A 42,317-nucleotide genomic window follows, 5' to 3' on the forward strand; every position below is an offset into this window, starting at 1 on the left:
CGCCTGGCGCAAGCAAGGGGGCCTTCATGTACCGCCTGAAGCCCTTGGCGACACGGCGATTTGTCGACCTTTCACCGCGTCTTTCGTGGTCTTTCCCGGGCCCGGCACCGAAAGGGGTGCGCGACACGGCGCCCGGCGATCACATCCGGTGAGGGCAGGGGGATACCCTGACCGTCGTGGGTATTCCGGCGTGGATCTGGTTCGTCATCGCCGCCGTCGCCTTGGTGGCGGGGCTGGCGCTGCTCGCGGCCGACCGGGCGAAGGAGGGCTCGCGCAATCGCGAGCGCATGCGCTGGGCCGAGCTGCGCGGATGGCAGTTCGTCGAAGAGGACGAACGGCTGCCGAAGCAGTGGTCCAAGGGCGCGATCGGGTACTTCGGCGCCCAGATGGCGGTCAACGTCGTGGCCGGGTCCACCTTCACTTCCGACGGGCGGCGTCCCGTCTTCATCTTCGACATCGAGTCCGAGGGGCAGATCCCGGCGGTCGTCGTCGCCGTGCGCTGCAACCGCGTGCACGAGACGCCGCTGGAGATGTGGCTGTCCAGCGTGCCGTTCCAGCGCCAGGACATGCCCGAGATGCTCGGCCCGATCGGTCAGCGCTACGCCTTCGCGGACGATTCCGAGGGCGCCCGCAAGGTGATCACGCAGGAACTCGTCGACGCGGCCGACTCACTCGGCGGCGACGTCGGCGTGGCGTGGTTGGAGAACGAGTGGGTGCTCGCGAGCGTCGCCCCGAACGCCGGGCCGTCGCGGCTGGAGCGGCTGCTGCGCGACCTCGGCGAGATCGCCGACATCGTGGACCCGTTCGACGAGGAGTACGACAACGCCTCGGCCCCGGGCCGTCACTGGCAGGCCGATGCTCCTGAGGACGTCGAGCCCCAGAGCTAGGACCGCTTGATCTCCAGCGGGAGCGCGCCGGCGGTGAAGCCGGTGTGCGACGGCTGACCGAGCAGCGTCAGGTCGAGCGTCCCGGACTGCGTCACCCGTCCCGCCTGCGCGGGATCTGCGGTGGGCAGGACCCCGCGAAGTGACGTCGTCGTGCTGCCGCGAGCGGACGCGACTTCACCGACGCCTAGGTCGCCGCTGATCCTGTTCGAACCGGACCCGGTGAGTCCGGCGCCGTTCTGCGCCAGGTCCGCGTCCTGCCCGGTGGTCACCAGCCCGGTTCCCGGACCGATCGTGCCGCCGAAGGCGTGCTCTTGGCCGTAGCCGAGGCCCGAGCCGGCGTCCACCGGCAGGACACCCTTGAACCGGCCGACCCCGTGCTGCGCCGACGTCGCCCCGATGGCGGCGAAGTCGCCGACGTCGACCCCGTGCCCGGAAGACCGGCCCGCCTCCAGCGCGCCGCCGAGAACACCGGAGAACCCGCCGTCGAGCCGCAGGGCCCGGCCGAGTTCCCCGCCGGTGTGCTGCTGGGTCTCGTTGATCACGCCGACCCCGGGCAGCGGGCGGACGGCGTGATAGGTCCCCTCGGCCGCGCGAAGCCCGCGGCTGTCCTCGGAGACGAGAGTGGGGGCGCCGGTGCGCGGGTCGAGCGCCGCCTCGGTCAGCCGTGCGCCGGTCCTCTCGAGCTGGGTCTCGTTCCCGGACACGACACTGCCGTAGCGGTCGAGCTTCACCGTCTCCCGCTGGCCCTGCACGGCGGCTTCGGAGGTCTTCGCCGCGGCGAGCGCGCCGACCTTGTCCGGGCGGGCCGTGACGCCGTCGCGGGTTTCGACGGTCTCGCTCACCGAGCGACGGACGTCCGCGACGACCTTCGCGTCGCCGAGGTCCTTGCTGTAGACGTTCCGTTCAGTGCTGGTCAGGAAGCCGCGAAGGACGGATGTGTCCCCTTCGCTGCTGAAGCCGACACCGCGTTCGAGGGTGCCTTCGCGCTGGTGGTCGAGAGGGAGCGGGATCGCCGGGTCCGTCTGGGTGGCGAGCGCGGTTCCCGGACCGGCGAGCAACAACGCCAGCGGCGCCGCGCCGGCCGCGACTTTGGGCAGGTAGCTCGGCTTGCGCCTGCTGTGCTTCCCCATGGGGCGGGACGATACTTCCCGACTTTCGCCATTGCACGTCAAATCCCCACGGTGGGTGACCCTCACACCGGCGCGTCCGGGCCCTTTCCGGAACCCGACCGAGGAGTAGGTTCCCGATATGACTCAAACCGCCCTGATCACCGGCGCCACCGCCGGCATCGGCGCGCAGTTCGCGCGCAGGCTGGCCGGCGAGGCGTACGACCTCGTGCTCGTCGCCCGCGACGTCGACAGGCTGGAGGGCTTCGCCGCGGAACTGGTCGAGACGCACGGCGTCGACGTCGTCGTCCTGCCCGCCGACCTGTCCGAAGTGGACGGACGTGAGCTGGTCGAGAACCGCCTGGCCGAAGCGCCGGTGGACCTCCTGGTGAACAACGCGGGCTTCGGCCTCAACGGCGATTTCTGGACCATCCCGCCGGACGCGCTCCAGCGCCAGCTCGACGTCAACGTCACCGCGGTCCTGCGGCTGACCCGCGCCGCGCTGCCGGGGATGATCGAACGCGGCCATGGCGCGATCATCAACGTCAGTTCGGTCGCCGGTTTCTTCAGCGGCCGCGGCTCGACGTACACGGCCAGCAAGAACTGGGTCACCTCGTTCACCGAGGGCATCGCCGCCTCGCTGCCGAAGAACATCCGCATGATGGCGCTCTGCCCCGGGTTCACCACCACGGAGTTCCACGAGCGGGCGGGGCTGGACAGGCCCGGCCCGAAGGCGTTCTGGCTCGGCGTGGACCAGGTCGTCGACGAGGCGCTCGCGGATCTGCGGCGCGGCAAGGTGATCTCGGTGCCGAGCCTGCAGTACAAGGCGATCGTCGCGGTCGGTGGCCTGCTGCCGCGCGCGGTGCTGCGCAAACTCGGTGGCGGGTTCGGCGGCAAGGGCCGCACCTGATCGACGTCGCGCTCGCGTGTTCCGTCTCCAAACACGCGAGATCCGCCCTCGAACACGCGAGATCCGTCTCCAAGCACGCGTGTTCCGTCTCCGATCACGCCCGCCGGCACCGAGCTAATCGTCGTCCGTGGTTTCGATCGACCGCACCCCGTCGGCCGCGGCCAGCACGGTGACGGCGTTGGCGTGATCGGGCCCGGTGAGGTCGAGCGTCACCGTCACCTCGCCGTCCCGGTCGTCGGCGATCCGCAGGGACGTGACCGACCACCGGCGCTTCGTGCACAGCTCCAGCAGGTCGCGCAGCACTCCCTTCCCGTCCGCGTAACTCACGCGAAGCCTGGTCGTGCCCGTGCCACCCGGCAGGTGCTTGGTCAGCCAGGTGAAGCCGAGCACCACCACGAAGTGCATGGCTGTCACCACCATCGCCAGCAAGAACAGTCCGGCGCCCGCAGCCATGCCGATGGCCGCGGTCTCCCAGACGGCGGCGGCCGTGGTGAGTCCCCGGATCGCGCCCTGCCTGGTGATGATCAGTCCCGCGCCGAGGAAGCCGACACCGGAGACGATCTGCGCGGCGATCCGGGACGGGTCGAGGACCACCTGCCCGGTCGCGAGGATGTCGCCGAAACCGTATTTACTGACCAAAAGGATCAGCGCGGACGCCGTACCCACGATGGTCTGGGTTCGCAATCCGGCGCTTTTGCCCCTTATCTGCCGTTCCAGCCCGATCGCCGCCGACAGCGCGAACGCCATCGTCAGTTCACCGACCTGGAGCCAGCCCTGTCCGTCGGAAACCATCACCCCACAGTGCCATCCCGCCGGCGACGATTCGGGGCCGCACCGGGCGGGTACCCGCGGATCATGAGGTCACCACGTCTTGTCGCGGCCGGGGTGCTGACGCTGGTCTTGGCCGGTTGTTCCACCGAGCCCGGACCGGCGGCACCAGGGCAAAGCACGGGCCGCGCCCAGCCGGTCAAGGCGATCCAAGCGGCGGCCGGTGCCGTGCCCGGCGGGCGGGTTTTCGATGTGGAGCCTGGGCCCGACGGGTGGGAGATCAAGGTCGCGTCGCACGGGCAGGAACACAAGGTCCGGGTGAGCCGGGACGGTGGTCAGGTCCTCGGCGATCAGCAGACCGCCAAGCCGAGCGACGACATGGCGAAGGTCGAGCAAGCGAGTGTCGACGCCGTCAAGGCGCTTCAGGCCGCGCAGCAGAGTCAGCCCGGTGAGCTCGACGAGATGGAGATCGACCGCGCGACCGACGGCGCCCTCGTCTGGGAGGTCGGGCTCCGCGACGGCAAGGGGATCGAGCACGACGTCGACGTGGACGCCAAGACCGGCACGGTGCGGTAGGGCCCGCCCTACCCAGGAGACGCACGCTCGCCCCAGGGTGCTTTCGACCTGGGATTCCTAGGGTTTTCCCCATGAACAGTGGGTGGAACGGCGACGCGGTCCGGCTCGACGGCGTCCGCAAGGAATACGGCAAGGGCGTCGTCGCCCTGGACGGGGTGTCGCTGGCGTTCCCGCGTGGCGGCTTCACCGCGGTGATGGGCCCTTCGGGCTCGGGCAAGAGCACCTTCCTGCACTGCGCGGCCGGGCTGGACCGGCCGACATCGGGGTCCGTCATGCTGGACGGGCAGGAGCTGGCCGGGATGAGCGAGACGAAGCTGACGAAGCTGCGCCGCGACCGGGTCGGCTTCATCTTCCAGGCCTTCAACCTGCTCCCGGCGCTGACCGTCGAGCAGAACGTCACGCTCCCGCAGCAGCTCGCCGGCGCCAAGCCGGATCGCCGCGTCGTCGAGGAGATGCTGAACCGCGTCGGGCTTTCCGGCCGCCGCAAGCACCTCCCCGGCGAGCTTTCCGGCGGGCAGGCGCAGCGCGTCGCGATCGCCCGGGCGCTCGTCACCCGGCCCGCCGTGGTCTTCGCCGACGAGCCGACCGGAGCGCTCGACACCCGCACCGCCGCCGAGGTCCTCGGGCTGCTGCGCGATTCCGTCCGCAGCACCGGCCAGACGGTGATCATGGTGACCCACGACCCGATGGCCGCCTCCTACGCCGACCGCGTCATCTTCCTCGCCGACGGCCGGATCGCGGACGAACTGCACGCGCCGACGGCGGACGTCGTCGCCGAGCGCATGACCCACCTGGGTGCCTGGGGCAGCCCTTCGCGGGTGGGTGCGTGATGCTGCGACTCGCCTTCCGGACCCTGCGCCTGCGCAAGGGCGGGTTCATCGGAACCTTCATCGCCGTCTTCTTCGGCGCGCTGATCGTCGCCTCCTGCGGTGGCCTGATGGAGACCGGGATCCGCGGCAACGCGGAACCGCAGCGCCTCGCCGCCCCGATCGTCGTCACCGGCGGTCAGACCTTCGAAATGCCCAAGGAAGACCCGGCCTCCCTCGACGCCGACGACAAACGCAAGTTCGAGGACGCGCGGCTTCCCGAGCGCGTCCGGCTCGACGACGGGCTCGTCTCCCGTCTTCGCACCGTCCCCGGCGTTTCGGACGTCGTCGGCGAAGTGAGCTTTCCGCTCACGACAGGCGATCAGCCCGCCTTGGGGCACGCCTGGGATTCCGCCGCGCTGACCCCGTACGCACTGGTCACGGGCACCGCCCCCGCCGCGGGCGAGGTCGTCGTCGAGTCCGAGTCGGGCCTGAAGCCCGGTGACCGGGTCGACGTCGCCGCGCGCGGCAAGGTCGAATCGTTCCGGGTCGCCGGCGTGGCCGGTTCGCCGCGTTCGATCACGCGGGCCGCCGTGTTCTTCTCCGCCACCGACGCCGCCCGGCTCTCCGGGTACCCCGGCAAGGCCGACGCCATCGGTGTCTTCACCGAGCCGGGCGCCGACGCCGAAGCGGTGCAGGCGAAGGTCGCCGAGGTCGCGACAGGCGCGAACGTCCTGACCGGGATCGACCGCGGTGTCGCGGAGTTCCCCGAGGCCGATACGAGCGGGACCAACCTGATCGTCATCGCCGGAGTGGCGGGCGGGCTTTCGGTGATGGTCGCGATGTTCGTCGTCGCTAGCACGCTGAGCCTGTCCACCCAGCAGCGTTCCCGTGAACTCGCCCTGATGCGGGCGATCGGCACGACCCCGCGTCAGCTCCGGCGCATGGTGCTCGGCGAGGCGCTGGTCGTCGGCCTGCTCGCGACCGCGCTCGCCGCCGTACTGGGCCCGTTCCTCGGCGAATGGCTCTTCGGACAGCTCGTCGAAAACGGCGTCGCCCCCGCGGTTCTGCGGTTCTACCAGGGCTGGCTGCCCGCCGTCGTCGGCGCGGGCGCCGCGATGCTCGCGGTGTTCATCGCCGCCTTCGTGGCCGGCCGCCGCGCCGGGAAGATCCGGCCGACCGAGGCGCTCGCCGAGGCCGCGGTCACCCGCCGCTGGCTGACCCCGACGCGGTTCGTGGTCGCGGCCCTCTGCTTCGGCGGTGGCACCGCGCTGGCCATCGTGACCGTCGCGGTGATGACCGGTCCGATCGCGGCCAGCACCGCCGGACCCGCGGTGATCCTCTGGGCGATCGGCGTCGCGATGATCACCCCCGGCGTCGCCAAGGTGACGACCGCGATCCTCCAGTGGCCGATGCGCCTGCTCGGCGGCATCGACGCCCGGCTCGCCGTGCTCAACACCCGGGCCGGGATCGTCCGCGCGGCGGGCGCCGTCACCCCGATCATGCTCGCCGTCGGGATCGCGACCGCCAACATCTACCTCCAGACCACCCAGCAGGAGCTGGCCAACCAGGCCTTCACCGAGGACGTCCGCGCCGACGCGGTGATCGGATCCGCGGCGGGCGGGCTGTCCCCGGACCTCGTCCAGCGGATCCAGGCCGTCCCCGGTGTCGCCGGAGCGTCCGAATACGTCACCAGCAGCGTGTTCCTCGAAGTGCCGTACGACTCCTCCGACGACGGACGCCCGGCGATCGGCCTCACCGCGTCCGGCGCGAACGCGACGATCGACACCAAGGTGACCCAGGGCGACCTGAAGGCGCTGACCGGCAGGACAGTCGCGCTCCCCGACGTCTACGCGAAGGACTTCGACCGCGGCGTCGGCGACACGGTGAGCCTGAGGCTCGGTGACGGCACTCCGGTCGACGTCGAGGTCGTCGCGGTGACCAGCCAGCGCCGCGGCTTCGAGAGCCTGCTGTTCCCGGCCGATCTGCTCGCCCCGCACACCACCGCCGGACTCGCCCCGCAGCTGCTGGTCCGGGCCGCCCCGGACGTCGATCCGGCGGCGCTCACCGAACGGCTTCGCGAGGCGACGGCCGGGTTGCCGGTGTTCGTCGGCGACCGGAGCGCGCTCATCGCGGCGCACGACAAGGACCAGGCCGTCGGCGCGTGGGTCAACTACCTGCTGGTCGGGATGATCATCGCCTACACGGTGATCTCGGTCGCCAACACGCTGGTGATGGCGACCGTGCGACGGCGCCGCGAGTTCGGCCTCCAGCGGCTCACGGGTTCGACCAGGGCGCAGGTGCTGCGGATGGCCGGCTTCGAAGGCGGACTCGTCGCGCTGACCGGGATCGTGCTCGGCACCGTCGTCGCGGCGGGCTCCATCGTCCCGTTCTGCCTGGTGGCGGCCGATTCTCTGCTGCCGATGGGCTCCCCGCTGATCTACCTGTCCATCATCGGGCTCGCCGCGGCGCTCGCGCTGGTGGCGACCCTGGTCCCGGCCTGGTTGGCGACCCGGGGCCCGGCCGTGGACTCGGCGACGTCCGGCAGTGACTGAGTGAGTGGCAAATCGCTTGGAACGTCACTTGCCGCTCACGACTCACCGGACCGAGCCGGCGGTTTCGCTTGGCCGGCCGTGGGTCGCCGGCGAAGGGAGAGCAGCCGCCCCCAATGTGGCATTGGGGACGTTGAGTGTCCCCAATGCCACATCGGGGGTGCGTTCACGACTCACCGGACCGGCTCCGTGGGAAACACCCCGGCGGTGCGCCACAGGCCGTGTGTAAGACTCTCGGCCGTGGCGTACCCCGGGTTGGATCAAGCGGCGAAACTCGAACTGGCGAGACTGGTCGGCGAACTCGCCGTCGTGCACGGCAAGGTGACCTTGTCTTCCGGCAAGGAAGCCGACTACTACATCGATCTCCGGCGGGCGACGCTGCATCACGCGGCCGCCCCGCTGATCGGGAAGCTGCTCCGCCAGCTCACCCACGACTGGGACTACGTCGCCGCCGGCGGCCTGACCCTCGGCGCGGACCCGGTGGCGCTGGCCATGCTGCACTCCGCGGCGACCGACGGTGTCGTGCTCGACGCGTTCGTGGTCCGCAAGGGCGCCAAGGCGCACGGCATGCAGCGCCGGATCGAAGGCGTCGAGGTGCTAGGGCAGCGCGTGCTGGCCGTCGAGGACACCTCGACCACCGGCGGCAGCGTGCTCACCGCCGTCGAGGCGCTGCGCGAGGCGGGCGCGAACGTGGTCGGCGTCGCGACCGTCGTCGACAGGGACACCGGAGCGCGCGAGGCCATCGAGAAGGAAGGCCTCGAATACCGTTACATCCTGAACAAGGACGACCTCGGTCTGTCCTGATTACCTCAGCCCTAAGGGGGCATCCTCCGTGTGCGAACGGAGGATGCCCCTTTTTTTCGTGAGCGTTTCTCAAGGTGAGAGGGGTAACGTCGCTGGTAGGGGTGTGAAAGGGGGCTTGAGGTGGCGGGTTTCCTGGCGAACGTGACAGTCGCGGTGCACATTTTCGCGCTGATGTTCATCGGATTCGGTGGTTTTCTCGCGTGGCGGTGGCCGAAGGTGATCTTCGTGCATGTGTTCTTCGCCGCATGGGGTGTTCTCGTCAACGTCTTCCCGTGGCCGTGCCCGCTGACGGCCGCCGAGAACTTCTTCCGGCACCAGCAGGGCCTCGGCGATCTGCCCGGCGGCTTCAACGCCTACTACCTCTACGACACCGTGTTCCCGCGCTCGTCGCTGCCGCTCGTCGCCGTGATCGCGATGGCGACGGTGATCATCTCCTACGTCGGCACGTACCAGCGCTGGCGTCACCGCCACCACGACGGGGACGCACCGGCGCACCGCGTCAGCATGGGCTGAGTGACAATCACCCGGTGACTCAGTCGGAAGAGGCCGGCCCCACCGAATGGGTGGCGCGGGAAGAGGTCGGCGTCGGCCCGTGGGAAGGCGAGTGGCCCGCGGACGAGCGCTACGACCCGGAACTCCTGGCCAATGGCGACCGCCGCAACGTCGTCGACCCGTATCGCTACTGGCGGCGCGAGGCCATCGTGTCCGATGTGGACTCGCGGCGGCATCCGTTCCACGTGGCGATCGAGAACTTCCAGCACGATCACAACATCGGCACCGTGGTCCGGACGGCGAACGCGTTCGCCGCGGCCGCCGTGCACATCGTCGGGCGGCGGCGCTGGAACCGGCGCGGCGCCATGGTGACCGACCGCTACCAGCACCTTCTCCACCACGAGGACGTCAACGGGCTGCTGACCTTCGCCGCCGCGGAAGGCCTCGCCGTCGTCGCCGTCGACAACACCCCCGGCTCGCAGCCCGTCGAGACAGCGGAGCTGCCGCGCGAGTGTGTCCTGCTGTTCGGTCAGGAGGGGCCCGGGTTGTCGGCCGAGGCGCAGAAGACCGCGTCGCTGGTCGTTTCGATCGCGCAGTTCGGCACGACCCGTTCGATCAACGCCGGTGTCGCCGCCGGGATCGTCATGCACGCCTGGGTCCGGCAGCACGCCGACCTCGCCAAGGCCTGGTAGCCCCCTCGCGTTTCGTCCTCTGAATGCGGTAGTTGCACACGCAAGTACCGCATTCAGAGGACGAAACGCGGCCTACGCCGGCACGACCTCCACCGGGATCCCGTTCAGGACGGCGTTCCCCGACGGGACGTCGAGCAGGGTCTCGTCGGCGACCAGGTTCGAGTTGACCCCGGCGTGCGCCGTGGCGACCTTCGTGCGCGTGCCGTCGAGGTCGTGCCCCCAGCCGTGCGGCATGCTCACCACGCCGGGCCGGACGTCGGCCGTGACCTCCACCGGAGCCTCCAGCTTCCCGGCCCGCGACGTCACCGCCGCGAGCCCGCCGTCGGTCAGCCCGAGGCGGGAGGCGTCGTCCGGATGCACCTGGACGGTGCACCGGTTCCCGCCGCGCACCAGCGGCGTCAGGTTGTGCATCCACGAGTTGTTCGAGCTCAGGTGCCGCCGTCCGATCAGCAGCAGGCGGGCGTCGGGCGCCTTGTCCAGCTCCGCGCGCAGCCGGGGGACGTCCTTCGTGATCGCGTCCGGCGCCAGCTCGACCTTCCCGCTCGCGGTGGTGAGCACCTCCGGCAGCCGCGGCTTCAGCGCGCCGAGGTCGATACCGTGCGGGGCGGCTTCGAGGTCGGCCAGTTTCAGGCCGTACGGTCCGCCGCGCAGCATCAGGTCGATCATCCGCGCCGGCCCCGTGCGTCCTTCGGTGAGCGACAGGTCGACGCCGGTGCGCCGCGCCGTCTCGCCCGCGACCATCGTGTCGAAGGCGGCGACGTCGACGTCCGGACCCTGGCCCGCCGCGATCCCGGCCATCCGCAGCAGGGTGACCCACTCCTGAGGCAGGTCCGTTTCGAGCGGCTGCGGCGTCCAGTTCGCGACGTTCCGTACGGCGAGCGCGTACAACGCGACGTCGTAGTGCGGCCGTTCCAGCGGTGACGGTCCGGGCAGGATGACGTCGGCGTGCCGGGTGGTCTCGTTGAGGTACACGTCGAGCGAGACCATGAAGTCCAGCTGCCGCAACGCTTCCGTGAGCCGAGCGGAGTTGGGCGTGCTCAGCGCCGGATTGCCGCTGATGGTCACCAGCGCCCGGACCTGACCCTCGCCGGGCGTCTCGATCTCGTCCGCGAGCGTGGCCACCGGCAGCTCGCCGAGCACCTCGGGATACCCGCGCACCCGGCTCGTCCAGCGGCCGCTGGTGAACGGCGAAGACCGCCGCGGCCGCCAGAGGGCGGGCAGCGGGAACATCACGCCGCCTTCGCGGTCGAGGTTGCCGGTGAGCGCGTTGACGACGTCGACCAGCCAGCTCGCGATGGTCCCGTAGGACTGGGTCGTCGTCCCCATCCGGCCGTAGACCGCCGCGCGCTCGGCGTCCGCGAGGTCGAGGGCGATGCGGCGGATCTCGGCGGCTTCGATCCCGGTCGCGGGCGCGACAGCCTCGGGCGTGAACGGGTCCGCGAGCGCGCGAACCTCGTCGACGCCGTCGACATGCTCACCGGGCGTGACCCGATTCTCCGCGAACAGCACGTTGACCAGCGCGAACAGGAACAGAGCGTCGGTGCCGGGCCGGATCGCGTGGTGTTCGTCGGCGAGCTGCGCGGTGCGGGTGCGGCGCGGATCGAGGACGACGATCTTGCCGCCGCGCTTCTGGATCCCGCGCAGCCTGCCGCGGGTGTCGGCGGCGGTCATCAGGCTTCCGTTGGACACCAGCGGGTTCGCGCCCAGGATGAGCAGGTGCTCAGTGCGGTCGAGGTCGGCGACGGGGATGGTCTGCGGGTCGCCGAAGAGATAGCCGGAGGAGAAGTGCTTCGGCATCTGGTCGACCGTGGTCGCGGTGTAGAAGTTCTTGGTGCCCAAGGCTTTGAAGAACACACGGCCGTAGAGCACGAGCGCCGCGTTGTGCACCGTCGGATTGCCGGAGTAGACGGCGACGGAGTTCTTGCCGTGCTCGTCGATGATCGGCCGGAGGCGCCGGTCGATCTCGGCGAAGGCCTCGTCCCAGGTGACCTCGACGAACTCGCCGTCCCGTTTGACCAGCGGCGCGGTGAGCCTGTCCGGATCGTGGTGCAGCGCGCCGAGCGACGCGCCCTTCGGGCAGATGTACCCCTGCGAGAAGACGTCCTCGCGGTCGCCGTGGATCCGGGTGATCAGGCTCTTCTCGTCGATCGTCACCTCCAGGCCGCAGGTGGCTTCGCAGAGCGGGCAGGTCACGTGCGCCGTGGTCATGAAGCACCTCGCGAGGTCGGGGACCGTCTCAACATACTGAGCGGTATGTCAGCGGGCAAGGGATGATGACGCGATGACCGCACTCGCCGACCGGGCCGGGGCCGCCGAACGCGCGGTCCGGGACAGGCATCTGCGCCGGGTGTGGGGGCTGCCCGGGACCGCGCTTGGCCGCAGCGGCTGGCCGCCTTCGGTGAGTCAGCGCGTCCACTGGCACTGGAACTACTGGTGGCAGGCGCACCTGCTGGACACCCTCGTCGACGCGCAGTTGCGGGATCCTTCGCCGGAGCGGCTGAAGCTGATCGACCGGTTCGTGGCATCACTGCGGCTGCGCAACTTCGGCAAGTGGATCAACGACTACTACGACGACATCGCCTGGCTCGGCCTCGCGCTGCAACGCGTGGGGCACCTCGGGCTGGACGTCCGCGGCGGGCTGGAGGCGATCAGCTCACGGCTGCGCGAAGGCTGGACCGACGACACGGGCGGCGGGATCTGGTGGCGCGTCGGCGACGACTTCAAGAACGCGCCCGCGAACGGCCCGGCGGCGATCTTCCACGCTCGCGAAGGCGCCGAGGAGCACGCTGCGGGCTTGACCGGCTGGATGACCGAGCGGCTCGTCGACCCGGAGAGCGGACTCGTCTGGGACGGCCTGCGCGTCGGATCCGGTGAGCTGGTCAAGCACATCTTCACGTACTGCCAAGGGGTTTACCTCGGCGCCTGCCTCGAATTGTCCGAAATGGACAGAGTGGAGCACACGATCCACGCGGTCGCGGAGCATGTCGCGCCGAACGGCGTGATCCGGGGACAGGGCGACGGCGACGGCGGCCTGTTCGCCGGGATCCTGGCGCGCTACCTGGCGCTCGCGGCGCCCGCGCTGCCCAGCGGGGTGGCGCGCGACCTGGTCCTGCATTCGGCCGAAGCGTGCTGGAGCGGTGCCACCGAGACGCCGCACGGGCCGCTGTTCAGCGCCGACTGGGCGACTCCGGCGCCTTCGCTGCCTCTCGCCCCGGACGCCCCTGAACGTGACCTTTCCGTGCAGGTGAGCGCGTGGATGCTCCTCGAAGCCGCCGCCACCCTGGACCACCGCGTTTAGTCCTCTGGATGCGGTACTTGCGCGTGCAACTACCGCATCCAGAGGACTAAACGCGGTAGTCCACAGGGTTCGGGACGTTGTGGACAGATGAGCCGAAGATGATCTTGGTGCCCGAGTGGTGCCGTGAGCGGATGTCATCGTCGGAGCGTGCCCAGAAACCAGTACGCGACGACCTCCGATTTCACCGGCCCCTTCGTGGGCAGCCGGGCCGTCAGCGAAGGAGACCTCACTCGTGCCCAGCTCCGCTCGGGGCCGTACAACCGGCTCTTCCAGGACGTCTACGCCCCGATAGGCATTCCTCGAGATCACGAACTGCGCTGCAAGGCCGCGATCCTCGTCGTACCCGACGGTGCGGTGCTGACCGGATGCTCGGCCGCGACGGTGCGTGGATTCCCGTTCTCGGCCGAGAACGACCTGGTGGAATTCGTGGTGCCCGAGGTGAAGGGCTTCCGTAGTCTGCGCGGAACGCAGCTCCGCCGGACCAGGCTGCTCGGCCAGGACTTCGAGCCATGGAGGGACGGCCTCATCGCGACACCGGCGCGGATGACGATGGACATCCTGACCGATACCCGGCTTCGGCGCTCCCTCGCCCGTGTCGTCGGTTTCCTGGATGTCCTGCTCCGAGCCGGATTCATCGACAGGGAGACACTCGACGAGTACTTGCGAACCAGGCACGACAACGGGATCGTCCGGGCGCGTCAGGCCTTGGACCTCTCGGACGGGCGCGCGGAGTCCGTCCCGGAGTCCGAGGTCAGGGTGTGGTTGAGGATCCACGGGATCGAGGCGGAGCCACAGGTCGAGGTGTACAGCGGGACCCGGTTCCACGGCCGGCTCGATCTCGCGATCCGCGAGGCCAAGCTCGCCATCGAATACGACGGCGCTTGGCACCTCGAAGGGGAACAACCACGGCTGGACGCGCGACGGCGGGCGTTGATAGAGGCCGAGGGCTGGGAGTTCGTCGTCATCACCAAAGAAGAGCTCTACGCCGACCCTCGTGCGATGGTGCGCAGGGTGGCGGCGGCACTCAACCAACGCGTTTAGTCCTCTGGATGCGGTACTTGCGTGTGCAACTACCGCATCCAGAGGACTAAACGCGGGTCACCAGACGTCGCCGGAGCGCCAATCAGCGGTGATCTCCCCGTCCAGGTCCAGCGTGACCCCCACCGGCAGCACGTGGATCGACCCGTCGTCCTCCTTCGTCGCCTTCACGCCCGAAAGCGTCATGGCCGACGAAGTACCGCGCCACAGCAGCCAGCCGCGCGAAGCGTAGAACTCCAGGGCGTCCTCGGACGCCGAGAGCGCCCCGAGGTCGTACGCCTTCCGCAGGACCCGCTCCAGCGCGTCCATCATCGCGGCGCCGTGCCCGCGCCGCCGGTGATCCGACCGGACGGCGACCGCCTCGACATAACCCGTCCGGAGGGCCCGCCCGTCGTGCACGAGCCGTCGCTGGACCAGTGACGCGTGTCCGATCAGCTCGCCGCTCTCCCACACCAGCGTGTGCATGCCGCCGAGGGCGTTCTCCCAGTCGTGGTCACTGAAATCGCCCTCGAAAGCGTCGTCCAGCAGAGCGCGTGCCGCGGCGAGCACGCCTGCTTCGAGGTCGGCGGTGTGCACGGTCCACAGGTCGGTCATTCCGCCATCTTCACCCGGCGGCGGCGTTCTGACCAGCGGGTTGTGACTCAGCAGCCGCACGACTGACGGTGTATGAAGCGCGGTGCGAGCCGTACGGATTCGGGTCGTCGCTCAGGGTCGGTGATCCGGGCCAGCAGGAGTTCGACGGCCTTGCGCCCGATCTCCTCGATCGGCTGCGCCATCGTGGTCACCGCCGGGGTCACCTGGCCCGCCCACTCCATGTCGCCGTAGCCGACGATCGCGAGGTCGCGCCCGATCCGGATGCCGAGCCGGTGCGCCTCGTACTGGACGCCGATCATCATCGCCTCGCTCGCCACCACGAGCGCCGTCGGCGACGGCCAGCTGTCGAGCAGTTTCGCGGTCGCGGCGGCCGCCCCGCCCGGGGTCGACTGACCGCACGCGACCAGCTGCGACGTCCAACGGATCCCCGAGCGGCCGAGGCCGAGCCGGTAGCCCAGCGCCCGTTCCTCGTGGGTGGCCATGTCCTCTTCGCCCGAGATGAAGCCGATCTTGCGGTGCCGCAGCCCGGCGAGGTGCCGCACGAGCGCGCACACGGCCTGGATGTTCTCGGAGCCGACCTGGTCGACGTCGTTGCGCCCCGCCATCCGGTCGACGAGCACGGTCGGCACACCCATCCGGACCAGCCCGTTGATCACCGCTTCGTCGCCGGCCGCCGGGACGAGCAGGACACCGTCGACGCGGTCGGCCCGCAGCGCGCGGATGACCGCGGCTTCCTCGGAGACGCTGTCGCCGGTGTCGGCGAGGGTGATTTCGCAGCCGTGACGACGCGCGGCGCGGCGGATGGCGCGGACGAGTTCCCCCGAGTAGGGGTTCGCGTGCATCGCCATGGCCACCCCGAACCGGTGGGTGACAGGGGTGTCATCCCACAGGGGTAACGCCGGGGACAATGCGGTCATCGCTCCATGCCTTCATCCGAGCCTGAATGACGGTAACGGCTGACGGAGCGTCGCCCGGCGGCGAGACCGGAAAGTCTCCCAACAATCATCAATGTGAGTGAACGAGAGCGCATCCGCAGGACGCGCGGTGGCGGAGCGTAGGCGGAATCCGCATCGTCTGGGCCTTGCGGGCGGGATCGTTGATCCGGGCCAGCAGCAGACGCACCGCCTGTGTGCCGATCTCCTCGATCGGCTGCGCCATCGTGGTCAGCGGCGGATCGACCAGATCGGCCCACTCGACGTCGTCGTAGACCACCACCGGCAGGTCGATCCCGGCGCGCAGGCCGCGTTTCCGCAACTCGTGCAGGACGCCGACCATCATGGTGTCGTTGGCGACCACCAGCGCCGTCGGCGGCGACGGCAGCGCGAGCAGCGTGCTGAGCGCGAGAGCCCCGCCCGCCTGCGAAGACTGCCCGCACGCGACCAGGTCCTCCGACCAGGTCAGTCCCGAGCGGCCGAGGCCGAGCCGGTAGCCGAGGATCCGCTCCTCGCTGGTGCTCAGCCCGGCGGTGCCGCTGATCATGCCGATCCGCTGATGCCCGAGCGACGCGAGATGCGCCGTCAGCGCGGACGTCGACTGGATGTTCTCCGCGCCCACCTGGTCGACGTCGGTACGCGTGGACAGCCTGTCGATGAGCACGGTCGGGACGTCGAGCGACACGAGCTCCCCGATCACCGAACCGTCGCCGGGCGATGGCGTGATCAGCAGCCCGTCGACCCGGCGGGAACGCAGTGTCCGGACGGTCTCACGCTCCGTGTCGACGGTGTTGTGCGTGTCCGCCAGCAAGACCGTGTACCCGGCCAACGCGGCTTCGCGCTCGATCGCCTGGATCAGCACGGCGAAGTACGGGTTCGCGATCAGGGAGATCGCGACGCCGATCGACCGCGTCCCGCCGGTGACCAGCGAGCGGGCGATGGCGTCGCCGGTGTAGCCGGTCTGCTCGATCGCGCGGAGGACCGCCAGTTTGGTCTCTTCGGCCACCGCTCTCGTCCCGTTGACCACATGGGACACGGTGGTGATCGAGACTCCCGCCAGCTCGGCGATGTCGCGTTGGGTGGGGCGGGACGAGCGAGACGGCGGCATCAACGTTCCTCGGTGAATGTCAGCTGGCAAGCGTTTGCGCAAACGCTTGCGAGTGAGCATAACCCTGTCTACCTTCCGGTCCATCACGGACAGCCTGGAATGGGAGGGCATCCCCATGAGACAGCGACGTCTCGCCGCGCTCGCCATGGCCGCCGCGTTAGCGGTGACCTCGGCCGGGTGCACCGTCGAACGCCACTGGGGTGGCGGATCGAAGGCAGGCGGTGGTGGCAAGGCCAAGGTCGGCCTGGTCACCAAGACCGACACCAACCCCTACTTCGTCGAACTGAGAGCGGCCGCCAAAGCCGCGGCCGAGGCGAACGGCGCGGAGTTCAGCGCGCTCGCCGGCCAGTTCGACGGTGACAACGACGGCCAGGTCCGGGCCATCGAGAACCTCATGCAGCAGGGTGCGAACACCATCCTGATCACGCCGAGTTCCTCGACCGGCGTCCTCGACGCCATCGACCGCGCCCGCAAGGCAGGCGTGCTGGTCATCGCGCTCGACACGGCGACCGAACCGGACACCGCCGTCGACGCCACCTTCGCCACGGACAATTTCGAGGCCGGACGTCAGCAGGGGGCGTACGTCAAAGCCGCCCTCGCGGGCAAGCCGCCGAAGCTGTTCATGGTGGACGGCACCGCCGGATCCACAGTGGACACCCAGCGGCACACCGGGTTCCTCAAGGGCATCGGGCTGACCGACGCGTCGCCGGAGATCAAGGGCAAGACGCCCGCGAACGGCGACCAGAGCCTGGCTCAGCAGGGCGTGGAGAACCTGTTGCAGCGCACCACCGACATCAACGCCGTCTACACGATGAACGAGCCGATGGGCCGCGGCACCTACGCCGCGCTCCAGGCCCGCGGGCTGGTGAACCAGCTCGTGATGGGCTCGATCGACGGCGGCTGCGAAGGCGTCAAGAACGTGCGCGACGGCCAGTACGCCGCCACGGTCATGCAGTTCCCGAAGAAGATGGCCGAGCAGGGCGTCCTCGCCGCCATCGAGTACGCCAAGACCGGGAAGAAACCGAGCGGGTTCGTGAACACCGGATCAGCGGTGATCACGGACAAGCCGATCCCGGGCGTGGAAAGCCAGGACACCAAGTGGGGCCTCGAGAACTGCTGGGGGACGAAATGAGCACGGCGACCCTCAAAGGCAACGAGCGGCCGACGATCGGTGAGTTCTTCCTCCGCGCGCCCGCCGTCGGGCCCGCGCTGGCCCTGCTCGTCGCGATCGTGGTGTTCTCACTGTCGACGGACACCTTCCTCGACCTCGACAACCTTTCCCTTGTGGTGCAACAGTCCCTGGTGGTCGGCACGCTCGCGCTCGGGCAGACGCTGATCATCCTGACCGCGGGCATCGACCTGGCCAACGCGGCCGCGATGGTCCTCGCCACGCTGATCATGGCGAAGCTCGTGGTCGGCGGCGTCTCCGGGATCTGGGCGCTGCTGCTGGGAATCGTGGCGACGGTGGTGATCGGCATGGTCACCGGTTCGCTGGTCACCCGGATCAAACTGCCACCGTTCATCGTCACGCTCGGCCTGCTCACGGTGCTCACCGCGGCCGCGAAACTGTTCGCGAGCGGCCAGGCCGTCCCGGTCGCCGACTCGCTGCTGAAGTGGCTCGGCACCCGGCGGTACCTGTTCGGCGGCATCCCGATCACCTACGGCATGACGCTCGCCTTGCTGATGTATCTGGGACTTTGGTACGCGCTCACGCGGACGCCGTGGGGCAAGCACGTCTACGCGGTCGGCAACGCGCCGGAATCCGCGCGGCTGTCCGGGATCAAGGTCAACCGCACGATCCTTTCGGTGTACATCGTCGCGGGTGTGATCGTCGGGATCGCCGCCTGGCAGGCGCTCGGCCGGGTGCCGAACGCCGACCCGAACGCGTTCCAGCTCGGCAACCTCGACTCCATCACCGCGGTGGTGCTCGGCGGCGCGAGCCTGTTCGGCGGCCGGGGTTCCGTACTCGGCACGATGATGGGCGCGCTGGTCGTCGCGGTCCTGCGGTCCGGCTTGACCCAGCTCGGCGTCGACGCGCTCTACCAGGACGTCGCCACCGGCGCCCTGCTCATCGGCGCGGTCTGCGTCGACCGGTTCGCGAGGAGGCAGCAGTCATGACGACGCCCACGTTGTCCGCTCAGGGACTGGTCAAACGCTACGGCCGGGTCACCGCGATCGACGGCGCCGACTTCGAACTGTTCCCCGGTGAGGTGCTCGCCGTCGTCGGCGACAACGGCGCCGGGAAATCGAGCCTCATCAAAGCCCTTTCGGGAGCGGTGATCCCGGACGCCGGTGAGATCAAAGTGGACGGTCAGGCCGTGCACTTCAAGTCCCCTTTGGACGCTCGCCACTACGGGATCGAGACGGTGTACCAGGATCTCGCCGTCGCGCCCGCGCTCGACATCGCGTCGAACATGTTCCTGGGCCGGGAAAAGCGGCGAAAGGACCTCTTCGGACAGTTGTTCAGGAAACTGGACACCGCGACCATGAGGGCCGACGCGCAGCGGATCCTGGACGAACTCGGCATCAACATCAAGTCCATCACGCAACCGGTGGAAACACTGTCCGGCGGGCAGCGCCAGGGTGTCGCGGTCGCGCGGGCGGCCGCTTTCGGCACCAAGGCGGTGATCATGGACGAGCCCACCGCCGCGCTCGGCGTCGCCGAATCCGGCAAGGTCCTGGACCTGATCAACCGGATCCGCGAACGCGGCTTGCCGGTGGTGCTGATCAGCCACAACATGCCGCACGTGTTCGACATCGCCGACCGCATCCACGTGCACCGCCTCGGAAAGCGAGTCGCGGTCGTCTCGCCGAAGACGCACACTATGAACCAGGTCGTCGGCCTGCTCACGGGTGCGCTGAAGATCGGTGAGAACGGCGAAGTCGAAGAAGTCGCCTCGGCCGTCCACACTGGACTGAGCTGATGGCATCTCAGCGGGAAAAAGTACTTCGATGCTAGTGAAAGTGCTGCTGGCGGGCCTGTGCACCGTCGACCAGGTTCAGCGCGTCGCCGAGATACCGGCGCCGGGCGAAAAGGTGCGTTCGCTGTCGATGGACGTCGCCGCCGGGGGGCCGGCGACGAACGCGGCGGTGACCGTGGCCGCGCTCGGCGCCGGGGCGACGTTGCTGACGGTCGCCGGCGCGCATCCGCTGGCGGCACTCGCCCGCGCCGACCTCGAAGCGCACGGCGTCGACCTGGTCGACCTCGATCCCGGACGGCCCGATCCGCCCGCCATCAGCGCCATCACCGTCCGTGACTCCGACGGCGAGCGCACCGTCGTCTCGCGCAACGCCCACGCTTCCTCGCGTTTCGTCCTCTCGATGCGGTCCTTGCACGCGCAATTACCGCATTCAGAGGACGAAATGCCCGGGTGTGTACTCCTGGACGGGCACCATCCGGAGGTCGCCCTGGCCGTCGCGCGCTGGGCGCGGGAGCGCGACGTGCCGGTGGTGCTCGACGCCGGGAGCTGGAAGCCGGTCTTCCCCGAACTCCTGCCGCTCGTCGACGTCGCGGCGTGCTCCTCGCTGTACCGCGGGGAAGACCCGCGCGAGCACGGTGTGCCGGTGGTCATCACGACCGCGGGCCCCGATCCGGTGCGCTGGTCGACGGCGGACGGATCCGGTGCGGTCCCCGTTCCCGTCACCCGGGCGCGTGACACGCTGGGCGCGGGCGACGTCTGGCACGGAGCTTTCGCGTACGCGGTCGCCAGGGACACCGGGGACGTCCCGGGCTGGATCGCGTTCGCCAACGAGGTGGCCGCCGAACGGGTGCGGCATGAAGGACCGAGGTCGTGGACGGCCGCGGTCGCGAAGATGGGAGAAGGACAGTCATGACCGCCATGCCTCCGGTGTTCGAGGACCTGTTGAGCAGGGCCCAGGCGCTGGCGAAGCCGGGACAGCGCAGCGTGCTCGGGATCGTCGGCGCCCCCGCGTCCGGCAAGACCACGCTGGCCTGGGGCCTCGCGAAGGCGCTGGGCACGAGGGCGGCCGTGGTCGGGATGGACGGCTTTCACCTGGCGCAGGTGGAGTTGCAGCGCCTCGGCCGGGTGGAGCGCAAGGGCGCGCCGGACACCTTCGACGCGGCCGGGTACGTGCACTTGCTGCGGAGGCTCGCCGAAGGCCGCGAGACCGTCTACGCGCCCGAGTTCCGCCGGGAGATCGAGGAGCCGATCGCCGGCGCCGTCGCGGTCACGCCGGACGTCCCGCTGGTGATCACCGAGGGTAACTACCTGCTCATGCAGGACGACCCGTGGAGCGGGGTGAAGCCGATCCTCGCCGAGTCTTGGTTCCTCGCGCCGGACGAGCCCGAGCGCATCGAGCGGCTCGTCTCACGGCACCGCCGCTACGGCCGTTCGCTGGTCGACGCGCGTCGCCGTGCCCTCGGTTCCGACCAGCGCAACGCCGATCTGATCGCGTCCACGAGCGGCCGGGCCGACTTGGTCCTCGAGAACCTCCCGCTGGTCAACTTCGCCATATGAGTGGGGTTCTCGTCGTCACGGGCGGCAGCAAGGGCATCGGCGCGGCGGTCTGCGAACTGGCCGCCGCGCGCGGTTACGACGTCGTCGTCAACTACGCGGGTGACGCCGAAGCGGCCGAAGACGTCGCTTCGCGTGTCCGTGAGCACGGCGTCCAAGCGATCACCCAGCGCGGTGACGTCGCGTCCGAAGACGACGTGGTGGCCCTGTTCGACGCCGCCGTCGCGCTCGGCCCGCTCGCCGGGGTGGTCGCGAACGCGGCCATCACCGGCAACACCCCGGGCCGCTTCGACGAATACGAGGTCGACGTCGTCCGCCGGGTGGTGGACGTCAACGTCACGGGCGTCTTCCTGTGCGTCCGCGAGGGCATCCGCCGCATGTCCACCCGGTACGGCGGCGAGGGCGGCGCGATCGTGACGTTGTCCTCCACCGCCGCGCGGACCGGCTCGCCCGGGGAATGGGTCCATTACGCGGGCACCAAGGCGGCCGTCGAGACGATGACCTACGGCGTGGCACAGGAAGTCGCCAAGGAATCCGTCCGGGTCAACGCGGTCGCGCCGGGGATGATCCACACCGGACTGCACGCGGCGGCCGGGATGCCCGATCGCATGGACCGGATCGCCCCGACCATCCCGATGGGACGGGCGGGCGAACCCGGTGAGGTCGCGGAAGCCGTGCTGTGGCTTCTTTCCCCCGCCGCGTCGTACACCACCGGGACGGTGCTGACCGTCGGCGGAGGGCGTTGACACCCAGGGCCACGAGGCGGTCACGAGGCGATATCGGGTCCGCGTGCGGTTCAGCCACTTTTTAACACCCTTTCCCGGCGGATATCACGATTCATGTGGGAAGTCGGCGGATCACCTCGTGGCCCCAGACGCCTGTGTCACCCTGGTGGCGCCCCCAAGCTTCTTGATCAGGACGGTCATCCCCGATGTCCAAGCTCATGTCTGTGCACCACCTGGCACTCACAGTGACCGATGTGGACCGGAGCGTGCCCTGGTACGCCCGCGTCCTCGAACTCGAGGAGTTCACGCGTCGCGAAGACCCGGAAACGGGGCTGCGGAAGGTCGTGCTGCGGTCGCCGAGCGAGGGTTTCGCGGTGGTTCTCGTCGAGCACCAGGACACCGAGCGGCCGCGGTTCGACGAACGGCGGACAGGTCTGGACCACGTGGCGTTCAAGGTCTCTTCGCGGTCGGAGCTGGCGGAGTGGGAAGCGCGGCTCTCGGAGTACGGCGTCGTTTACTCGCCGTCGAAGGGATCGCGGACCTTGGAAGGCTCGTCGGTCATCGTCTTCCGTGACCCGGACGGGATCCAGCTGGAGATCTGGGCCGATCCCGAGGTTTAAGCCGTGCTCGCCGCCTGATCACACGTGTCGTCCATCGGATCACGCGTGTCGTCCGTTTGATCACGAGAGGCGAGCGGTGAATCGCTGGTAGCGCGGGGGCTGCCGTCCGGTGATGGTCGACGATGGACGACACGCGTGATCAGACGGACGACACACGTGTGTGAACGGACGACACGGAGGTTCAGGTCGTCGCGCGGTCTTCGACGTCTTCGGCGGGGCGCCGCATCTCCTGGCGGTAGCGGAGCACGCCGTAAGCCGTGCCCACCACGAAGAACGCGACGCTGATCCACAAGGCCGCCGTCTTGACCCACGGCAGCTGGTCCAGCAGACCGGCGCCGTAGTAGCCGAGCAGCACCAGAGTCGGCACCCAGAGCAGCCCGCCGAGCGCTGTCGCGAGCGCGAACCGGCGCGGATCCATCCGCGCGGCCCCCGCGATGAGCGGCGCCAGCGTGCGGATCCACGGGATCCAGCGCGCGGCGACGATGGCGAAGAAACCCCTGCGATCGAGGAAGCTCCTGGCGCGGTCGAGGTTGTGCTTGTTCAGTACCTTGCCGCCGCGTCGCGCGATCAGTTTCGTGCCCGTGCCCCGGCCGATGTAATAACCCACCTGGTTGCCGACGATCGCGACGAGCAGCGCGGCGGCCGACAGCAGCCACGCGTTCAGGTCGGAGCCGTGCTGCGCGAGGACGACTCCGGCCGCGAACAACAGGGAGTCGCCGGGCAGGAACAGCCCGATGATCAGCGCGCACTCCACGAAGATGAAGCTCAGCACGATCACCCAGACGAGCACGGGCCCGGCGGTGTCGAGCCAGCTCACGCCGATGCTCGCGGCCTCGGTGTACACCTCACTCACGACGCGAGCCTACGTGTACTCGGCGAACCCCACGCGGCCGAACCATGAAATGAACGGACCTTCCCTGCGATTTCGACTGGTCTCGGGTGACCGCCCGCCGGATGACATGAGGGGTCCCCATGGGACGAATTTCGCCCTATGGGGACCCCTTATGACACTCGCGCCTAGTGCTCCACGAGTTCGTCCAGCGCCTGGTCGTAGCTCAGCCGGACGTCGTGCTCGGCCTGGTCGCCGCCCAGCAGCTCCACCCGGCTGGTGGCCGGCGGGTAGCCGCTGGCGATCACCGTGTAGGTCCCGGCGGGCAGGTCACTGACCGTGTAGTTGCCCTCCGCGTCGGTCCTCGCCACGGCGGCGACGCCGCCCGAGGAGTCGAGCACGGTGATCCGCGCGTCCGGCACGACCCGCTCGCCGTCGGTGCGGGCGACCCCGCTCAGCAGGATCGTGCTGACCAGTTCGACGTCGTGGCGCAGCACCCCGGCGCCGCTCGCGGTCAGCGTCGCCGCGACCGGCCGGAACCAGCGACCGCTGGCGACGATCGTGTACCGCCCGCCCACGATGCCGGCGAAGGAGTACACGCCGTTCTCGTTCGTGTGCGTCCTCGCCACCTGGTTGCCGTTGTGGTCGATCAGGGTCAGCGCCGCCCCCGCGACGTTGGTCGCGTCGTCCCGGCGGACATGCCCGCTGATCTGCGCGGACCCCGCCCGATGGACGCCGTTGCCGTTCCCGTTGGTCAGCGCGTGCTTGCCGGGTTCGACGGGAGCGACGGGCGCGGTCACGACGGTCTTCTCGGAAGCCGTCTCGGCAGGCGCGGCCTCCTCTTCGAGAAGAGCTTCGCCGCCTTCAAGAGCCGAAGCCGCCGAAGGGGCCGAGCCGCCGAGCAGCGGGATCTCCTTCATGAACATCAGGACCAGCGTCGCCAGCAGCGCGACCGCGCCCGCCACGTAGAACACCGTGGTGATCGACTCGGTGAAGCCGATCAGCACCGGGGTCTTGATGGCCTCGGGCAGGCTCGCGATACCGCTCGTGTTGGACTGGATGTCACCCAGCGCCGCGGCACCGGGGCCGCTCGGCGGGTTGCCGCCGAACGCCTTGGTGATGTTGCCCGGCAGGACGTTGAACAGGATCGTCAGGAACACCGCGACACCCGCGGTACCACCGATCTGCCGGAAGAACGTCGCCGACGCTGTCGAGACGCCCATGTCGCTGCGCGGGCCCGCGTTCTGCACCGCGATGATCAGCGTCTGCATGCAGGCACCGAGGCCGAGGCCGATGATCGCGGCCGCGACCAGCGGGTGCCACAGCGCGCTGTTGTACTCGACCTGCGCGAAGAAGAACGCGCCCGCCGCGATCAGCAGCGTGCCGACCACCGGGAACACCTTGTAGCGACCGGTCTTGCTGGTGATCTGGCCCGAGATGATCGATCCGCTCATGATGCCCGCCATCAGCGGGATCATCAGCAGGCCCGACTCGGTCGGCGAGAACTCCTGCACCACCTGCATGTACTGCGGGATCATCATGATCGCGCCGAACATCGCGACACCGACGATGATGCCGCCGACGATCGCGACCGTGAAGGTCGAGTTCTTGAACAGCCGCAGCGGGATCAGGGCCGCGTCCTTCATCAGCTTCTCGATGAAGATGAAGGCCACCACGCCGATGGCGCCGATGATGTAGCAGATGATCGCGTTCTGCGAGCCCCAGCCCCACTTGTTGCCCTGCTCGGCGACGATCAGGAACGGCACCACGGCGACGACGAGCGCGAGCCCGCCCCACCAGTCGATCTTGTGGTCGTGGCGCTGGTGCGGCACGTTGAGCACCTTCGCGACGACGAACAGCGCGACGATCGCGATCGGCACGTTGATCAGGAAGACCCAGCGCCAGCCGGCGATGTCGTAGCCGAAGACGCTGCCGAGCTTGTCGAAGTCGGCGAAGAACCCGCCGAGCACCGGGCCGAGCACGGTGGAGATACCGAACACGGCGAGGAAGTAGCCCTGGTAGCGGGCGCGTTCCCGCGGCGGCACGATGTCGCCCATGATCGTCATCGCCAGCGACATCAGACCACCGGCGCCGAGACCCTGGATCGCGCGGAACGCGGCCAGTTCGTACATCGACGTCGCGAACGCCGAAGCGATCGAACCGACGAGGAAGATCGAAATCGCCGCGATGTAGAACGGTTTGCGCCCGTAGATGTCGGACAGCTTGCCGTAGATCGGGGTGACGATCGTCGAGGTGATCAGGTAGGCCGTGGTGATCCAGGCCTGCAGGTCGAACCCGTTGAGGTCATTCGCGATGCGGACGATCGAGGTACCCACGATCGTCTGGTCGAGCGCCGCCAGGAACATGCCCGACATCAGGCCGATCAGGATCGTGACGATCTGACGGTGACTGAGCCGGGGCCCCTCTTCGTGAACGGATGGCGGACTTTCCACTGCGGTACTCATTGTTCAGGCCCCCTTGGCCTTAGACGCCGATGCGGGATCGGCGAACTGTGGAGATGTTTTTTCGATGTCGTTGTTCAGCCGTCGGAACAGCGAGTTGAGGGTTTCCCGGTCGGCGTCGGTCCAATCGCCGAGTACCTCGGCGAGCCACTGGTTCCGCTGCTTGCGGTTCTCCTCGAAGACCCGGAGTCCTTCGGCGGTCGGTGCGAGCAGGCAGGCGCGGCCGTCTTCGGGGTCGGCCAGGCGTTCGACCAGCCCGTGCTGGACGAGGGAGCTCGACTGCCTGCTGATGGTCGAGATCTCGGAGTGCAGGAACTCGGCGAGCTTGCTGGTCCGCTGGGGCCCGACGTGGATGAGGCAGAAGAGGATCGCGTACGCGGCCCGCTCGATGCCGTCGGGTCCCTGCTTGGACACCTGGGACTTGGCCCGGTTGACCAGGCGCACGAGCCGCACGAGCTCGTGCCCGAGGGTGTCGGCCAGGTCGAGGTCGGCCTTCGACCTGGTGCCGGGTGTCGTGGGTGTCATGATGGTCTCTCTCGCCGGTTGCTTGGTCACTGCAACTAGTTGCCTTGAGCAAGGATGTTCCTCTTGGAGGAGCTTCGCAAGGAGAAAGTGACCGGGTGTGTCTGATGACACTTTAGTTGCCGCATGCAAGCACATTTATTCGTGCATGTTTGTCCGGTTCGCCCTGAGCTGCACTTTTGCTTTGATGGAGTCATGACCGACTCCGCGCTCTACGCGATCCTCGCCGGCCGCAACTTCGGCACGCTGGCCACCATCAAGCGTGACGGCAGGCCCCAGCTTTCGACCGTCAACTACCTCTACGACGCGGACGCCGCCGCGCTCCTGATCTCGATCACCGCGCCACGGGCCAAGACCAAGAACCTCCTGCGCGACCCTCGGGCGACGTTCCATGTCTCGACCGAGAGCGGCGACGGCTACGTCGTCGTCGAGGGTCCGGCCGTGCTCACGCCGACCGCCGCTTCGCGTGACGACGCGACCGTCGACGCGCTGGTGGACCACTACCGGCGGGCCCGTGGCGAACATCCGGACTGGGACGAGTTCCGGGACGCCATGGTCGCCGACCAGCGGGTGCTGCTGACCATCCCGATCGAGCGCGTCTACGGCCTGCAGATGTAGCCCTTCCGCGTTTCGTCCTCTGAACGCGGTACTTGCGTGCGCAACTACCGCGTTCAGAGGACGAAACGCGAGGTGTTCAGCGGGCGATGCGGGCCTTGATCTCGTCGATCCGGTCGAGCAGGGGGCTCGCGTCGTCCCGGCCGAGCGCCGCCCGCAGGTAGAGACCGTCGCCGACCAGGATGACCAGCTCGGCGGTCAGCGGGTCGCCGACGTGTTCGCTGATCAGGTCGTGGACCTTCTGGTTGTAGACCTGCACGACCTCGGCGACCCGCGGTTCGTTGAGCATGATCCGGATCGTCGCCATGGTCGTGCGGTGCAGTGGCTTGCGCTGGGTCACGTCGGTGATCGCGGTGCGCAGGTACCAGGAAACGACGCCTTCCGGCGCGCTCTTCGCCTGCTCCAGATCCTCGTCCGACAAGGTGGCGAGACGTTCCAGCAGGCCGTCGACCAGGGCTTCCTTGGAGCCGAAATGGTAAAGCAGGCCGCCCTTCGAGACCCCGGCGTGCGCGGCGACGGCCTCGAGGGTGACCCCGCCGGGGCCTTGCTCGATGAGGATCTCCTCGTACGAGTCGAGGATGCGTTCCTTCGCGGTGGGCTTCGCCATATCAGTTGACTATACCGTCTGGACGGTTTAGTTTCGAACCCGGGCGGTAACTGTACCGTCCAGACGGTTTAGCTGAAGGAGAGTGCGCCATGGCGGGGCGCAAGCAGTGGTGGGCGTTGGCGGTACTGGTGCTTCCGGTGCTGCTGATCAGCGTGGACATGACCGTGCTCGGGTTCGCGCTGCCGTTCCTGTCCGAGGATCTGGCACCCACCGGTGCTGAGCAGTTGTGGATCGTCGACATCTATTCGTTCATGCTGGCGGGCCTGCTGGTCCTGATGGGCACGCTCGGCGACCGCATCGGCCGTCGCAAGCTGCTGCTCATGGGCGCCGCGGCGTTCGGTGCCGCGTCGGTGCTCGCGGCCTTCTCGACCAGCGCGTTCATGCTGATCATCGCCCGGGCGCTGCTCGGGGTCGGTGGCGCGACGCTGATGCCGTCGACGCTGTCGCTGATCCGCAGCATCTTCCTCGACCCCAAACAGCGCCGGACCGCGATCGCGGTGTGGAGCGCCGGGTTCTCCAGCGGTATGGCGCTCGGGCCGGTGCTCGGCGGCTGGTTGCTGGAGCACTTCTGGTGGGGTTCGGTGTTCCTCATCAACGTCCCGGTGATGCTGGTGCTGCTGGTCGCCGGACCGTTCGTGCTGCCGGAGGCGCGTGACCCGAAGCCGGGCCGGTTCGACCCGTTGTCGGCGCTGCTGTCGCTGGCCGCGATGCTGCCGGTGGTCTACGGCATCAAGCTGGTCGCCGAACACGGCTTCGGGCTGAAGGCGGTGATCAGCGTGCTGATCGGTCTCACGCTCGGCTACTTGTTCGTCCGCAGGCAGAACCGTCTCGACGAGCCGATGCTCGACCTGAAGCTGTTCTCGAACCGGGCCTTCAGTGGCTCCGTCGTGACGAACATGCTCGGCGTGTTCGCCATGGTCGGCCTGCTGTTCCTGGTGCCGCAGTACCTGCAACTGGTGCTCGGACTGACCCCGGTCGTCGCCGCGCTGTGGATGCTCCCGGCGACGGTCGCCGGTATCGCCGGCGCGCTGCTCGCGGCCTGGCTCGCGAAGCGGATCCGGGTCTCCGTGCTGGTCAGTGGTGGTCTTCTGGTCGCCGCGGTCGGGTTCCTGGCGCTGACGCAGGTGTCGTCCGGCGGCGGGCTCGCGTACGTCGTGGTGTCGTTCACGCTGCTCGGGGGCGGTGTCGCCCTGTCGGAGACGCTGACGAACGACCTGGTCATCTCGGCCGCCCCGGCCGAGCGTGCCGGTGCCGCGTCGGCGATCTCCGAGACCGGGTTCGAGCTGGGCGGCGCGCTCGGCACCGCGATCCTGGGCAGTGTCGCGACCGCGGTCTACCGGTCCGGCCTGCCTGAGGGGACGGCCGAGTCCGCGCGGGACACGCTCGGCGGCGCCGTCGCGACCGCGCAGCAGCTCGACCCCGTCGCGGGGCAGGCACTCCTGGAATCGGCTCGTGAGGCCTTCACCCAGGGGGTGCACGTCACCGCATGGGCGGGCGTAGCCGTGCTCGTCTATACAGGTGTTCAAGCCTTCGTTCTGCTCGATCGGAAAAAAAGTTCCACAGTGCGGATCTAATGGAGCTTACGATGAGGGCATGAGCAGCAACCACGCCCTGGTCACCCGGCTCCGCGAGCAACTCGGCACCGCCGCCGTGCTCACCGACACCGACGTCACGGACGCTTATTCGCGCGACATGATGCCGCTGGCCGCCAGCGGCAAGCCGCTCGCTGTGGTGCTGCCGTCCGACACGGAAGGTGTGCAGGCCGTGGTCAAGGCCTGCGCGGAGTTCGAGGTGCCGATCGTGCCCCGCGGCGCCGGCAGTGGTCTGTCCGGCGCCGCGAACGCGATCGACGGCTGTGTCGTGCTGGTGCTGACCAAACTCGATCAGATCGTCGAGATCGACGAGGGCAACCGGCTGGCCGTCGTGCAGCCCGGTGTGGTGAACCTCGACTTCCGCAACGCGGTGGAGAAGCACGGCCTGTTCTATCCGCCCGACCCCTCCAGCTACGACTGGTGCACCATCGGCGGCAACCTGTCCACCAACGCCGGTGGGCTGTGCTGCGTGAAGTACGGCGTCACCACGGATTCCGTGCTGGGACTGGAAGTCGTGCTCGCCGACGGGTCGGTGCTGAAGACCGGGCGCCGCACGGTGAAGGGCGTCGCGGGCTACGACCTCGCGCGGCTCTTCGTCGGCAGTGAAGGCACGCTCGGCGTGATCACGCAGGCGACGGTCGCGCTGAAACCGTTGCCACAACTGCCTTCCACGCTCGTCGCCGCCTTCAACAGCACGGAGGCCGCCGGTGAGGCCGTCGCGCGGGTCGTGCGTGAGGGGCTGGTGCCGTCGCTGATGGAGATCATGGACGCGACGTCCATCAAGGCCGCCGAGGCCTACCTCAAGACCGACCTCGGCACGAGCTCGGACTGCAAAGCCTTGCTGCTCGCGCAATCCGACGCCGGCGGCGAGGTCGCGCGGAAGGAACTCGCGGTGCTGGAACAGATCTGCGTCGACTGCGGCGCGGATCTGGCCTACGCCACCGAGGATCTCGAAGAGGGCAAGATGCTGCTCCAGGCGCGGCGGGTCGTGCTCACCGCGCTGGAGATGTACGGCGTCTGGCTGACCGACGACGTCTGCGTGCCGCGCACCCGGATCGCCGAGCTGATCGCCGGCTGCGAGCGGATCAGCGAGGAGGTCGGGCTGCGGATCGCCGTCGTCGGCCACGCCGGCGACGGCAACATGCACCCGACGATCGTCTACGCGCCGGATTCCGAGGAGGAGTTCGCCCGCGCGCGGACGGCCTTCGACGCGATTCTCGAGGTCGCCCTGTCACTGGGCGGGACGGTCACCGGCGAGCACGGCATCGGCAGGATCAAGCGCGAGTGGCTGGCCAAGGAGATCGGCGAGGTCGGCATCCGCGTTCATCGCCAGATCAAGCAGGCCCTCGACCCGGGGAACCTCTTCAACCCGGGCTCGATGTTCTCCCTCTAGCTCCGAGTCACGTCTCCAATCACGCGAGTCACGTCTCCAATCACGCGAGTCACGTCTTCAAGCACGCGAGTTCCGCGCTCAATCACACGAGTTACGTGCCGGATCACGCGGGCGCGCCGTTTTGTCCGGCCCGACGTTCTCGCTCCAGGTGTCTGCCGGGCCGCGGAAAACGTCCGCTGGAGGGTGTGTGGAACGTCCGCTAGGCGGGTCGGCGTGCTCAGAGGCGGGACTCGCGTGCTCAGAGACGTGACTCACGTGCTTGAGCGCGGAACTCACGTGACTGGACGGACGACACGTGTGACTAGATGGACGACACGTGTGACTGGACGGACGACACGCCCACCGCACGGACCTGCACGCGTGCCGTCCGTCTGGACACGCGTGTCGTCCGTCTGAGCACGCGTGCCGTCCGTTCAAGCACGCGAGTTCGCCATTTCGCGCGGGGCTGGATGTCGCGGGAGGGTCAGTCGCGGATGCGCGGGATCTGCTGAGTGATGTCCTCGGCGGTGTCGGCGACGAGACCGGTGGCGGTGTCCGAGTGCTTCTTCTCGCGCCGCGCCTTCAGGTACTCGATCGCGATCGGCACCACGGACACCAGCACGATCAGGATGAAGATCGCGTCGATGTTCTTCTCGATGAAGGCGACCCCGCCGAGCAGGTGGCCGAGCGCGGTGATCCCGGCGGCCCACAGGATGCCGCCGATGACGGTGTAGGTGAAGTACTTCTTCGGGTCCATCTTGCCGATACCGGCGATCCAGGTGATGAACGTCCGCACGAACGGCACGAACCGCGCCAGCACGACCGCCTTCGGCCCGTGCTTTTCCAGGAACGCGTGTGTCTGATCGACGTACTTCTTGTTGAAGAACTTCGAATCCGGCTTGCGGAACAGCCAAGGCCCGATCTTCCAGCCGAGGCCGTAGCCGAGCATGTTGCCGATCAGGGCGGCGAGCGTGACCAGCACGCACACCAGCCAGAGCGGGGCCTTGATCGAGCCGTTGGCGATGAGCAGGCCCGCGGTGAACAGCAGGGAGTCGCCGGGCAGCACCGGAAAGACGCTGCTTTCGATGAAGATGATCAGGCAGAGCACTGTGATGACCGGGACGGTCAGCCCGCTCAGCAGGATCTTCGGGTCCAGCCACTCGGGCAGGAGGCCCATCGTCGTCACGGTGTTCTGCGCCAGGATCACACCAAAACGGTACAGGGTGACGCTGAGTGCCTTGACCCGGCGGGAGACGCGGCTCAGATCAGCGTGAGCAGCCCGATCACCGAACCGGCGGCCAGCCCCAGGAGCACGGCCAGCAGCAACACCCAGTACGCGGGCAACGGGGCACTGCCGGGCGAAGGAGCCGGAGGCGGCGTCGGACGCTCTGCCAGCCTGGCCGTCTCCGCGTCCTCCAGCGCGACGCGCTCCCGTTCGAGCGAGTCGGCACCGGCGCCGGAGAGCAGCCCGTACTGCAGCGGCAGCTCGTTTTCCCCGGAAGGCGACTCGGGCGTGTCCGAATCACTCTCCGTGTCCGTTTCGACCGGTTTCTCGGTGGAAGTCTCGGAGATCCGCTCCGCTGAAGGGGCGAAGACGGCCTGAGCGCGCAGGGCGTCGGCTAGGAGCTTCTCCGGGTCCTTGGGCTCGCTCATCCGGGACTCCCTTCGCCGCTACCCGTCGCTGACCGACACACCGCCTTCGACCGCGCCACTGAGCGGGGCCGTGGCGCTCAATGTAGCCGCAGCCTCGTCCTTGACCCATTCGCCCTGACGAAGCACCTTGGCCGGCCGCAGGTCGCGGTCGAGCACGACGACGTCCGCCGCGAGCCCGGCGCGCAGGGAGCCCGTCCGGTCCGCGATGCCGAGCAGTTCGGCGGGCCGTCCGGAGGTCGCGCGGACCGCGTCGAGCAGGTCGATGCCCGCGCCGCGGACCAGGTTGCGGAAGGCCGCGTCCATGGTCAGGGTGCTGCCGGCCAGCGAACCGTTCCCGGCCAGGGTGGCGACGCCGTCACGGACGTCGACCTCCAGGCGGCCGAGGATGTAGCTGCCGTCGGCGGCGTCGGTGGCCGACATCGCGTCGGTGATGAGCACCGTCCGGCCCTTGCCCGCGTGGTGCGCGGCCAGCCTGAGCACGGTCGGGTGCACGTGGACGAGATCGCAGATCAGCTCGACGGTGATCCGCTCGTCGTCGAGGAGGGCGCCGATCGGGCCCGGCTCGCGGTGATGGAGGGGCCGCATGGCGTTGAAGAGGTGCGTCGCGACGGAGGCGCCCGCGTCGATCGCGGGGATGATCTGGTCTTCGACGCCGTCGGTGTGGCCGATGGCGGCGATGACGCCCGATTCGGCCAGTTGCCGGACCGCCTTGATCCCGCCGTGCAGTTCGGGGGCGAGGGTGACCATCCGGATGTCGCCGCGGCCGGCGCCGAGAAGCGCGTTGACCGTCGCCGTGTCCGGCTCGATCAGCGTCGCCGGGTCGTGCGCTCCGCAACGGGCCTTGGAGATGAAGGGTCCTTCGAGGTGAATTCCGGCAAGTTCACCCTCTTGGACCAGCTCACGGAGTGCCGCGATCTGGTCCCTGAGCACCGGGATGGGGTCCGAGACCAGACTGCCGAGCATGGTCGTGGTCCCGTGCCGCCGATGCGCGCGGACCGCGCGGAACAGCTCCTCGGGGTTCCCGCTGGAGAACGACCCGCCCCCACCGCCGTGGCAGTGGGTGTCGATGAAGCCGGGTACGACCAGGCACCCGTCGACGTCTACGCGGTCGATGTCCGGGGGTGTCCCGGTACCGACTTGGACGATCTTGCTGCCGGCGATAGCCAGCCAGCCGTCGTCGAGTACACGGTCCGGGGCGACTACCCGGCCGCCCACGATCACGAAATCTCCGGCGCCTCTCACGCCCCCCAGCATATATTGGTCTGGACCAAGCATGGCGGCACAACCCAGCGGTCGAGATGAAGGCCGGGCATCAGTTCGGTGACTGCATCGCTTTCTGCAGCGCCTCGAGTGCCCGGCTGGCGGTTGACTTCACGGTACCTTTCGAAATACCGGCGGCCTCGGAAATCTCGGCCTCACTCAGCCCACCGTAGTAACGGAGCACCAGAACTTCGCGCTGACGAGGGGGCAGTTTGGACAAAGCGCTCACAACGGCCTGATGTTCACTCGACAGCATGGCGAGGCTTTCGGCCGAACGCGCGTTGACGGCGTGCGGCGCGACGTACTCGCGCGCGGTCTTGCGGCGGCGCAGCACACTGCGTGACCCGTTGACCACGGCGGTGCGCAGGTAACCGACGGCCGCGGCGGCGTCGCGCAGGCGTCCCCAGTTGCGGTGCAGCCCGGTGAAGGCCTCCTGGACGACGTCTTCGGCCGTGGCCGGTTCGTCCACGAGCAGGATGGCCAGCCGGACGAGCCGCATCCGGTGCTGGCGATAGAGATCCTCAAGGGTCAGCGGTGCCGCAGGCGGCGGTGGCGTGACCGGTCCGTCCATGGTGCGCAAGTGGCCGAGGGTCGCCTCGACACTGCGTTCCGCATTGCCCTCGAGCATGTACCCCTACCTGTTCATTTACCCCTTTGAAGCACAACCTGTGCATGGCGCCCGGTCAGCGTATCGGGTGGGGCGGACGTGCCGCCTGATCGGATCCTGAGAAGCTGGGTAGCGTCTGCCGCTGTCTGTCGGAACGACCTTGGAGATGTCGATGGCCTGGTTCCTGGTGGAGATCACTTACGTGCGGGAGAAGCTGGAGGACGTGCGTCCCCGGCACCGGAAATTCCTCTCCGACCTGGCGGAACAGGGTGTCGTCGCGCTCGGCGGCCCGCTGGGCGACGGCTCCGGTGGCATCTCGCTCTACCAGGCCGAAGACGAGACGGTGCTGCTCGACGTCATCAACCAGGACCCGTACCACCTCGAAGGTGTCGTCGCCGAGCGGTCCGTCCGCGAGTTCAAGCCGGTGATCGGCGCCTGGCTGCCGAAAGAAGCCTGACAGCTCAGAGATCGAGGGTGACCGGACCGCGATCGACGCAGACCCGGACGCGGTCGCCGGTCACCGTCGGCAGCTCGCATGTCCCGCAGAACCCTTGGCGGCACGAATAAGCGATCCCTGGCACGGTTTCGCGCAGGATATCGAGGGTCGTGCGGTCGGCGGGCACGTTCAGCGTCCGGCCGCTGCGGGCCAGTTCGACGCGGAACGGCACGCCGCCGACGATCGGCGGCGTCGAGAACCGTTCGAAGAACACCGGTCCCGAACCGCGCAGCGCCGCGTCCGTCCGGACGCCCACGATCATCGGAACCGGGCCACAGCAGTAAATCGGGGCACTCTTTTCTGCCCCTTCGAGCAACTCCGCGCCCGAAGCCGGGATCCCGTAGTCCGTGTCCGGGCGAATCCAGACACGGTCGGAGTATCCGGACAATTCGTCCAGGAACGGCATCGACGCCTCGTCGCGGCCGGTGTAGACCAGCCGCCAGTCCGCGCCCGCGGCGGCCGCCTGCCGCACCATCGGCAGGATCGGCGTGATCCCGATGCCGCCCGCGACGAACAGGTAGGCCTGGCTCGCGACGAAGGGGAACGCGTTGCGCGGGCCGCGCGCGGTGATCCGCGCGCCCTTCTTCAAGGCGTGCACCGCCGTCGATCCCTCGCCGAGCAACCGGACGCCGACGCGGTAGGCCGCGCGGTCGTCCGGGTCGCCGCACAGGGAGTACTGACGGACCAGCCCCGGCCGCGGCGAGAGGTCGATGTGCGCGCCGGGCCGCCATCGGGGCAGCGGCTCGCCGCGTTCGTGCACCAGCTTCAGGCTGACGACGCCCTCGGCCTCGGCGCGGAGATCGTCGACGACCAGCAGGAGATCGCGATCGACCGCGGCCACCGGCGGACGACGGCGTCCGCTCACGCCGCTGAGCCTGCGGTACAGCGCGACGACACCGGTCAGCGACGCCATCGCGCGGTCGGTCCGCCCGCTGCCGTCGAGCCGCAGCGGGCGCGTCGGCGGCGTCACCGGGGTTCGTCGGCGGCCAGCGCGGCCGGGGAGCTCGCGAGGTACGCGACGGCCTGATCGGTGTCGCCGGTTTCGGTGGGGTGATAGGACTTCCGGAAGTACGGCAGGAGTTCGCGCCGCAGCTGCCTGCCCGAAGGCAGAAGGCCGAGCTTCGCCACCCGCAGATAGGTCCGGAAACTCGTCTTGCCGGGCCGCGTCGGATCGTTCTTCATGAGGAACCTGGTGCCGCGCAGGAACACCCACGCGAGCACCGGCGTCACGACGAGCATGCTGCGCACGCGGCGGCCATAGCGGCCGTCGAGGTGCATGAAGAGATCGAAGGCCACCGAACGGTGCTCGACCTCTTCCGCGCCGTGCCAGCGCAGGAGATCCAGCATCGTGGGGTGCGCGCCGGCCTTGTCGAGCGCTTCGGCGTCGAGGATCCACTGGCCGAGGAAGGCGGTGTAGTGCTCGATGGCGGCGATGACGGCGAGCCGTTCGATCAGCCATTCTTCGCGCCGTTTGGCGGAAAGCTCACGATCGCCGAGCAGGCGGCGGAACATCCACTCCATCTGCGCGATGTACGGCCGCACGTGCACGCCCGCCGCTTCGAGGTGTTCGGCGGCGCCGTCGTGCGCCTCGGCGTGCATGGCCTCTTGGCCGATGAAGCCGAGGACGTCCTCCTTGAGCCGCTCGTCGCGGATCAGCGGCACGGCCTGCTTGAACACTTCGACGAACCAGCGTTCGCCCTCCGGCAGCGCCAGATGCAGCACGTTGATCGTGTGCGTCGCCTGCGGTTCGCCGGGGATCCAGTGCATCGGCAGCGACGCCCAGTCGAACTCGACGTCACGCGCGTGCAGGACGATCTGTTCGTGGTCGGTCATCACGACCTCCCGCTCAGTTCGTAGTCGCTCGGGTCGACCTTGCGGGTCTCCAGCCAGTAGCGCCAGGTGAAGCCCGGCCAGATCGTCCGGTTGACGCCCTTCGCGTCGAGGTACCAGCTCTTGCAGCCACCCTGGGTCCACACGCCCTTGACCAGCTTGTCCTGGATCTCGCGCTGGAACTTCTCCTGGACGCCGGTGCGGACGTCGATCGCGGCGGCGCCCCGCGAGTCGGTGAGCTTGATCGCGTCGACGACGTAGCGAGCCTGCGATTCGATCATGAACACCACGGAGTTGTGGCCCAGCGCGGTGTTCGGGCCGAGGAGGAAGAACAGGTTGGGGAAGCCGGCGACGGTGATGCCCTTGTGCGTGCGCATCCCCTCGGTCGCCCATTCCTTGGCGAGGTCGCGGCCGTCGATCCCGGTGATGTCCAGGTATTCCAAGGCGTCCGTGACCTTGAAGCCGGTGCCGTAGACGATCGCGTCGACCTCGTGCTCGACGCCGTTCCCGTCGACGACGCTGTGCGCCTTGACCTCGCGCACGCCGTCGGTGTTGACGTCCACATTGGACCGGGCGATCGCCGGGTAGTAGTCGTTGGAGATCAGCACCCGCTTGCAGCCCATGGTGTAGTCCGGGGTGACCTTCTTGCGCAGCTTGGGATCCTTCACGCCCTTGCCGATGTGGCGCTTCGCGATCACCTCGCCCGCCTTCATGATCGCGGGGTGGCCGTTGAAGCCGACGGCGCGCACTTCGAGGAACCAGTACAGCGCGTTGCGGTAAAGCCGTTGCACGCCGGGGATCCGGCGGAACGCGGTCTTGGCCCAGCCCGGCATGGCGTGGTCGGGTTTCGGCATGATCCACGGCGGAGTGCGCTGGAACAGCGTCAGCTCGGCGACCTCGGGCGCGATCTTCGGGACGAACTGGACCGCGCTGGCGCCGGTGCCGACCACGGCGACCTTCTTGCCGCGCAGGTCGTACTCGTGGTTCCACTGCGCGGAATGCCAGGTCTGGCCCTTGAACTTCTCGATCCCGGGCAGCTGGGGGACCTGCGGGATGTGCAGGCCGCCGACGCCGGAGACGACGAACTGCGCCTCGATCTCACCCGACTTGGTCTGGACGTGCCAGCGGCGGGCGTCGTCGTCCCAGGTCGCGCCGGTGAGTTCGACGCCGAACCGGATCTTGCGCCGCAGCCGGTACTTGTCGGTGACGTCCTTCAGGTACTGGAAGATCTCCGGGGCGGGCGAGAACGACCGCGACCAGTCCGGGTTCTGCTCGTAGGAGAACGAGTACATGTGGGACTGCACGTCGCAGGCGCAGCCGGGGTACGAGTTGTCGCGCCACGTACCGCCGACTTCGTCCGCCTTCTCCAGGATCACGTAGTCGGTGATCCCGGCCTTCTCCAGTTGGATGGCCTGGCCGAGCCCGGAAAATCCGGTGCCCACGATCACGACCTTGAATCGCTCGGTCATCTGCGCCCTCCGCGTCGAGGCATTCCTGCGCGGATGACGTTACCTGAAGTAACAGTTACTTTCTAGTACGACTTACTGGCTAGTATGTTCCGCCGAGTTTCGTGTGGTCCCAGCTCACGATCTTCGTCGGCGTGAAAATCAGCCCGATCCGCTTCGGGGCCTGCTTGCCGATGAACGCGGCGAGCTCGTCGGGTACCGGGTCGCCCGGCTTCGCGCCCGCGTACCGCTGCATGAGTGCGATACCCATCTGGGTGACGACGGTCGTGTCGGTGATGACCTCGACGTCGGCTTCGAGGGAGACCCCGCGGAGCTTCTCGTAGCTTTCGCCGTCCTCGATGAGCACCGTGGCGCGCGGGTCGCGCTCCAGGTTCTTCGCCTTCTGGGACGTGCCGTAGGTCCAGGTCGCGATGCCCGAATCGTGCGGGTAGTACCAGAGCGGCGCGAGATGCGGGCGGCCGTTCGGCCCGATCGTCGCGACGTTGATGACCTTCTGCTCGTCGAGGTACGCGGCGAGCTCGTCAGGTGTCATGCGGATCTGGTCGCGACGGGACATACGTCAGTCCTTCCGAGTGGCGGCCCGGCCTGCCTGACCGGTTATCGAAGATTCGTACGCGCCGCGCTCCTTGATGTCCACGAGGGCGGCGGCGTCGGCCTTCTTGATCCGGCCCTTGGCGCCGATCTCGATGATGGGCGGCAGGAACGCGCGGATCAGCTTGAGCCCGCCGACCCAGCGCGGCACGTGCACGGTGCGGGCGCGTTTGTTGACCCCGGCCTGGAGGTGGTCGAGCGCGACGGAAAGCGGGTAGGTCTTGCCGAGCAGGCCGGGCATGCCGGTGCGGAGCTTGCCGAAGACCGGGTGCTTGTCGGCGCTTTCGACCAGGTCGGTGCGGATCCAGGTGGGGTGCGCGACGCCGACCTTCACGCCGAGGTGGGCGACTTCGGCGCGGAAGCTGTTGCAGAACGCCTCGACACCGGCCTTCGCGGCGGCGTAGTTGGCCATGCCGGGCGCGTGGGTGATCGCGGCCAGCGAGGAGATCGCGAGCAGGTAGCCCTTGCGTTCGAGGACGTGCGGCAGGGTGACGCGGAAGGTGCGCCAGACGCCGAGGAGGTCGACCTCGATGACCTTCTCGAAGGCGGCCGGATCCACCGACCGGACGAAACCTGAGGTCGCGATGCCGGCGTTCGCGATGACGATGTCGATCCCGCCGAAGTGCTCGACGACGCCGGCGGTGGCGCGTTCGAGGTCGTCCCAGCTGGTGACGTCGGCTTCCCAGGCGTGGGCGCTCGCGCCGATCTTGTCGGCGACCGCCTGCTGTTCCTTCGCTTCGATGCCGACCAAAGCGACCTTCGCGCCCTGCGCGGCCAGGCGTTCGGCGAGTCCCGCGCCGATGCCCCTCGCGGCGCCGGTGATCAGGACGACCTTGCCGTTCACGCTGTTCTTGGCCACGTTGCCTCCTCGTCCGAGCCCTGAGGCTTTCGGACGTTACCCCAACCTACCCGGAGTAAGCTACCCGCAAGTAAGTCCGCGTTTCGTCCTCTGGACGCGTTGGTTGGTGATGCGAACTACCGCATCCAGAGGACGAAACGCGAGGGTTGTCAGCTCCCGGAGGCGGTGGCGAGGGCGTCCAGCTCGTCGGAAGTGAGCGAGAGATCGGCCGCGGGCAGGAGGTCGTTCAGCTGCTCGACCGAGCGGGCGCTCGCGATGGGCGCGGTGACCGTCGGCTGCGCGAACAGCCACGCCAGTGAGACGGCCGCGACCGTGACACCGCGGTCGGCCGCGATCCCGTCGAGCACCGCGAGGACCCGCTCACCACGTTCGTCCAAATAGGACGACGCGCGGGCGGCGCGGGGGCTGTCGCCGAGATCCTCCTTCGATCGGTACTTCCCAGCCAGGAAACCCTTGGCCAGCGCGAAATACGGCAGGACGCCCAGGCCTTCGCGTTCGACCGTCGGCGCCAGATCGGTTTCGTAATCCCGCTCGACGAGGTTGTAGTGCGGCTGCAGCGCGACGTACTTCGCGAGACCCTCGCGGTCCGAAATGGACAGTGATTCGGCCAGCCGTTCCGCCGAGTAGTTCGACGCCCCGATGTAGCGGACCTTACCCGCGCGCACGAGCGCGTCGAAGGCGCCCAGCGTCTCCTCGATCGGGGTGTCCGGATCGTCGATGTGCGAGTAGTAGAGGTCGATATGGTCGACCTGGAGCCGGCGCAGCGAATCCTCGGCCGCCGCCGCGATGTTCGCCGCCGACAACCCCTTCCGCTCCTCCCACATGCCGGTCTTGGTCGCGATGACGACGTCGTCGCGACGCCCGCGCTTGGTCAGCCAGTTGCCGATGATCGTTTCGGAGCCGCCGCCCGAGTAGAGGTCGGCGCTGTCGATGAAGTTGCCGCCCGCCGCCGTGTAGGCGTCGAGGACGGCGAAGGACTGTTGCTCGTCCGCGGTCCAGCCGAAGACGTTCCCGCCGAGGTTGATCCCCCGGACGTCGAGGTCGGAATTCCCGAGTTTCGCCATGCTTCGAACATAAGGGAAGACATCGGCGGCGGGTGGTGTTAGCTCGAAGCATGGGAATCGAACTCGGCAGGATCGGCATCTGGCAGCACGAAAGCGTGTTCACCCCGGAACTCGCGCGTGAGCTGGAAGAGCTCGGCTACGGCGCCATCTGGCTCGGCGGCTCACCGGACGGCGACCTCGCGAAGGCGGAGGAACTCCTCGACGCGACGAAGACGATCAAGGTCGCCACCGGCATCGTCAACATCTGGAAGGACGACGCGGCGACGGTCGCCGAGTCGTACAAGCGCATCGAGGCGAAGCACCCGGGCCGCTTCCTGCTCGGCGTCGGCGCCGGGCACCGCGAGCACACCGCGGAGTTCAAGAAGCCGTACACCGCGCTGGTGGAGTACCTCGACGCCCTCGACGAGGCCGGAGTGCCCGTCGAAGGCCGCGCGCTCGCCGCTCTCGGCCCGAAGGTGATCAAACTCGCAGGAGACCGCACAGCGGGAGCCCACCCGTACCTGATGACGCCCGAGCACACGCGCCAGGCGCGGGAGATCCTCGGTGAGGGACCGCTGCTCGCGCCCGAGCAGAAGGTCGTCCTCGAGGCCGATCCGGCGAAGGCCCGCGAGATCGGCCGGGGCGGCGTCGGCTTCTACCTCGGCCTCGTCAACTACACGAACTCCCTGCGGAAACTCGGTTTCACCGACGAGGACCTGGCCGGTCAGGGCAGTGACAAACTGATCGACGCGCTGGCCGTGCACGGCGACGCCGAGACCGTCGCCCGCGGGGTCACCGCGCATATCGAGGCCGGGGCGGACCACGTGAACATCCAGGTACTGAACCAGGACCCCTTGCCGGTCTACCGCGCGCTCGCCGCCGTGCTGCTCTGACGCGACGGCTGTAGGCACCTCCCGGCCGACCTCGTACGATGCGGCCGAGAGGTGCACCAGCCTGCTTCGAGGAGGAGTAAACGATGCCCATCGCCACCCCCGAGGTCTACGCGGAGATGCTCGACCGGGCGAAGGCGAACGAATTCGCCTACCCGGCCATCAACGTGACCTCGTCGGAGACCCTGAACGCCGCCATCCGCGGGTTCGCCGAGGCGGAGAGCGACGGGATCATCCAGTTCTCCACCGGCGGCGCGGAGTTCGCCTCCGGGCAGAAGGTCAAGGACATGGTGACCGGTTCGGTCGCGCTCGCCGAGTTCGCCCAGGTCGTCGCCGCCAAGTACGACGTCAACGTCGCGCTGCACACCGACCACTGCCCGAAGGACAAGCTCGACGGCTTCGTCCGCCCGCTGATCGAGATCTCGGCGGAGCGGGTCAAGAACGGTCAGCTGCCGCTGTTCCAGAGCCACATGTGGGACGGCTCCGCGATCGACCTCGACGAGAACCTCGAGATCGCGCAGGAGCTGCTCGCCAAGGCCGCGGCCGCGAACATCATCCTCGAGGTCGAGATCGGCGTCGTCGGCGGCGAGGAAGACGGCGTCGAGGCCGAGATCAACGAGAAGCTGTACACCGCCGAGGGCGACTTCCTGAAGACGATCGACGCGCTCGGCTCCGGCGAGAACGGCCGCTACCTGCTGGCCGCGACCTTCGGCAACGTGCACGGCGTCTACAAGCCCGGCAACGTGAAGCTGCGCCCGGACGTGCTCAAGGGCGGCCAGGAGGCGGCGTCGAAGAAGCTCGGCCTCCCGGCCGGTTCGAAGCCGTTCGAGCTGGTCTTCCACGGCGGTTCCGGCTCGCTGCCGGAGGAGATCCGCGAGGCGGTGTCGTACGGCGTCGTGAAGATGAACGTCGACACGGACACGCAGTACGCGTTCACCCGGCCGATCGCGGAGCACTTTTTCAAGAACTACGACGGCGTCCTGAAGATCGACGGCGAGGTCGGCAACAAGAAGGTCTACGACCCGCGTAGCTACCTGAAGGCCGCCGAGGCCGGCATGGCCACGCGCATCGTCGAGGCCGCTCAGTCGCTGGGTTCGGCGGGCAAGAAGCTCTCCTGACCGCTTCGCGCCGAGAGTGTCATGAGGGGTGGCCCAAGGTGGGAAAAAATACTTATTGGGCCCCGCATTTAAATCGCGGTGGGCCGGCGGGGACGGAAGGGCGCCCGCCCTTACGGCCGCCC

Annotated in this window: 43 protein-coding genes; 23 read left to right on the forward strand and 20 right to left on the reverse strand. The window is 68.6% G+C overall.

All coding sequences use genetic code 11. The features are described 5' to 3' along the window. Positions 1-176 precede the first annotated feature (176 nt). A complete protein-coding gene (locus ACFWMR_RS12545) occupies positions 177-887 on the forward strand; it encodes a hypothetical protein (protein ID WP_378278091.1) in 711 nt (236 codons plus the stop codon). Here ACFWMR_RS12545 and ACFWMR_RS12550 read toward each other — a convergent pair. After that, a complete protein-coding gene (locus ACFWMR_RS12550) occupies positions 884-2,017 on the reverse strand; it encodes a hypothetical protein (protein WP_378378440.1) in 1,134 nt (377 codons plus the stop codon). The genes ACFWMR_RS12545 and ACFWMR_RS12550 overlap by 4 nt on opposite strands. Before the next feature lie 118 nt (positions 2,018-2,135). Here ACFWMR_RS12550 and ACFWMR_RS12555 point away from each other — a divergent pair, with 118 nt between their 5' ends. After that, the gene (locus ACFWMR_RS12555) at positions 2,136-2,903 is read left to right on the forward strand and encodes an SDR family NAD(P)-dependent oxidoreductase (protein ID WP_378378441.1); all 768 of its coding nucleotides are present in this window, start codon (positions 2,136-2,138) and stop codon (positions 2,901-2,903) included. A gap of 114 nt (positions 2,904-3,017) precedes the next feature. On the opposite strand, the gene ACFWMR_RS12560 is transcribed toward ACFWMR_RS12555, so the two are convergent. Next, positions 3,018-3,695: an MgtC/SapB family protein gene (locus tag ACFWMR_RS12560; RefSeq protein ID WP_449224329.1), complete on the reverse strand. Its 678-nt coding sequence runs from the start codon at positions 3,693-3,695 to the stop codon at positions 3,018-3,020. A gap of 63 nt (positions 3,696-3,758) precedes the next feature. On the opposite strand from ACFWMR_RS12560, the gene ACFWMR_RS12565 reads away from it, so the two are divergent. The 6 genes from ACFWMR_RS12565 to ACFWMR_RS12590 all read left to right on the forward strand — a co-directional run bounded on the left by ACFWMR_RS12565 (position 3,759) and on the right by ACFWMR_RS12590 (position 9,593). After that, positions 3,759-4,247, forward strand: a complete 489-nt coding sequence (locus tag ACFWMR_RS12565; RefSeq protein ID WP_378378443.1) for a PepSY domain-containing protein — start codon at positions 3,759-3,761, stop codon at positions 4,245-4,247. A 71-nt stretch (positions 4,248-4,318) separates the two neighbouring features. Continuing rightward, positions 4,319-5,077 (forward strand): ABC transporter ATP-binding protein, encoded by a 759-nt coding sequence (locus ACFWMR_RS12570; RefSeq protein ID WP_378378444.1) that lies wholly within the window; start codon positions 4,319-4,321, stop codon positions 5,075-5,077. After that, positions 5,077-7,608 carry an FtsX-like permease family protein gene (locus ACFWMR_RS12575; RefSeq protein ID WP_378378445.1) on the forward strand — a complete coding sequence of 844 codons (2,532 nt, stop codon included), beginning with the start codon at positions 5,077-5,079 and terminating at the stop codon, positions 7,606-7,608. The genes ACFWMR_RS12570 and ACFWMR_RS12575 overlap by 1 nt, the downstream gene beginning before the upstream one ends. Before the next feature lie 237 nt (positions 7,609-7,845). Further along, positions 7,846-8,409, forward strand: a complete 564-nt coding sequence (gene pyrE, locus ACFWMR_RS12580) for an orotate phosphoribosyltransferase (protein ID WP_093932493.1) — start codon at positions 7,846-7,848, stop codon at positions 8,407-8,409. A 120-nt stretch (positions 8,410-8,529) separates the two neighbouring features. Then, the gene (locus ACFWMR_RS12585) at positions 8,530-8,922 is read left to right on the forward strand and encodes a DUF2784 domain-containing protein (protein WP_378378446.1); all 393 of its coding nucleotides are present in this window, start codon (positions 8,530-8,532) and stop codon (positions 8,920-8,922) included. A 14-nt stretch (positions 8,923-8,936) separates the two neighbouring features. Continuing rightward, a complete protein-coding gene (locus ACFWMR_RS12590) occupies positions 8,937-9,593 on the forward strand; it encodes a TrmH family RNA methyltransferase (protein ID WP_093932491.1) in 657 nt (218 codons plus the stop codon). Positions 9,594-9,665: 72 nt separating this feature from the next. Here ACFWMR_RS12590 and ACFWMR_RS12595 read toward each other — a convergent pair whose 3' ends face one another. Beyond that, positions 9,666-11,801, reverse strand: a complete 2,136-nt coding sequence (locus tag ACFWMR_RS12595) for a molybdopterin-dependent oxidoreductase (RefSeq protein ID WP_378378447.1) — start codon at positions 11,799-11,801, stop codon at positions 9,666-9,668. A 73-nt stretch (positions 11,802-11,874) separates the two neighbouring features. On the opposite strand from ACFWMR_RS12595, the gene ACFWMR_RS12600 reads away from it, so the two are divergent. After that, positions 11,875-12,891 carry a glycoside hydrolase family 76 protein gene (locus ACFWMR_RS12600; protein WP_378378448.1) on the forward strand — a complete coding sequence of 339 codons (1,017 nt, stop codon included), beginning with the start codon at positions 11,875-11,877 and terminating at the stop codon, positions 12,889-12,891. A gap of 147 nt (positions 12,892-13,038) precedes the next feature. Beyond that, complete coding sequence (locus ACFWMR_RS12605) at positions 13,039-13,932, forward strand: endonuclease domain-containing protein (protein WP_378378449.1); 894 nt, start codon at positions 13,039-13,041, stop codon at positions 13,930-13,932. A gap of 57 nt (positions 13,933-13,989) precedes the next feature. Here the strand turns inward: ACFWMR_RS12605 and ACFWMR_RS12610 are convergent, their stop codons facing one another. The 3 genes from ACFWMR_RS12610 to ACFWMR_RS12620 form a co-directional block, all read right to left on the reverse strand. After that, positions 13,990-14,523 (reverse strand): GNAT family N-acetyltransferase, encoded by a 534-nt coding sequence (locus ACFWMR_RS12610; RefSeq protein ID WP_378378450.1) that lies wholly within the window; start codon positions 14,521-14,523, stop codon positions 13,990-13,992. Between the two features lie 47 nt (positions 14,524-14,570). Then, entirely contained in the window at positions 14,571-15,440 is an 870-nt protein-coding gene (locus ACFWMR_RS12615; RefSeq protein ID WP_167405991.1) for a LacI family DNA-binding transcriptional regulator, read from the reverse strand. An 88-nt stretch (positions 15,441-15,528) separates the two neighbouring features. Further along, positions 15,529-16,563: a LacI family DNA-binding transcriptional regulator gene (locus ACFWMR_RS12620; protein ID WP_378276424.1), complete on the reverse strand. Its 1,035-nt coding sequence runs from the start codon at positions 16,561-16,563 to the stop codon at positions 15,529-15,531. A 115-nt stretch (positions 16,564-16,678) separates the two neighbouring features. Here ACFWMR_RS12620 and ACFWMR_RS12625 point away from each other — a divergent pair, with 115 nt between their 5' ends. From ACFWMR_RS12625 to ACFWMR_RS12655, 7 genes are all read left to right on the forward strand, one after another. Next, positions 16,679-17,695, forward strand: a complete 1,017-nt coding sequence (locus tag ACFWMR_RS12625; protein ID WP_093932485.1) for a substrate-binding domain-containing protein — start codon at positions 16,679-16,681, stop codon at positions 17,693-17,695. Next, complete coding sequence (locus ACFWMR_RS12630) at positions 17,692-18,681, forward strand: ABC transporter permease (RefSeq protein WP_093932484.1); 990 nt, start codon at positions 17,692-17,694, stop codon at positions 18,679-18,681. Before ACFWMR_RS12625 ends, ACFWMR_RS12630 begins: the two co-directional genes overlap by 4 nt. After that, entirely contained in the window at positions 18,678-19,487 is an 810-nt protein-coding gene (locus ACFWMR_RS12635) for an ATP-binding cassette domain-containing protein (protein ID WP_378378451.1), read from the forward strand. The genes ACFWMR_RS12630 and ACFWMR_RS12635 overlap by 4 nt, the downstream gene beginning before the upstream one ends. A 40-nt stretch (positions 19,488-19,527) precedes the next feature. After that, a complete protein-coding gene (locus ACFWMR_RS12640) occupies positions 19,528-20,397 on the forward strand; it encodes a PfkB family carbohydrate kinase (RefSeq protein WP_378378485.1) in 870 nt (289 codons plus the stop codon). Further along, positions 20,394-21,041 (forward strand): nucleoside/nucleotide kinase family protein, encoded by a 648-nt coding sequence (locus tag ACFWMR_RS12645; protein WP_093932481.1) that lies wholly within the window; start codon positions 20,394-20,396, stop codon positions 21,039-21,041. The genes ACFWMR_RS12640 and ACFWMR_RS12645 overlap by 4 nt, the downstream gene beginning before the upstream one ends. After that, complete coding sequence (locus tag ACFWMR_RS12650; protein ID WP_378378452.1) at positions 21,038-21,784, forward strand: SDR family oxidoreductase; 747 nt, start codon at positions 21,038-21,040, stop codon at positions 21,782-21,784. The genes ACFWMR_RS12645 and ACFWMR_RS12650 overlap by 4 nt, the downstream gene beginning before the upstream one ends. A gap of 185 nt (positions 21,785-21,969) precedes the next feature. Next, positions 21,970-22,383 carry a VOC family protein gene (locus ACFWMR_RS12655; protein WP_005160702.1) on the forward strand — a complete coding sequence of 138 codons (414 nt, stop codon included), beginning with the start codon at positions 21,970-21,972 and terminating at the stop codon, positions 22,381-22,383. A 181-nt stretch (positions 22,384-22,564) separates the two neighbouring features. On the opposite strand, the gene ACFWMR_RS12660 is transcribed toward ACFWMR_RS12655, so the two are convergent. The 3 genes from ACFWMR_RS12660 to ACFWMR_RS12670 all read right to left on the reverse strand — a co-directional run bounded on the left by ACFWMR_RS12660 (position 22,565) and on the right by ACFWMR_RS12670 (position 26,199). After that, positions 22,565-23,236, reverse strand: coding sequence for a DedA family protein (locus ACFWMR_RS12660; RefSeq protein WP_378378453.1), 672 nt, complete (start codon positions 23,234-23,236; stop codon positions 22,565-22,567). A 164-nt stretch (positions 23,237-23,400) separates the two neighbouring features. Next, on the reverse strand, positions 23,401-25,677 hold the full coding sequence (locus ACFWMR_RS12665) for an MFS transporter (RefSeq protein WP_093932478.1): 2,277 nt from the start codon (positions 25,675-25,677) through the stop codon (positions 23,401-23,403). 3 nt (positions 25,678-25,680) lie between these two features. Beyond that, on the reverse strand, positions 25,681-26,199 hold the full coding sequence (locus tag ACFWMR_RS12670; RefSeq protein WP_093932551.1) for a MarR family winged helix-turn-helix transcriptional regulator: 519 nt from the start codon (positions 26,197-26,199) through the stop codon (positions 25,681-25,683). A gap of 192 nt (positions 26,200-26,391) precedes the next feature. Between ACFWMR_RS12670 and ACFWMR_RS12675 the strand changes: the two genes are divergently transcribed. Further along, complete coding sequence (locus ACFWMR_RS12675) at positions 26,392-26,814, forward strand: PPOX class F420-dependent oxidoreductase (RefSeq protein WP_093932477.1); 423 nt, start codon at positions 26,392-26,394, stop codon at positions 26,812-26,814. A 76-nt stretch (positions 26,815-26,890) separates the two neighbouring features. On the opposite strand, the gene ACFWMR_RS12680 is transcribed toward ACFWMR_RS12675, so the two are convergent. Next, positions 26,891-27,418: a TetR/AcrR family transcriptional regulator gene (locus ACFWMR_RS12680; protein WP_093932476.1), complete on the reverse strand. Its 528-nt coding sequence runs from the start codon at positions 27,416-27,418 to the stop codon at positions 26,891-26,893. Positions 27,419-27,507: 89 nt separating this feature from the next. Here ACFWMR_RS12680 and ACFWMR_RS12685 point away from each other — a divergent pair, with 89 nt between their 5' ends. Together ACFWMR_RS12685 and ACFWMR_RS12690 are read left to right on the forward strand one after the other, a co-directional pair. Next, complete coding sequence (locus ACFWMR_RS12685) at positions 27,508-28,992, forward strand: MFS transporter (protein ID WP_093932475.1); 1,485 nt, start codon at positions 27,508-27,510, stop codon at positions 28,990-28,992. Positions 28,993-29,011: 19 nt separating this feature from the next. After that, positions 29,012-30,403 carry an FAD-binding oxidoreductase gene (locus tag ACFWMR_RS12690; protein WP_378378454.1) on the forward strand — a complete coding sequence of 464 codons (1,392 nt, stop codon included), beginning with the start codon at positions 29,012-29,014 and terminating at the stop codon, positions 30,401-30,403. A gap of 463 nt (positions 30,404-30,866) precedes the next feature. Here the strand turns inward: ACFWMR_RS12690 and ACFWMR_RS12695 are convergent, their stop codons facing one another. From ACFWMR_RS12695 to ACFWMR_RS12710, 4 genes are all read right to left on the reverse strand, one after another. Then, a complete protein-coding gene (locus ACFWMR_RS12695) occupies positions 30,867-31,589 on the reverse strand; it encodes a DedA family protein (RefSeq protein WP_093932473.1) in 723 nt (240 codons plus the stop codon). 53 nt (positions 31,590-31,642) lie between these two features. Beyond that, the gene (locus ACFWMR_RS12700) at positions 31,643-32,035 is read right to left on the reverse strand and encodes a hypothetical protein (RefSeq protein ID WP_378378455.1); all 393 of its coding nucleotides are present in this window, start codon (positions 32,033-32,035) and stop codon (positions 31,643-31,645) included. 18 nt (positions 32,036-32,053) lie between these two features. Then, on the reverse strand, positions 32,054-33,256 hold the full coding sequence (gene nagA, locus ACFWMR_RS12705) for an N-acetylglucosamine-6-phosphate deacetylase (protein ID WP_378378486.1): 1,203 nt from the start codon (positions 33,254-33,256) through the stop codon (positions 32,054-32,056). Positions 33,257-33,347: 91 nt separating this feature from the next. Next, complete coding sequence (locus ACFWMR_RS12710; protein ID WP_007032484.1) at positions 33,348-33,923, reverse strand: SigE family RNA polymerase sigma factor; 576 nt, start codon at positions 33,921-33,923, stop codon at positions 33,348-33,350. Between the two features lie 151 nt (positions 33,924-34,074). Between ACFWMR_RS12710 and ACFWMR_RS12715 the strand changes: the two genes are divergently transcribed. Then, positions 34,075-34,359: a YciI family protein gene (locus ACFWMR_RS12715; RefSeq protein ID WP_378378456.1), complete on the forward strand. Its 285-nt coding sequence runs from the start codon at positions 34,075-34,077 to the stop codon at positions 34,357-34,359. A gap of 4 nt (positions 34,360-34,363) precedes the next feature. Here the strand turns inward: ACFWMR_RS12715 and ACFWMR_RS12720 are convergent, their stop codons facing one another. The 6 genes from ACFWMR_RS12720 to ACFWMR_RS12745 all read right to left on the reverse strand — a co-directional run bounded on the left by ACFWMR_RS12720 (position 34,364) and on the right by ACFWMR_RS12745 (position 40,208). Continuing rightward, the gene (locus ACFWMR_RS12720; protein ID WP_378378457.1) at positions 34,364-35,368 is read right to left on the reverse strand and encodes a PDR/VanB family oxidoreductase; all 1,005 of its coding nucleotides are present in this window, start codon (positions 35,366-35,368) and stop codon (positions 34,364-34,366) included. Further along, the gene (locus tag ACFWMR_RS12725; protein ID WP_378274675.1) at positions 35,365-36,231 is read right to left on the reverse strand and encodes a metal-dependent hydrolase; all 867 of its coding nucleotides are present in this window, start codon (positions 36,229-36,231) and stop codon (positions 35,365-35,367) included. Before ACFWMR_RS12725 ends, ACFWMR_RS12720 begins: the two co-directional genes overlap by 4 nt. Further along, a complete protein-coding gene (locus tag ACFWMR_RS12730) occupies positions 36,231-37,697 on the reverse strand; it encodes a flavin-containing monooxygenase (RefSeq protein WP_093932468.1) in 1,467 nt (488 codons plus the stop codon). Before ACFWMR_RS12730 ends, ACFWMR_RS12725 begins: the two co-directional genes overlap by 1 nt. 79 nt (positions 37,698-37,776) lie before the next feature. Beyond that, the gene (locus tag ACFWMR_RS12735; RefSeq protein ID WP_378274674.1) at positions 37,777-38,250 is read right to left on the reverse strand and encodes a pyridoxamine 5'-phosphate oxidase family protein; all 474 of its coding nucleotides are present in this window, start codon (positions 38,248-38,250) and stop codon (positions 37,777-37,779) included. Positions 38,251-38,253: 3 nt separating this feature from the next. Continuing rightward, entirely contained in the window at positions 38,254-39,144 is an 891-nt protein-coding gene (locus ACFWMR_RS12740; protein ID WP_093932466.1) for an SDR family oxidoreductase, read from the reverse strand. Between the two features lie 149 nt (positions 39,145-39,293). After that, entirely contained in the window at positions 39,294-40,208 is a 915-nt protein-coding gene (locus tag ACFWMR_RS12745) for an aldo/keto reductase (protein ID WP_378378458.1), read from the reverse strand. Positions 40,209-40,258: 50 nt separating this feature from the next. Between ACFWMR_RS12745 and ACFWMR_RS12750 the strand changes: the two genes are divergently transcribed. Then, entirely contained in the window at positions 40,259-41,080 is an 822-nt protein-coding gene (locus ACFWMR_RS12750) for an LLM class F420-dependent oxidoreductase (RefSeq protein ID WP_378378459.1), read from the forward strand. 83 nt (positions 41,081-41,163) lie between these two features. Then, the gene (fbaA, locus tag ACFWMR_RS12755; RefSeq protein WP_093932463.1) at positions 41,164-42,195 is read left to right on the forward strand and encodes a class II fructose-bisphosphate aldolase; all 1,032 of its coding nucleotides are present in this window, start codon (positions 41,164-41,166) and stop codon (positions 42,193-42,195) included. The last annotated feature ends 122 nt before the right edge of the window (positions 42,196-42,317 follow it).

This window comes from Amycolatopsis thailandensis (assembly GCF_042723255.1).
In the GTDB taxonomy this organism is placed as follows: Bacteria; Actinomycetota; Actinomycetes; order Mycobacteriales; family Pseudonocardiaceae; genus Amycolatopsis; species Amycolatopsis thailandensis.

What these genes read in the sequence shown, in the direction of transcription:
- ACFWMR_RS12550 (WP_378378440.1), bottom strand. Translation starts at nt 2,017, where the DNA reads ATGGGGAAGCACAGCAGGCGCAAGCCGAGCTACCTGCCCAAAGTCGCG.
- ACFWMR_RS12555 (WP_378378441.1), top strand. Translation starts at nt 2,136, where the DNA reads ATGACTCAAACCGCCCTGATCACCGGCGCCACCGCCGGCATCGGCGCG.
- ACFWMR_RS12560 (WP_449224329.1), bottom strand. Translation starts at nt 3,695, where the DNA reads ATGGTTTCCGACGGACAGGGCTGGCTCCAGGTCGGTGAACTGACGATG.
- ACFWMR_RS12565 (WP_378378443.1), top strand. Translation starts at nt 3,759, where the DNA reads ATGAGGTCACCACGTCTTGTCGCGGCCGGGGTGCTGACGCTGGTCTTG.
- ACFWMR_RS12570 (WP_378378444.1), top strand. Translation starts at nt 4,319, where the DNA reads ATGAACAGTGGGTGGAACGGCGACGCGGTCCGGCTCGACGGCGTCCGC.
- ACFWMR_RS12575 (WP_378378445.1), top strand. Translation starts at nt 5,077, where the DNA reads ATGCTGCGACTCGCCTTCCGGACCCTGCGCCTGCGCAAGGGCGGGTTC.
- ACFWMR_RS12595 (WP_378378447.1), bottom strand. Translation starts at nt 11,801, where the DNA reads ATGACCACGGCGCACGTGACCTGCCCGCTCTGCGAAGCCACCTGCGGC.
- ACFWMR_RS12600 (WP_378378448.1), top strand. Translation starts at nt 11,875, where the DNA reads ATGACCGCACTCGCCGACCGGGCCGGGGCCGCCGAACGCGCGGTCCGG.
- ACFWMR_RS12610 (WP_378378450.1), bottom strand. Translation starts at nt 14,523, where the DNA reads ATGACCGACCTGTGGACCGTGCACACCGCCGACCTCGAAGCAGGCGTG.
- ACFWMR_RS12615 (WP_167405991.1), bottom strand. Translation starts at nt 15,440, where the DNA reads ATGACCGCATTGTCCCCGGCGTTACCCCTGTGGGATGACACCCCTGTC.
- ACFWMR_RS12620 (WP_378276424.1), bottom strand. Translation starts at nt 16,563, where the DNA reads ATGCCGCCGTCTCGCTCGTCCCGCCCCACCCAACGCGACATCGCCGAG.
- ACFWMR_RS12625 (WP_093932485.1), top strand. Translation starts at nt 16,679, where the DNA reads ATGAGACAGCGACGTCTCGCCGCGCTCGCCATGGCCGCCGCGTTAGCG.
- ACFWMR_RS12630 (WP_093932484.1), top strand. Translation starts at nt 17,692, where the DNA reads ATGAGCACGGCGACCCTCAAAGGCAACGAGCGGCCGACGATCGGTGAG.
- ACFWMR_RS12635 (WP_378378451.1), top strand. Translation starts at nt 18,678, where the DNA reads ATGACGACGCCCACGTTGTCCGCTCAGGGACTGGTCAAACGCTACGGC.
- ACFWMR_RS12645 (WP_093932481.1), top strand. Translation starts at nt 20,394, where the DNA reads ATGACCGCCATGCCTCCGGTGTTCGAGGACCTGTTGAGCAGGGCCCAG.
- ACFWMR_RS12650 (WP_378378452.1), top strand. Translation starts at nt 21,038, where the DNA reads ATGAGTGGGGTTCTCGTCGTCACGGGCGGCAGCAAGGGCATCGGCGCG.
- ACFWMR_RS12655 (WP_005160702.1), top strand. Translation starts at nt 21,970, where the DNA reads ATGTCCAAGCTCATGTCTGTGCACCACCTGGCACTCACAGTGACCGAT.
- ACFWMR_RS12665 (WP_093932478.1), bottom strand. Translation starts at nt 25,677, where the DNA reads ATGAGTACCGCAGTGGAAAGTCCGCCATCCGTTCACGAAGAGGGGCCC.
- ACFWMR_RS12670 (WP_093932551.1), bottom strand. Translation starts at nt 26,199, where the DNA reads ATGACACCCACGACACCCGGCACCAGGTCGAAGGCCGACCTCGACCTG.
- ACFWMR_RS12675 (WP_093932477.1), top strand. Translation starts at nt 26,392, where the DNA reads ATGACCGACTCCGCGCTCTACGCGATCCTCGCCGGCCGCAACTTCGGC.
- ACFWMR_RS12680 (WP_093932476.1), bottom strand. Translation starts at nt 27,418, where the DNA reads ATGGCGAAGCCCACCGCGAAGGAACGCATCCTCGACTCGTACGAGGAG.
- ACFWMR_RS12685 (WP_093932475.1), top strand. Translation starts at nt 27,508, where the DNA reads ATGGCGGGGCGCAAGCAGTGGTGGGCGTTGGCGGTACTGGTGCTTCCG.
- ACFWMR_RS12690 (WP_378378454.1), top strand. Translation starts at nt 29,012, where the DNA reads ATGAGCAGCAACCACGCCCTGGTCACCCGGCTCCGCGAGCAACTCGGC.
- ACFWMR_RS12700 (WP_378378455.1), bottom strand. Translation starts at nt 32,035, where the DNA reads ATGAGCGAGCCCAAGGACCCGGAGAAGCTCCTAGCCGACGCCCTGCGC.
- ACFWMR_RS12710 (WP_007032484.1), bottom strand. Translation starts at nt 33,923, where the DNA reads ATGCTCGAGGGCAATGCGGAACGCAGTGTCGAGGCGACCCTCGGCCAC.
- ACFWMR_RS12715 (WP_378378456.1), top strand. Translation starts at nt 34,075, where the DNA reads ATGGCCTGGTTCCTGGTGGAGATCACTTACGTGCGGGAGAAGCTGGAG.
- ACFWMR_RS12725 (WP_378274675.1), bottom strand. Translation starts at nt 36,231, where the DNA reads ATGACCGACCACGAACAGATCGTCCTGCACGCGCGTGACGTCGAGTTC.
- ACFWMR_RS12730 (WP_093932468.1), bottom strand. Translation starts at nt 37,697, where the DNA reads ATGACCGAGCGATTCAAGGTCGTGATCGTGGGCACCGGATTTTCCGGG.
- ACFWMR_RS12735 (WP_378274674.1), bottom strand. Translation starts at nt 38,250, where the DNA reads ATGTCCCGTCGCGACCAGATCCGCATGACACCTGACGAGCTCGCCGCG.
- ACFWMR_RS12745 (WP_378378458.1), bottom strand. Translation starts at nt 40,208, where the DNA reads ATGGCGAAACTCGGGAATTCCGACCTCGACGTCCGGGGGATCAACCTC.
- ACFWMR_RS12750 (WP_378378459.1), top strand. Translation starts at nt 40,259, where the DNA reads ATGGGAATCGAACTCGGCAGGATCGGCATCTGGCAGCACGAAAGCGTG.
- fbaA (WP_093932463.1), top strand. Translation starts at nt 41,164, where the DNA reads ATGCCCATCGCCACCCCCGAGGTCTACGCGGAGATGCTCGACCGGGCG.